Genomic DNA, 57,671 nt, shown 5'->3' with positions numbered 1-57,671 from the left:
TGGTCATGACGCCCTCGCCCACGCCCTATCACCAGATGGTATCGATGAAATTAGAATTGCAAATGGCGAGCTTTGTCCTGGAGAAGGGGTTAGGCATTGTATTATACGCCCCTATTGATGTCTACCTGGAAGAAACGGAAACCTACCAGCCAGACATAATTTTTATTTCCAACGAAAGACTGGGTATTATTGGAGAGAAGTGCATTAAGGGTGCCCCGGATCTGGTGGTAGAGATCCTCTCTCCTGCTACGGGCTACTATGACCTGCGGACCAAATATAAGGTCTACGAAAGGAGCGGGGTCAGGGAATACTGGATAGTTGATCCGCAGGATAAATCGGTGCAGGTTTTTTGCCTGCGGGAAGGGAAGTTTGTGTTGGACCAGGAAGCGGAGCAGCAGGGAACGATCAGGTCCCGGGTGATAGCCGGGTTCACAACCCAGATAGAAAGTATTTTTTGAAATAAAGGGTGTGCCAAGACGGGCGTCCCCAACATTTCCTTTTTAACAACTTCATCCATTCCTTTTCAACAACTATGTGAATGCTTTTTATTAGCTTAGCGGCTTACTAATTTGGCCCAGAGGAAACCGACAATTATACGACCTATAGCCGCCGCGGGGACAGCCAGCAAAAGACCGGCTACACCGAAGAGTTCGCCTCCTGCCAGCAAAGCCAAAATAATGGCCAGGGGAGGCAGGTCAACGCTTTGCCCCAGGATACGGGGTGCCAGAACGGCCGCTTCTATTTGTTGTACTACTACTATCACCAGCAAGGCGTAAAGGACCAGCCTTTTAGATTCCAGCCAGCTAAGGGCCACAATAGGTACTGCTCCGAGCAAAGGGCCAAAATAAGGAATGAGGTCGGCCAGGCCCATTACTATACCCATAACTATAGCGTAACGGCTACCGGCCAGGAACAGGCCTATCCCAGTAAGCAAACCAACCAAAAGCGAAACCAAGAGGTGCCCCCGTACAAAGCTGGTAAGCACCCGGTCAATTTCCGTCCATAACCCCAGCAGATCTTCCCGCCAGGCTGCGGGTAAAAGCCGAATGGCTCCCCGGCTTAAAGCTTCGCTATCTTTTAATAAATAATAGGCTAAAACCGGGGCCAGGGCTAAGCTGGCCAATCCGGAAAACAAGCCCATGATAAGATCTGCCACCTGCCGAGCCCCGTTCTCCACCACCCCCTGTAAATGGACCAGGGTTTCGTCCACTATACGGCGCAAGCCCAAGGGCACGCCCGGGCGTTGATAACGTTCGTAAAAGGTTTGCAGCCAACCCTGTACTTCACTGCTCAAAAAAGGCAACTGATCGAGGAAATTATTCAATTCCCGCAAAAGCTGGGGAAGGACATAAAGTAAGGTAGGCACCAGCACTATTAGCCCTAGAAAATATAAAGAAAGGATAGCAGTCCCGCGCGGCCATCCCCGCTTTTCCAGGGCTGCCACGGCTGGCTTAAGAAAATAGGCCAGTAGAACAGCCAGCAAAAAAGGGGCGAAGATCTTGCGTACCAGGTAGAGAAAAAATAAAGCCCCGGCCAGCAAAACGCCGAGGATAGCCAGGCGCCAGATCTTACCATGGTTAAGAAGTAGCATTGTAAAAATCTCACCCAACAACATTACTAATTAAGTTTGAGGCCTGCGATAGGATACAATACCCTTGTTACGCCTGTTTCTACTGGCCTTAAGTGTAGTCAAGGGTTGTTCTGCAGCTATACGGTTTTGTGGTGGGTGTGACATTAACCCTATGAAAGTCCCTAACAGGCTCCCTGCCAGAAATCCTCCCCAAAATCCTCGCCGCCAGAGCACTTTTTTAGCCTCCCGGGTGGTTATAAGCAACCAGCGTACCATCTTCGGCAATAGCAAAGACTTCATTCTTCCCGTTAAATTCCAGCAAGCAGTCCCAGCAGTAATACTGGTCCACTCCAATACGGCCTACAGCCCGGCCGCCACAAACAGGACAGGTCCGCATCATAGTCCACCTCCTTAACGCAGAATAACTACATCTGGTCCCCAGGTTATGGAAAGGTTGCTTATATTTACGGTATGGCGCCCCTCAAGGAAGTCGTCCACCAGGCCTGCGGATAGCTCTAAGCCGATAATCCGGCCCGAAGGCCATTCAACCTCGAAGTCTTCCAATAGGCCCAGTTCTTTACCCTGGGGATCGAGAACCCTTCTCCCCCTGAAGTCCCGCCAGCGCAGGCTTCCCTTCGGTAAAGGAGTGCGCAAAGAAGTTTTGCTGTCCACAGTCAAAGCATCAGGCCCGTGCCCCTTTATTTTTTTAAATTCCACAAACTGGGGCCCTTTAAACAGGCCATGAGGGGAAAGGAGCACCCCTAAAAGGTTAAAATTTGTCTTCTCCCAGACCAGGTCCTGAACTCGCCCTAATTCTTCACCTGCTTCCAGGCTTATCACCGGCAGACCTACCAATTCTCGCCCTTTAGGCAAAAATATCCCCTCGCTCAAGGGATATTATTGCCGACCAGGCTACAAAAAATGCGCCCCAGTTTAAGGCGCCTTTTCCTCCCAGGGGGCCATGATAGTGCCGCCCCCCGCTACTAGGTCACCGCAGTAATAAACTACCGCTTGTCCAGGAGTTACTGCCCGCTGGGGTTCCTGAAATTCCACTTCAGCCAGCCCGCATCCTTGAGGCCGCAGGGTGGCGGGCACCTCCGGAGCCCGGTAACGAATTTTTACCGCAACCTCCACTTCCGGCGGCGGCTCTTCCCACAGTATATAATTATTATCCTTGGCCGTGAGCTTAAAGCTCAAAAGATCCTTTTCTTCCCCCACAATGACGGCATTCCGGCGAGGGTCCAAGGCCACTACAAAAAGGCGCCGTCCTGCTGCCAAGCCTAAACCTTTGCGCTGCCCGACGGTGTAATAGGGCAGGCCGCGATGGCGTCCTATAACCCTGCCTCTAATATCCAAAATAGGACCAGGACGGATGGGGGTTTTAGCCCTTTCCCTTATAAACTGGCGGTAATCACCTGTAGTAACAAAGCAGATCTCCTGGGATTCGCGCTTCCCAGCCACCGGCAGACCATAACGGGCAGCTATCGAGCGTACTTCGGACTTGGTATAATTCCCTAAGGGTAAAAGGGTACGGGCTAGCTGCTCCTGGGTAAAGGTATAGAGGACATAGCTCTGATCTTTAGCCGCATCCTGGCCCTTAGCCAGAACATAGCGCCCCCGCTTCTCGTCGTAGAATATCCGGGCATAATGTCCTGTAGCTATATAGTCCATACCCAGAGCCAGGGCCTTGCGCAACAGCCCTTCAAATTTAATAAAACGATTACAAGCTATACAGGGATTAGGAGTCCGCCCGTGGAGATAATCCTCGATAAAATAGCTTATAACCTTTTCGGCAAACATATCGCGAAAATTAAGCACATAGTGCGGAATGCCCAAAATGGCGGCTACCCGCCGGGCATCCTCTACGGCGCTCAAAGAGCAGCAACCCACTTCTCCCGGCGGTGGGGGCACATCCAGGGGCCAAATTTCCAGCGTAACCCCAATAACTTCATACCCTTCCTCTTTTAACAAAGCGGCGGCAGTGGAACTATCCACCCCGCCACTCATAGCCACCATAACCTTACCCTTAGCCAGCTAAGTCACCGCCTTTGTTCTGGCGCTTTTTATAATCCTCAATGGCCTTGTGCAGGGCATCGGCAGCTAGATTGGAACAGTGCATTTTCTGGGCCGGGAGCCCATCCAGAGCCTCAGCCACAGCTTTATTGGTTATCTTCATAGCCTCTTCCAGGCTCTTCCCTTTTACTAGCTCCGTTAGCATGCTGCTGGTAGCTATAGCCGCACCACAGCCAAAGGTTTTAAATCTAACATCTTTAATGACGCCATCCTCTACCTTAATGTAAAGGCGCATAATATCACCGCAGACAGGATTTCCTACCTCCCCGATGCCGTCGGCATCGGGGATTTCACCGACATTACGCGGGTTAGTAAAGTGTTCAATTACTTTTGGGCTGTACATTCTCACTCACTCCTTATAGACCCCACACCCAGAGAGGGAATGCTTAGGCTTTTTTATTGTATAAGGGCGACATGGCCCGCAGCCGCTCGATAATTTCCGGCAGCACTTCTAGAACATAATCAATATCTTCCTCGGTATTGTCCCGGCCCAGGGTCATACGCACCGAACCGTGGGCTATTTCATGAGGAATACCCATGGCCAGAAGCACATGGGACGGGTCTAGGGAACCCGAGGTACACGCCGAACCGCTGGAAGCAGCTATCCCCTTCATATCCAGGCTCAAAAGAATGGATTCCCCTTCTACATAGCGGAAGCTGAAGTTAGCATTGATGGGAGACCTGCGTTCCCGGTCACCGTTTAACTGCACCTCATCAATACGGCTCAAAACGCCATCGATAAGTTTGTCCCGCAATTTCTTAAGCCTTTGGGCTTCGCTCTCCAGCTCCAGCCCGGCCAGTTCGGCGGCTTTGCCAAACCCCACTATACCGGGCACATTTTCGGTACCCGCCCTCCGCTTGCGCTCTTGACCACCTCCATGCAGGAGGGTCTGGATGCGGGTACCCTTACGGATATAAAGGCAGCCCACTCCTTTGGGACCATAGATTTTATGGGCAGAAGCGCTCAAGAGATCTACGTTTAGTTCATCAACGTTTACCGGAATTTTGCCCACACTCTGGACGGCATCGGTATGGAAAATAATGCCTCGCTCCCGAGCCAGCTTTCCGATTTCCTGGATGGGCTGTATAGTTCCTACTTCATTATTTACATGCATGATGCTTATGAGAATGGTTTCCTGGGTCAAGGCCTCCTCAACATCTTCTACCCGCACCAGGCCTTCCCGGGTCACCGGCAGGAAGGTGACTTTAAAGCCCTGACGCATTAAATACTGAGCTGTATCTAAAACGGCATGGTGTTCGATGCTGGAAGTAATTATATGTTTCCCCTTTTTTTGATTGGCATAGGCAGCGCCAATGAGGGCCATATTATCGGCTTCGGTACCGCCACTGGTAAAGACAATCTCTTCCGGCTGGGCGCCGATTAGGCTTGCCACCCGCGCCCGGGCTTCTTCTATAGCGTTTTTAGCTTCCCGGCCCCAACTGTAAATAGTAGAAGGGTTGCCAAATTGATCCTTAAAAAAGGGGAGCATTTCCTCCAGCACTTCCGGCCGTACCGGTGTCGTAGCGCTATGGTCAAGGTAAACTCTGCGCATTGTCCTCACCTTTTCTTATTCTTAAATGTAATACATATATTTATCACTTTGTTGTAGCGTATTGGCTTCAGCCACCATATCCTCCAAAGTAATGGAGTCCAAGACTTCGGTAATGCTATCGCGCACCTTCTCCCAAATGGTGCGCGCTACGCAGGTTTCCGCCCTGGAACAGCACTCACCTTCTTCTTCGTTAACACAGTCCATGGGGGCAATGGGGCCTTCCAACACCCGGATAATGTCACCCACTTTTATCTCCCCCGGCTCCTTGGCCAGGATATACCCCCCCTGAGCGCCCCGCACACTGCGCACCAGCCCTGCCTTACGCAAAGAGGCAATGAGCTGTTCGAGATAGTGCTCGGAAATATCCTGGCGCTCCGCTACACTTTTTAAAGAAATAGGTCCCTCCCCATAGCGCTGAGCCAGGTCAAACATGGCGCGCAACCCATATTCTCCCCTGGTGGAGAGTTTCATAGGCCATCACCCCCTCAAAAAATTTCTACCTGTTATCTCAGTGATTATATCTTAGCAAGTTACTCGGATATTGTCAATCCAAAAACCGAGCGCTATACTCTGCTTTATTAAGCTTTCCAAGCAGGTTAAATTTTTATGCGCCCCACAGCCTGCGCTTCTCGAGTTCAAGGCAGACATTTTTTATCCTGTAGTGGTAGTGTTATAATAAAAAAAAATAAATTTATTAAGCCTTTCCTTTGGTGAGGGAGCCGGTTTCCTATGAATCTCTTCGAACAGGCCGCCCAGGCAGAAATCCAGGCCAAAGCACCCTTAGCGGTTAGGATGCGCCCACGTACCCTGGAGGAATTCGTCGGGCAGGAAAAAATAATTGGCCCGGGTACTTTGCTTCGCCGAGCCATCGAAAACGATAGCCTGACTTCCCTGATCCTCTGGGGTCCGCCGGGCAGCGGCAAAACCACCCTGGCCCATATCATCGCTAACATAACTAAAGCCCATTTTGAATCCCTCAATGCCGTTCTGGACGGCATAAACGACATTCGCAGAGTGGTAGCCGCCGCTAAAGAAAGGAGAATATATTACCGCCAGAAGACGGTCATCTTCGTGGATGAAATCCACCGCTGGGCTAAAAACATTCAGGATGCTCTGCTTCCCTGTGTGGAAGAAGGCCTCATCACCCTTATTGGCGCTACGGTAGAAAATCCTATGTTTACGGTTAACGCTGCCCTTCGGTCCCGTTCTCGCATTGTTCGGCTGGAGCCTTTGCAGGAAGCGGATATATTAAAACTTTTGCGCCGGGCCTTGGAAGATAAGGAACGGGGCCTGGGAAATTTAAATATCCAGGTAGAAGAGGCGGCCTTAAAACATTTTGCCCAACTGGCCAATGGCGATGCCCGGGTGGCTTTAAACGCCCTGGAATTTGCCGCCCTGACTACCCCTCCCTCTGAAGGGGGGAAACGCTATATTTCCTTGTCCGTGGCCGAAGAGGCGGCCCAGAAAAGAGCTATTCTCTACGACCGCGATGGGGACCAGCACTATGACGTTGTTTCTGCCTGGATTAAAAGTATTCGCGGTTCCGATCCTGATGCGGCTATCTATTGGCTGGCCCGTATGATTTATGCCGGCGAAGACCCCGAGTTTCTTGCCCGGCGGCTTATGGTACATGCGGCCGAAGATATAGGTCTGGCCGATCCCCAGGCCTTAGTAGTTGCCACCGCTGCTGCTCAGGCCGTGGAACGGGTAGGTTTGCCGGAGGGACGCCTCATCCTGGCTGAAGCCACCCTATATTTGGCCCTGGCACCCAAAAGCAATTCTGTCATCAAAGCCATGGATAGCGCCTTGGCCGCCGTAGAAAAGGAACAAGCTCCACCTGTACCTCGGCATTTACGCGATGCCAGCTATCCGGGAGCAGCGGCTTTAGGCCACGGCAAAGGGTACAAATACCCCCACAATTACCCGGGGGGCTGGGTGGAGCAGCGCTATCTGCCTGCTACTTTAGAGGGCAAGGTTTTTTATGTGCCCTCTCCCTACGGCAAAGAAAAGGAGCTCAGCCGTGCCTGGCAAGAGCGTTGCGGCAAAAAGCCTACTAATCCATAAATCTGTTGAGGACGTAAATTAGCTCCTGGATAACCTCATCTCCCTGTTTACTGCTAATGGCGTTACGCACGCAGCCGCGCACATGCTGCTCAAAAATAATGTTGCCAACCGTTTTTAAGGCAGCGCGCACAGCCGCAATCTGTACGAGGACATCGACGCAATATTTCTCCTCTTCTATCATGCGCTGCAGGCCCTTGACCTGTCCCTCGATCTTTTTTAGCCGCAAAAGGAGATCGTCTTTTACCGCACCATAAGACATCATGGATTTTACTCCTTTCCCCTGTAGGTTAGATGCCCAATAAATCCCGCACCACTAGGCTGGCCAGAATTAAACCCGCCGCAGCCGGTACAAAGGAAATGCTGCCCGGTGGCTGACGCCCCTGGGTCCCTAGCGACACCTTGTGCGGCGGCTCCAGGGAATACACTACCGTGAGACCTCTATCAATCCCCCTCTTGCGCAGCCTCTGGCGCACCGCCCGCGCCAGAGGGCACCCGCTCGTCTTAGATATATCCGCTACTTTTAAAGCCGTAGGGTCCAGGCGATTACCTGCCCCCATACTGGATACAATCTTGACGCCGCTGCGCAAGGCCCGCTCCAGGAGATCAACTTTATTATGTACCGAATCGATCGCATCCACCAGGTAATCCAAATCCTGGCGGACGAAAAGGTGGCCGGTTGCCGGCGTATAACGCTCCTGGCGAGGGATTACGGTAGCCTGGGGATTAATATCTCTAAGGCGCCGGGCCATTACTTCCACTTTGGGCTGCCCGAGGGTGGAATGGAGGGCATGAATTTGCCGGTTAATATTGCTGGGAACGATATGATCAGGATCCACCAATTCCAAATAGCCCACGCCCGCCCGGGCTAGAGCTTCGGCAGCAAAGGAACCTACACCGCCGATGCCGATAACTGCTACCCTGGCCCGTTGGAGTTTGTGTAGAGCTTCCTTTCCCAGCAAGAGTTCTGTCCTGGTAGTGAAGGCTTCTTCCATAAAATACACCTCATAAAAATAAAACCCCACAAATGCCGTGAGGTGCCGCAGTTTCATGAACCCGCTCTCGCAGGTGGGTGCCCTCCTGAGCGCTTTTTGTTTCCCCTCCCCGGGGGCCTACAAGCCACGCCCAGAGTCCAGGCTCCCTAGGTGTTGGTGTTGGCTCACAACTTGCGGCCTTTACACGGACATTGCAGGGTGCAAATCGTTTATGTTGTATCCTTTTCGGTATTTATCTTAACACAAACTTTACTTTCGCGCAAGGGGTGCCGCGGGAACAGATGAAGCTCTTGTAATTGTTCCGGTGCTACTGGCGCCGGGGCCCCGGTCATCAGACAGGTAGCGCTCTGGGTCTTGGGGAAGGCAATAACATCGCGTATGGTTTCCCTCCGGCCCATGAGCATGACCAGACGATCTAAGCCCAAGGCAATGCCTCCGTGGGGTGGAGCACCATACTCAAAGGCCTCCAGCAGGAAACCGAATTTCTCCTGCGCTTCTTCTATTCCTAAACCTAATAAATTGAACATTTTTTCCTGTATGTCCCGCCGGTGAATACGAATGCTACCCCCGCCCAGCTCTACCCCGTTAAGCACTACATCGTAGGCCAAGGCCCGTACTTTTAAGGGTTGGCTATCCAAGAGGGGCAGATCTTCTTCACAAGGAGAAGTGAAGGGGTGATGAATGGCTTTATAACGCCCTTCTTCTTCGCTGTACTCCAGCAGAGGGAAATCTATCACCCAGGCGAAGGCCAGCTGCCCGGGATCTATCATTCCCAAGCGCTTGCCCATCTCCAAGCGCAGGGCTCCCAGGGCAGTGGCTGCTGTTTCTTCCTTGTCCGCCACAAATAGAAGCAGGTCCCCTTCCCGGGCCTCCATTTGCCTCTTAATGCCCTCTAGTTCTTCCGGACTGAAGAACTTGGCAATGGGCGAACGAATACCCTCCCCTTCTACTATCATCCAGGCCAAGCCCTTAGCCCCGAAAGTGCCGGCTAATTTGGTTAACTCCTCCAGTTCCCGCCGGGAATAACTACTACACCCGGGAGCCCTGATTCCCCGCACTACTCCTCCCCGGGCCACCGCTTCGGCAAAAACTTTAAACTGGCTGCCTTTGGCGACCTCAGAGATATCTTTAATTTCCATACCGAAGCGCAAATCCGGTTTGTCCGAACCGAAGCGGGCCATGGCTTCCTTATAGGTCAACCGCGGAAAGGGTAATTTAAGGTCTACCCCTAAAACGGTACGAAAAACGTAGGCCAGCAATTCCTCTGTAATATCCATGATATCTTCGCGCCGGACAAAGGACATTTCCATGTCCAGTTGGGTAAATTCCGGCTGGCGGTCAGCCCGCAAGTCCTCGTCCCGGAAACAGCGGACGATTTGGAAATAGCGCTCCACCCCGGCCACCATTAAAATCTGTTTGAAGAGCTGGGGAGACTGGGGCAGAGCAAAAAACTCTCCGGGGTGCAGGCGGCTGGGCACCAGGAAGTCCCGCGCCCCTTCCGGAGTGCTTTTAGTCAACATGGGTGTTTCAATTTCCCAGAAACCTCTAGTATCCAGGAAATCTCTAATTGCCTTGCTGGTCCGGTAGCGCAATTCCAACAAGCGCTGCATTTCCGGCCGCCTCAAGTCGAGATACCGGTAGCGCAAGCGTAAAGTTTCATCCACCTCTACATTATCCGCAATATGGAAGGGCGGTACTTTAGCTTTATTTAATATATGCGTCTGCTGGGCATAGACTTCAATCTCTCCGGTGGCCAAATTGGGGTTGGCTGTGCCGTCTGGCCTCAGCCGCACTTCTCCGGCCACGGCGATCACATATTCGTTGCGGATATGCTCGGCTTTAGCAAAAGCTTCGCCGGACCCCTCAGGACTAAAGACTACCTGTACTATCCCAGAGCGATCCCTCAGGTCTACAAAAATCAACCCTCCGTGATCGCGCCGCCGGTGTACCCACCCCATCAAGGTAACTTGAAGGCCTACATGTTTTTTACCGAGTTCTCCACAGCCATGAGTACGGCGCAAATCTCCCATACCTGCAATCACTTATCTGTCACGCTCCTTTTCCCGCTGGCAAAAAGCTATTATTTCCTGCCCAGCCACTTCTCGCTGTTCACCGGTGCGCAGGTTGCGCACTATAACCTTTCCTTTAGCCAGCTCTTCCTCACCCAGAATAATTACCAGTTTGGCCGGATACCGGTCTGCATATTTCATCTGCGCCTTTAAACTGCGCCCCATATAGTCTTTGTCGGCGGCAATATCCTTGGCCCTTAAAGCCTTAAGCAGTCGCAGGGCCGCCCCCTCCAAATCAGGGCCGGCGGTGGCCACTAGTACATCTATCCCGCTCTTTACTTCTATCTCCTTCCCCTGAGCCTCTAAAGCCAATAAAATACGTTCCAGTCCCAAGCCGAAGCCTATGCCGGGAGTAGGCGGGCCCCCACAAGCCTCTACCAGGCCGTCGTACCGGCCACCCCCGCCTATGGAGCTCTGGGCGCCAATCCCGGCCACCATAATTTCAAAGGCCGTATTGGTGTAGTAATCCAGTCCCCTCACCAGATGTTCATCCAGAATATATTCAATACCTAGATCTTCTATATATCGTAACACCCTCCGGAAATGTTCGGCACAATCCGGGCATAAGGAGCCGGTAATGGTAGGAGCCTGGGCCACCAGCTCCTGGCACACCTCGCTCTTACAATCAAAAATGCGCAAAGGATTGCGCTCGAACCTCCCCTGGCAAGTAGGGCAAAGAATATCCAGCTTATTCCTTAAATAGGCCTTGAGCTTTTCCCGGTGTACAGGCCGGCAGGCAGGACAGCCCACGCTGTTTAAATGGAGTTCCAAACTTTTAAGCCCCACCTGCTGGTAAAAATCCATGGCCAAAGCGATAACTTCGGCATCTACAGCCGGGTCCCTGCTGCCAAAAACCTCCACGCCAAACTGGTGGAACTGGCGCAAACGTCCCGCCTGGGGCCGCCCATAGCGAAACATGGGGCCGATATAGAAAAGCTTCACGGGCAACGGGCCGCTGTACAGCCTGTGCTCCAAAAAAGCCCGCACTACCGGCGCCGTCCCTTCCGGACGTAAAGTCAGGCTACGCTCGCTCCGGTCGTAAAAAGTGTACATCTCCTTTTCCACGATATCCGTGGTATCCCCTACACCGCGCTGGAAAAGTTCGGTGTGTTCAAAAATAGGAGTTCTTATTTCCCGGTAGCCATACAGACGGCAGAGGGAACTGGCCTTCTCTTCTAGATAATGCCATTTTTCGCTGGTACCGGGCAAAATATCCTCTGTACCTCGCGGTCTGTGGGTTAACATGGGAAACCTCCCTCAATTAAAAAAAGGGGTTATCGACTTTTTCCGCCCCGATGCTGGAGGCAGGTCCATGGCCCGGATAGATAGTCATGCTATCCGGCAGGCTAAAAAGTTTTTCTTTAATGGAGGTGATTAACTGTTCAAAGGAGCCGCCGGGAAAATCGGTGCGACCGATGGAACCAGCAAAAAGGGTATCACCAGTAAACACGAAGTCCTCTCCTTTAAGGCAGATGCCGCCGGGAGTATGCCCGGGAGTATGTATGACCTCCAGGATTACCTCTTGACCCAGGCGGATAACTTCACCTTCTTCCAGGGTACGGTCCGCTGGAGGGCTACCGCCCTGTCCCCCGGTAAAAGCGAAGAGATTTTTGCGGGGGTCGGTAAGGTAAGAAGCATCACCTTTATGAATCAAAATCTCGGCACCGGTGGCCTCTTTAATCTCTCCGTTGGACCCGCAATGATCTATATGGCCGTGAGTATTGATGATATAGCGCAGGCGGATACCGGCCCGGGCGGCCACAGCTAGAATCCGCTTTCCTTCGGCGCCCGGGTCAATTACTGCGCCTTCCTTGGTCTGGGAACAAGCGATAAGATAGCAATTGGTACCCAGGGGACCCACCACTAGTGTTTCTAAAATCATAAAAACCCTCCTTATTTTAAGCTGTTACCCAGCGCCCTTTAAAGTTATATCCCTAAAACTTTGAGCCCGCTTAACTCCTTTAAAATACTCTGCTGCTGTCCAAAAGCAAAGTTACCGGACCATCATTGATCAACTCCACCTGCATATGAGCCTGAAAGCGACCACTGCAGACCTTTAAGCCTTGCTTTTTCAGTTCGGCTATAAAACACTCATACAATTCCTCAGCAACCTCCGGGGGAGCAGCCTCGGTAAAACTGGGACGACGGCCTTTACGGCAATCGCCGTACAAGGTAAATTGAGAGACTACCAGCACCTGGCCAACTATATCTTTAACCGAGAGGTTCATTTTCCCTTCCCGGTCGGCAAACACCCGCAATCCGGCAATTTTTTCCGCAAGGTAGCCGGCATCTGCTACCGTATCCCCTGTTCTAACACCCAGGAAAATCAGGAGTCCTGGCCCTATGGCCCCTATCTCTTCCCCGGCCACTGTTACGCGGGCGCGCAAAACCCGCTGGACCACTGCCCGCAAAAACTGTCACCTCACTTTTAAGGTGTCACCCTCTTTACTTCCATGACATCCTTGATTCGCCGTATTTTATCGAGAATATATTGCAGGTGTTCTAAGCTCCGGATTTCAATTTTTAAATCTATAGTAGCCATATTGTTGCGCGTGGCCCGGGCATGGACAGAATTAATAATAGTTTTAGTGTCGGCCACGGCCGACATAATGTCCATGGCCAAGCGGGGCCGATCCAGGGCCACGGCTTCAATCTGTACCTGATAGGTGGCTTCAGCATCCTGGTCCCAAGCCACCTCGATGATGCGCTCGGGCTCCATGTGGAGATGGTGTAAAATGTTAGGGCAATCGTTACGGTGGACCGAAATTCCCCTTCCGCGGGTAATATAGCCCACAATGGCATCCCCTGGCAAGGGATTGCAGCAGTGGGCCAGGCGCACCGCTACATTATCAATACCTTTAACCCGAACGCCCTGGGAAGGCCGGCTGAAGCCGCTCCAGCTCTTGGCAGCCGGCAGCGCTTCCACCGGGGGTATTTCCTCTTCCTTTTTCTCCTCCCCCTTTAAATGGCCTACTACTTGGGAGGCTGTGAGCACTCCATCCCCTATGGCTGCCAAGAGATCGTCTACCGTAGCCAAATTAAATTTTCGGGCCACTTCCTGCAGGACACCCGTCTTTAAAGCTTCCTCAGGTTCCAGTCCCTGTTTCCGGTACTCCTTTTCTAAAAGTTCCCGGCCTTTAACTAAATTTTTTTCCCGCTCTTCTTTACGGAACCATTGCCGGATGCGGTTTTTGGCCTGGGAGGTTTTTACTATCTTTAGCCAGTCCCGGCTAGGACCGCTCCCCTTTTGAGTCAAAATCTCCACAATATCGCCGGTTTTTAATCTATAGTCCAGAGGAACTATCCGCCCGTTAACTTTAGCGCCTACACACTGGTGACCGACATCCGTATGCACCCGATAAGCAAAATCAATGGGGACTGAGCCGGCCGGTAATTCTATTACATCGCCCTTAGGAGTAAAGACGTAAACCCGGTCGGAAAAGAGATCGATTTTCAAGGACTCCATAAACTCCCGGGGGTCCCGTAGCTCGCGCTGCCAGTCTAAAATCTGGCGCAGCCAGGTGAGTTTCTGTTCAAATTCATGATCCGAACTGGTATAACCCTCTTTATAGCGCCAGTGGGCAGCAATGCCGTATTCAGCCGTCCGGTGCATCTCCCAGGTGCGAATCTGCACTTCAAAGGGTTCCCCTTCCGGCCCCAGCACTGTGGTATGCAAGGACTGGTACATGTTGGGTTTGGGCATAGCTATATAATCCTTGAAGCGGCCAGGAATGGGCTTCCACAGGGCATGTATTATGCCCAACACAGCATAGCAGTCTTTCACAGTATCTACAATTACCCGCAAGGCAATCAAATCGTATATTTCGTTAAGTTCCTTTTGTTCTTTTTTCATCTTGTTGTAAATACTGTAAAAATGCTTGGGCCGTCCCTGGATATCGGCTTCAATACCGCTTTCCAGCAGTTTTTCCCTCAAAATAGCTGCTACCTTCTGGATATATTCTTCCCTTTCCTGGCGTTTCTTGGAAATGCTTTTCACCAGTTCATAATATATCTCCGGCTCCAAGTAGCGTAAAGCATGGTCCTCCATCTCCCATTTGAGTCGAAAGATGCCCAGCCGGTGAGCCAGGGGGGCATAAATCTCCAGGGTTTCCCGGGCTATTTCCTGTTGTTTCTCCGGTGGGCAATGTTTTAGGGTTCGCATATTATGCAGGCGATCCGCCAGTTTAATGAGAATGACGCGAATATCCCTGGCCATGGCCAGAAACATCTTGCGCAAAGTTTCGGCCTGCTGCTCCTCTTTAGTCTTGTATTCCAACCGGCTCAACTTGGTGACCCCGTCCACCAGGAGGGCCACTTCTTCACCAAAAATATCGCGAACGGTGTCCAGACTCACCGAGGTATCTTCCACTACATCGTGGAGCAAACCTGCGGCAATAGTAACAATATCCAGCTGGAGTTCGGCCAAAATCTCAGCCACCGCCAAGGGGTGGACAATATAAGGCTCACCGGAATGCCGCTTTTGCTCGCTATGGGCAGTACTGGCGAAGTCATAAGCCTCCCGAATCAGCCGCAGGTCTGCATCCGGGTAGTAAAGAAGTATCTGCCTTTCCAGCGCCTGGAGGTTCATGGTTTCACCTCCTTAAACCCTCCTTAAGCTCCCGCCATAAGGCTAAAGCAGCTTCACAATCCCGGCAAAGCTGGCGGTAACGCCAGGAGTTGTTTAAATCTCGTTTCCCTTGCACTGAAGAATTAAGCCATACTTTTAGCCCCTTATTATCTTCGATACAGTTAATTAACCCCAATTCTTCCAAAATGTTTAAGCTGCATTGGAATAAATACTTGCCTGCAATTTGTTTATGTAGGTAAACCGCCTTTTGCCCGAGAGTTAAGGCCTCCAAACGCTTATAAAGGCTTAAAAGAAAAGGTCTTAAACTTTGGGCTCCGGGAGGTCCCTTAGTTAAGACTTTAGCTGATATGTAAACCTGCGGCCTATTCTCTTGCGGCGGTATAGCTAGTTCCATTTCCTCTCGGCCATGGGGAAGATAAGCAAAAATTATAACTTGAGCCGGATAAAACCAGGCCGGACGCGAACCTATTCCTACCAGTAAAGAAAATTCTCCCGCCAGGGAGCCATGGTGTATGATGGCCTTTTGCTCAGCTGTTAACCCTTCATCCAGTACCACTTTACATTCTGCCCGTTGCCGCAAGGACCGGGCCAGCTGACAAGCTTGCCCATAATCAGCAGCGTAAATCAGCACCCGTTTTCCCCCGGATACCCTTTCTAAAGCGCCTCTTAAGGGGTCGGTGATGACACCGTTTATAGTCCTTTCACCACCAAAACTTAAAACCTGCCCTTCCGGAAAAATCCTGGCTGCTTCAGGCGACCATAATTGCCAATCCTCATCCTGTAATTCCTCTTCCGGCACAAGCTCCAGAGGTTGCAAAATAATAGTGCCAGGAGAAAGTAATTGTGCTGATTTTGCTCTGGGCATCCAGGGTCCCCGGGCCAGCAGAAATATTTCCTCAGAGGATAACATATCCTTTAGCCCATGGTAACAGGTTAAGACCCCTCGGCCGGAAGCAAAAACTAACTTACCTGTTCCCCCGTTATTGTCCAGATGCTTCTTTAGCTCCTTAAGGATGGCTCCTGCCCATGTAACTTGATCTTTAGCTCCACCCTCTCGAACTTCCGCTACTCCCTTTAACCCCGGAAGGTGCGTCTCCACAACAATAACGCTACTCTCTGCCGGTCGCAAGGCTGCGACTACTAATTCCAGATCTTCCTGACCGTTATAAGTGTTTATGGTCGGCCGAAAAGCTAGGTCTACTTTGCTCCCCACTTCTATATTATCAGGCAAAACCATACGAAAGCCAATGGCCGGTAACTCCCGGCCTTCGGCCTGGACTTGGAGTTTTGTATGTAGGCCGTCGGAGCCCACCTGCCGTGCTGCCACAATTCGGGCTCCGCGGTAAAGGAAAAGGGGGCGCGGATTATCTTCGCCAAAGGGCGCAAGGTTTTCCAGCTCTTCTACTAACCGCTTATCCAGCTGACTTAAGAGCACTTCCGCCTCTAGCTGCAAACGGGGCTGAGGCCGTTCCTGGCCACAAGCGACTTCCAGCGCCGCCAGAAAAGCTTCACGAAAGGATACCACTTGATCCGCAGCTATCTCCAGTCCTATAGCCTGTCCATGGCCACCGCAAGAAAGGAGATATTGCCGGCAACTATGTATAATATTGAAGAGATCTATTCCCGTAACGCTGCGGCCGGACCCGCGGCCTTTGCCCTCTTGGTCCAGGGCGATCAAAATAGCCGGCCGCCCAAAGCGTTCCGCCAGCTTGCCGGCGACAATGCCCAGTACACCCGGGTGCCATCCGGTGCCAGCCAGCACCATCCCTGGGTCTCCCCGTTTTGCGGCAGCTTCAGCCTGGAGCATAGCTTCGGCCAGTATCTGTTCTTCCAAGAGCTGGCGAGTGCAATTTTCCCGGTTCAACATCTGGGCCAGTTCCCAGGCCTTTTGAGGGAAAGAAGTGAGCAACAGGTCCAGGGCGGGCCGGGCCGAGCCTAGCCGCCCGGCAGCGTTAAGCCGCGGTACTATGCCAAAAGCTATTCTTTCCGCATTTAATTCTGAAGGATTTAACCCTGCTACCTCCAGCAGAGCCTTGATCCCCGGCCTCTTGGCTTCTTTGAGCAGCTCCAGGCCCTTGCGCACCAGAATCCTGTTCTCCCCTAAAAGGGGCATGGAATCAGCAATGGTGCCCAGGGCTACCAAGTCCAGGGCCCAGCCCGCAAGCGTTCCCGCCTCAGGGGGTAAGCTCAACATTTCCGCCAGACCCTGAGCCAGCTTAAAAGCCACCCCTGCTCCTGCCAGATTGGGCCCCTCCCAGGAGCTTAGCCAAGGGTCCACTACAGCCAGGGCAGGAGGCAACTGTTCTCCTGGCCGGTGATGGTCCGTAATAATTAAGTCCAGGCCCTGCTCTCTGGCCCAGGCGGCTTCCTGTACCGCAGTGATGCCGCAATCGACGCTGATGACCAGGGAACAGCCCTGGGAGATGGCATAGGAAAGGCCGGCTATCTTTAATCCATACCCTTCCTCCAGGCGGTGGGGAATATAAAATTCTACCTCTACCCCTAACTTGGCCAGCGTCTCCCCTACAATGGCCGCAGCCGAAATCCCGTCTACATCGTAGTCGCCGTAAATAAGTATCTTTTCTTGCCTTTGTACTGCCTCATAAAGCCGCCGAAGGGCTTTTTCCATGTCCGGCAAGGCATAAGGAGACCTTAAGGCTTCTACTCCCCCATAAAAGAAAACTTTCGCTTCCTCCACCGTTCTTATGCCGCGGTTTATCAAGACCTGGGCCGTTACTGGAGATATATTTAAAGCCCGCGCCAGGGTCCCCTGGAGGACAAAGTCAGGCTTATAAAGTTCCCAAAGCGCTGAAAGCATTTAAGTCCTCTCCCCTTGACAGCCCTGGCATTTGCGGCAGCTCTGGTCTTCGTTACAAGGTTCCACATGGATAAGCACTTGGGTATAGGGCAAGGCCTTCTTGATTTCCGCAGTTATATGATCGCAGAGGCGGTGAGCCTGAGCCACCGGCTGCCGGGCGGGAACCACCAGGTGCAAATCGATCTGGCGTTCTCGCCCGGCCTTGCGAGTGCGCAGCTTATGAAACTCTACATATTGATCGGCATGGGCCGTTATAATTTCCTTGACTATGCGCTCCTCCTCTGCCGGAAGACATACATCCATTAAAGGTATAAAGGCTTCCCGCGTTAAACGGTACCCGGCTCCCATAATGAGAACGGCGACCAGCACGGCAACCAGAGGATCCAGCCAGCTAAACCCTGTAAATTTTAAGGCCGCTAGGCCCAGCATTACTCCCGCCGAAGTATACACATCCGTTCGCAGGTGCCACGCATCGGCCGACAAGGCTACCGATTGGGTTGTTTCCGCTACCCTGAACAGATGGCGTGAAATAAAATAATTCACTAGGGCGGAAAAGGCCATGACGGCAATACTGATGTCCGGCTGCGTTACTTCTGTCCCAAACCGCAGCTTTTTTACGCCTTCCACTATTATACCTACAGCTGCACCAAAAATAAGCAGAGCTTCAATAGTTCCTGCCACATTTTCTATCTTCCCGTGGCCATAACGGTGCTCAAAGTCAGCCGGTTTGCTAGCCTCTTTAAGGGAAAAATAAGCTATAACCGCTGCTAACAAGTCCAGCCCGGAATGGATAGCCTCCGAAATGACACTCAAGGAATGCGTGGCTATACCGGTAGCCAGCTTTAGGAGGACCAGACAACCGTTGGACAGCACCGATATCCGGGCCGCTTCAGTGCGCTCATCCACGGCCGACGTCACCTGCGCTCTAAAAAATTAGACTTCATCTTTGCCCTCGGATGAAGTCTTAAGGCCTAAGGCCTTGCTCCCATTGTAACACTCTAAGCGTTAATTCCGCAAGATTTAACTGTAAAAAGAGCCAAGCACCTGGCTTAAGAAAAGAAACCAAAGAATCAATAGCCCTAACCGCGGAAATAACCAACCTGCCAGGCTGCGCCAGTACCACTCCGGCCCTCCCCGGGTCTTAAGGTAGCGGAAAGCCTTGGCACCCACCAACCCTGCCAGGCTTAAACCCAAACGGGGTCCTGCCAGGACACCGGCTACCAGCAGGGCGGCCAGACTGGCAGCGAATACCCAGGTTGGACTGGGAGCACCCTTGGGCGCTATCCGCCAGGAGACAGCTAGGAGGCCCAGGGCCAAAACTATTCCTGTTACCAATAGTATAAGCATTAGGCCGGAAGGAGGTGCATAATAGGAGTGAACAAGGATACCGGCCAAAAGGACCAGCAGGCCTGTCCACGGATGAAACAGGCCTGCTACCAAAAACCAAACTAAAAATATACCCCACAAAAAAGGCACCATCGGCAGCTCCTTAAGGAGAAGTCGCCCGCCGCACTTTCGTCCGGGCTGCTCGCTTCCGTTCTTGTATTAAATGGCGAAAATCAACCCACAGGGGGCTCGCCGTAAAAATGGAGGAGTAGGTACCGCTGATAGTACCGATAAGCATAGCCAGGGCAAAGATTTTGGTTGTCTCTCCTCCCAGAAACAGCAAAGCAAGTAAAGCCATAATTACCGTAGTCACGGTATTGATGGATCTGGTCAGGCTCTGGGTAATGCTCCTGTTGACGAGCTCCTCTAAGGTTTCTTTCTTACGCAAGCGCAAGTTTTCCCGGATACGGTCAAATATTACAATGGTATCATTAATAGAGTACCCAATAATAGTCAAAATAGCTGCCACAAAGGAGCTGTCTACTTCCCACCGGAACAGCGCAAAAAGGCCTACCGTAACCAGGACATCATGGAGCAGAGCCAGCACCGCAGCGAAGCCGAAGAGAAATTCAAAGCGGAGTCCGATATAAATAACCATCAGCACCGAAGCTAGGGCCAGCGCGTAAAGCCCCTTCCTAGTCAGCTCCCCGCCGATTACCGCTCCTACTTTTTCATTGCGCTTGATATCCAAATTTCCCAGCTTCTCTTTTAGCGCAGCCAGTAACTTGTCGCTTTCCTCTTCGGTCAGGATAGGAGTCCGCATCAGGAATTCGTTCTGGCCGGCTGCCTGTATGGTCGCTTTTTCCAAATTAAATTCCTTTAATACTTCCCGCACCTGGGCAGTTTCTACCTGCCGCTCAAATTTCACCTGCAGGAGATTGCCGCCGGTAAAGTCGATACCGAAATTTAGCGCCGGCCGGTTAAGGAACATGGCTATGATACCTGGAATGATCACCAGCAAAGAGACAACATACCATATTTTGCGTTTACCGACAAAATCCATACTCAATCACCCCTATACTTTAACCGGCCGGGTATCCGGCCTTACCCCGTACAGCCGCAAATCCCGGCAGGCCGGGACATTAATAACCAAGTGCAGCAAAAACCGCGTCAAGGTGATGGCGGTGAACATGCTGGCCGCTATACCTAAGGAGAGGGTTACGGCAAAACCGCGGACAGTCCCACTACCCAGGAAATAGAGGACTCCTGCTGCCAGCACGGTAGTAGTGTTGGAGTCAAAAATGGTAGTAAAGGCCCGGGTAAAACCGGCATCCACGGCGGCACGCAAAGTCTTGCCGCTGCGCAGCTCCTCCTTCAGGCGTTCATAAATAATGATATTGGCATCCACCGCCATGCCCACGGACAACAGCAAACCGGCAATGCCAGGTAAAGTCAAGGTGGCTTTGAGAGCCCATAATACCGCCAGGACAATTACGGCATATACAATCAGGGAAAAATTGGCTATGAGCCCGGGCAGGCGATAAACTACCAGCATGAAAAGGGCTATAGCTATTAACCCGGCAATTATGGCATTCTTACTTTTAAGCAGGGAGTCCTGACCTAAGGTGGGCCCTACTGCGCGGCGCTCTTCAATCTGAACGGGCACCGGGAGAGCACCACCGCGTAACATGGCAGCCAGGTTGGCCGCTTCCTTGAAATCGGCAAACCCACCCCTTATTACCGCCTCCCCGCTAGGTATAGGTTCCTCCACTTCAGGGTTGGTCAACACCTGGTTATCCAGGTAAATACCAATGCGCCTTCTGGGATCGCCCTTGCTATACTTTTGTACCAGCTCCGCCGTAACCGCCGCGAATTTCTTGGTGCCTTCAGCATTAAACTTCAAAGCCACCTGGGGCTCATTCGTCCGCTGGTCAATAATGGCTTTAGCATCTTTAAGATCTTTACCGGTTACCACCACCTGGCCCTCAGCAGTCTTAAACTCCAGCAGGGCAGTCTTCCCGATAATCTTAACAGCTTCTTCCGGATCATCAACCCCGGCCAGCTCGATAATCAGCCGCCGGCTCCCTTCCCTCTGGATAATAGGTTCTGTTAATCCCAGCTCGTCCACCCTGCTGCGCATAACCCTCTGAAGGGCTTCCATGTCATCGTTGGTAACCCTGTGCTCTGGCGTATCTTTGGCTTCTACTACTATGTGGACGCCGCCCTTTAAATCCAGACCTAACTTCATGGATTTGATCAGAGGCGGCAATGCACCTATGCCTAGAGCCACTATAAGAAGAAAAACTATTACAGCTTTAAAAGTTTTGTTGGTTGCCCCTGCCAAACTGCTTTCCCCCTCTTGCTGCACGCCTTGACTAACCACGCTATTATAGATCTCCCTGAGGTGTATGTCAAATTTAAAGAAGACGGGCGTTGTTGATGACTAAGCCAAAATGGCAGCCCAAGAAGGCAGCCGCTCGGCGGCACATCATCATGCGGGTTAGGAAGATCTCAAAATACTCCGCCGGGTTGCTGATCTTAAGGTCGATGTCCAATTCCAAGGTGATACTTTTGTTTTTCTCCTCTACCCTAAGGAAAGAATGCTGGACAGCATAATTGACCCGGTCGTGCAGATCAAAGGTAGCCAATTCCCTATTCCTTACCCGGGAGCGGTGTACATCGGACTTATCCGCCAAAATTAAGGCGGCTGCCACCGCATTGACTGCCTGGCCGTACTCCTCTTCATGGTTACCAATGGCTCCCATCACCAGGGCCGTTTCTTCCGGGGCCATACCCAGTCTCCTTAAAATATGATAGGCCAGCAAAGCGCCGGTCTGACCGTGATTCTGCCTGCTGATGACATTGCCAATATCATGCAGGTAACCGGCAATGGCCGCCAACTGCGCCATACGCTCCGGGTAACCTAGCCTGGTCAGCACATTATAACTAATACTGGCCACCAAACCCAAATGGCGGTGGCCATGCTCCGTAAACCCCAGGACTTCCAAGTGTTGGTTGCCGCGCTGAACAAGAGCTTCTACTTCCGGGTCCTTCTTAACCTCTTCTAAGGTTATCAGTCCCAAAGGATTACTTCGCCTCCTGGCCAGGAACATAGGCTATGGCGTTTTTATTAATTTCTACCTCTACCTTGTCCGCAATGCGCAGCATAACAGTATCTTCCTTTATTTTAGTAATGCGGCCGTGGATACCTCCTACGGTAACCACCCGGTCATCCACTTTTAATTTGCTTAGCATCTCCTGTCTCTTCTTTTGCTGCCTTTGCTGGGGGCGAATAATCAAGAAGTAAAAGATAGCAAAAAAGAATACCAAGTAAAAAATTGTTAACCCCCACCCTTGAGCCTGTTGCATCAAAAATCACCTCCCTTTATTCCTTTCGACAAAAGAGGGACAACACCTCTCTCCCTTTAGAAATTTTCTTCTTGTTGGCCGTAGCGGGAGTAAAACTCGGCTGCCATATCTTCCAGGCAATCCTCAGCTATGGCCCGCCGAATCCTATCCATGAGGCGGAATAAAAAGTGGAGGTTATGGATAGTAGTGAGCCGCAATCCTAAAATTTCATTGGCCTTGATAAGATGCCGGATATAAGCCCGCGAATAATTCCGGCAGGCATAACAATCACACTCCGGATCCAGAGGACCAAAATCCCGGGCATAGGCGGCATTGCGTACCACAAGCTTACCTTTGCTGGTGAGCACGGTGCCATTGCGGGCTATACGCGTAGGCAGCACACAGTCAAACATGTCAATTCCCCTCTTCACGCCCTCAATAAGGCAGTCGGGCGAACCCACGCCCATGAGGTAACGGGGTTTATCCGCCGGCAAAAGGGGATTCAATTCCTCCAAAATGGCGTACATTACATCTTTAGGTTCTCCTACACTTAAGCCTCCAATACCATAACCGGGAAAATCCAGGGCCGTAATTTCGCGGGCGCTACGGCGCCTGAGGTCCGGAAAAACACCTCCCTGGATAATGCCAAAGATAGCCTGGTCCGGCCTCTTGTGTACCTCCAGGCAGCGCTCAGCCCAGCGCGTAGTCCGTTCTACCCCGGCTTTGGTCTCTTCATAAGTAGCGGGGTAGGCCACACATTCATCAAAGGCCATGGCAATATCCGAGCCTAGGGCTTCCTGGACGGCCATGGATTCTTCCGGGCCCATGAAATGGGTGGAACCATCCAAGTGAGAGCGAAAAACAACTCCTTCCGGGCGGATTTCCCGCAAGGTAGCCAGGCTAAAAACTTGAAAACCGCCGCTGTCGGTAAGGATAGGCCGGTGCCAGTTCATAAATTTGTGTAGACCCCCGGCCTCGCGAATTATATCGGCTCCCGGCCGCAAGTATAGGTGATAAGTATTGCTTAAGATAATTTCTCCCCCTAGAGATTCCACCTCTTCCGGAGTCAGGGTTTTTACCGTGGCCTGAGTACCCACCGGCATAAAAACAGGGGTATTGACCACCCCGTGGGGGGTAATCAAGCGTCCTAACCGGGCGCCAGAGGTTTTCTCCCTTTTTAGTACTTCGAAGGAAACTGCAGCCACGAATAAAGTCACTCCTTAAAGTATCAACATAGCATCCCCAAAACTAAAGAAACGATAGCGCTCCTGCACGGCTACACGGTAAGCCTCCAGGATTCTTTCCCGTCCGGCAAAGGCGCTAACCAGCATAAGGAGAGTAGAACGGGGTAAATGGAAATTAGTAATGAGGCAGTCCACGGCTTTAAAACGGTAGCCAGGGTAAATAAAGATATCTGTAAAACCTTCTCCCGGGCAAATTTGGCCCTCCGGCGTAGCCACCGTCTCCAGGGCCCGCACCACAGTAGTTCCTACAGCCACCACCCGCCCGCCCCGGGACCTGGCGGTATTTATAGCCCTGGCGGTTTCCGCTGAGATAGCATAATATTCGGCATGCATGCGATGCTTTTCTATTATTTCTTCCTTCACCGGCCGGAAAGTGCCCAGCCCTACATGAAGGAGAATATAGGCTATTTCTACTCCTTTATCCTGGAGTGCTTGGAGGAGGCGCGGGGTAAAATGCAAGCCTGCCGTGGGAGCAGCAGCCGATCCCGGATGGCGGGCATACACTGTCTGGTAGCGTTCGGGGTCCGGTAATTCGCTCTTAATGTAAGGGGGTAAGGGTACCTCGCCCAGGCGGGCCAGGATCTCCTCCCAGTTTCCCTCATAAGTAAACTCCAGAACCCTTCCACCTGTAGGGGTGGTAGCTAAAACCTTGGCCGCTAGTTCACCTTGGCCGAAAACTAGTTCCGTCCCCACCGGTACCCGTCGCCCCGGCCGCACCAGGGTCTCCCAGCAATCTCCCCCCAGGCGGTTAAGGAGCAGGACCTCCACCCGGCCTCCTGTCCCCGCCTTCCTCCCCCACAGGCGGGCTGGCATCACCCGGGTGTCGTTAAGCACCAAGATATCCCCGGGATTAAGGTACAAGGGTAGATCGTAAAAATACCGGTGCTCAAGCCTTCCATTCCGGCGGTGCAGCACTAGGAGCCGCGAGGCGTCCCGCGGCTCCACCGGTTGCTGGGCTATTAACTCTGGCGGTAAATAATAATCGAATTCTTCAACGCGCATAGTAGCTCCCTGTATAAGGTGCAATAATTAATTTTCCATCACGGCGGTCTTGGTTATAATAGTGTTCAATTATATCCCGGTAACTATACCCCTTCTCCGCCATACCTCGGGCCCCCCACTGGCTTAAGCCCAGACCGTGGCCGTTCCCTCGTCCCTGAACTATCACCTGCCGGAACATCTTGGGTACCGTCCGGCGGTCTTCCCGTCCGGCTACCAGGTATTCTCCTGCAGTACCGTTTAAAGCAGTTGGGGAGAGAGTGGCGCCCAGGGCCACCAGGTCTCCGCCGTAATTTACTTCCCGTTTGTTCCCCTGGCCGTCCAGTAGCACTACAGTAGAGTCCATTTGCATGGTAAATAAAGTACTACGCAAACCCAGGACGGAGCGGATGCCATCACGGAAAGCCGACGTTTTACCTTTAGTACCTATGATATCCAGCCGCGTTACTCGGCCCGATACTGTGGGGCCGCTCCCGTCCCGCCGATCGCGGGAAATCGCTAGATCTATCACTTCTCCCAGGTCCGCCCTCTGGCCGATGCGCTCCAACCAGGCCTTTATCAGGTTCTGAACCTCTTCCCTGGAGAGAGTCTTGTTCCACACATAGGTGTCGGCCGCCCATCCACCCCACTTTAAAGCATACTCATCCTCCGGAGAAGGGACCCCCCTGATATAAGGCAAGGCCGCCGACCACACATTTTCGCTGTCTTCCGTATAACCTCCGGCATTGGAGTGGAAATAGGCCTCTATTAATTTGCCTTGGTAGTAAATAACCTGACCTTTGGTGGCATCTACCGCTTGCTTTACTTTATCAGCGCCCGGAACCACTTCGGCCTCGTATCCCGCGTAAACCTGGGTGTAAGTATCATCGGTAACATCATACAGGGCTTCGGGCCTTATCCTGTTTAAGGCATAGGTGCGAGAAACTACCGCCTGGGTCTTAAGGGCCTCCAGACCAGCGCTACTACCCATCTCCGGACCTACTACCCCATAGAGGTACTGCTCCACGTCCAGGGTATTGACGGCTGCCAAGCCTGTTCCTTCATAAACGATCTTAAGGCTTCCCCGGTAACGCCGACCCTGGTACTTGAAAAGATTAAAGGCTTTTTCATCCAGGGGTTTAAGCTCCACTATCCCGGTACTTACCTGGGGCAGAACCTGGCCTTGCTTAAAAAGCTTTAATTGCCCTTCCTCTAGCTTCACTTCCCAGGCCTCTCCTATCCTGGGCTGGGCCAGCTCCTTCCCCTGTCCGTCCAGCAGCCGGTAGGCGCCCTGGACCACTTCCAAGTTTATCTGGCTAAGCCCGTTATCCAGGAGCACCCGGATAGAAGGGGATACCGGCGTACCTGCCCCGGCTCCGCGAGGCAATATAATGAGAAAAACCAGTATGGCCACCAGTCTCCCATACTTTAAAGCTCTTTTGCCCAATATAATCTTCCTCCGTTTCCCCTCTAAAAGGCCTCTTTTTTAAGTTCTATCTCTTGCCCTTGATATCCTTTTTCTCATCAAGCCCTCTTTCAAGCTCGCTTTCCTTTTCTCTTTCTCTACTCTCGGGTCTCCTTGTATCTTCTCTTGTATCCGTTATCCTATTATTTTCTTTTTCTATCATCTCCTCGGGTACACCTTTATTCTTCTTCACTTCGGGGGCTACTGCATTTTCTTGTTGTTCCGTGTGTATTCCTTTGGGAAGCTCCCCAGGCGGTCCCTCCGCGGGCTTGATACCCTTCCCAGCACCCTTTGTTTCCTGCGGAGGAGTAATCACCGAATTACCCGGTTTGTCAGACATCCCGGATTCCTCACGTTTAGGTGTAAAATATTCTGGTTTTGGCCTGGGAGAGCCTGGTATATCTTGTGTAAGGGGTGGGGTCAACGCCTTCTCCAGCAATGGCTTTAACTGCTTTTCCTTCTCTTCCAGATTTTTATCCGTGGTCAGCGATTGTAGAACCTTTCGCCAGTCTCCCCCGGCTCTACGAAGTACCTCTGCTATCCTCTCCTGTTTCAAGCTCTCGCCGCTAATAGGAACTCCTGCAGCCAGGGCTTCCAATAAAACAGCATATTTACCAGGGGAGAGCCCCGCTTTAAAAGCATGTTCTCGTAAAACAGGTTGAAGGGTAAGGGTTTTCACCATAGGGATAATCTTGTCCTCCTGCAGGATCTTCTCTGCTGCAGTAGCCAGCCGGGCCCCCAGCTGATCCCCGGCCAGGAACTTTTCTTCTGTTTCCACCGCCGGAACCACCGTAAGTAAAAGAATCCCTTCCTGCCCCGACCGGTAATAACCCTGCTTAACGGCTTCCCTGGCCAGGGCGCCTATAGCTGCCTTAGCCGCCTGTCCTTCTAAATTGAGGCCGGCCAACATTGCTGCTCCCTCGTTGTTTAAAGCCCTAGCTTCTATCACCCTTTCCCGGTCATTGACCGTCAATTCTACACTGGGATTGATATCTACGCTGATATAGAAGGCAGGCTCCTGTGTTCCCCGAAGAAAAGCCCTTGCCCAGGGCATACCAAGTACCAGTAACATAATTGCTGCCACCATAGCAGCTATTTTCCGCCAGCCAAGAGCGGAAGATACCACAGGAGCTAACATTATTTCTTCCCCTACGCTGGGCAAGGGGCCTGCCGGGCGCAACTGGCGAAATTCTCCCTCCGGAGTAAGAACAATTACCTTTCCACCAACGATCTCCAGTACCACGCCCCGTTTAGCGCCGGCCATGGCGCTCACCTCTGTTCTCACTTATGTATTCCTGCAAATATTCGTAGTCTCCCATCATCATTACGGCTGCAGCAATTATATATTTGCGGTGGCGTTCCAGAGTCTTCCGGCTGGTCTCTAACTCTTGTTCTAGAGCTTTCAGGGGAAGCTCCCGTTTTTCTTTTAAATACTGCCGAAACAAAGGATTGCTTGCTATTGCCCTGGCACAAGCCAAAGCCCGTTCCCTGGCATCCCGGTGGCGAGGACTAGCCCGTACGAGATCGGCAAAGGTAATACCATAGCTGGCCAGCTCTTCCCGATAACGGGCAATCTCCTGGCGCCGGTCTTCCAGTTCCGCCGCCATCTCGTCCTCCTCATGGCCCGGAGAACTTTCCAGGGCTGAAAAGGGTAAGCTTTGCCGGTGGCGCTCTTCCCGCCGGAAATGATCGATGAGCCTCCTGCGAATAACTGTTTCGGCCAGGGTTAAAAAAGAAATGCCCTTATCGGGATTATAATTATCAATAGCTTCGTTGAAGGCCATAAGCCCAATGCTGGCTTCGTCATCCTCGCCCAGGCGCACAAAGCGGCCGCTCATCCGCGAGGCAATTTTCAGGATAAAAGGAGTAAATTGGCGGATAAGCTCTTCCCGGGCAAGCTTGTTCCCCTCACGAGCTAAAGAAAGAAGCTGGTTGGGATCTGCTTCCGGCTGCAACCAGCCTCACCTCTCCCTGTAAAATAAATTCGCACTTTCTATCTCTTTTATGGGCTACCAAAAATTTAGCGGCGGAAGAAGAGGTTTAAGACCAGCGTTAAAATCAGGCTTAAAATAAGGGAAGTGACCAGGGGAAAATAAAAGGTAAAATTGCCCTTTTGGATATAGATATCACCTGGCAAACGCCCCAAGGAAGTAAGCTTTCCTATGCCTAAGAGCAGTAAACCCATGAAAGCCAAAAACAGGCCCAGGCCTATCAACATCTTCCCCAGAAAGCCGAGATCTCCCATCAACTAGTTCACCTTCCCTCTACATAAGATCCGGCCGACCCTAAAGCAAAGTAAGCTGGGTCACTTTCTCCCCTTTATATTTTAACCCCAGATGCCGGTAAGCCAGCTCAGTCGCGAGCCGCCCGCGAGGTGTACGCTGGAGATAGCCCTTTTGGAGCAAATAAGGTTCATATACATCCTCCAAGGTTTCAGGGTCTTCACTTAAACTGGCAGCCAGGGTTTCTAAACCTACCGGACCACCCCCGAATTTTTCGATTATGGTTCGAAGTAACCGGCGATCCAGATTATCGAGGCCCTGCTCGTCCACCTCCAAGAGCTTAAGGGCTTCCCTGGCCACCTCCAGGGTAATTACTCCTGCCGCTTTCACCTGGGCATAGTCGCGCACCCTTTTTAAAAGGCGGTTAGCAACGCGGGGTGTCCCCCGGGCACGGCAGGCAATTTCCCAGGCACCTTGAGGCTCTATCTGTACCCGCAGAATAGCTGCCGACCGCTGCACAATGGCTGCCAGTTCCTCTTCCCGGTAAAACTCCAGCCTGGCAATAATGCCGAAACGCTCCCGCAAGGGAGAAGTGAGCAAACCCGTTCTGGTGGTGGCTCCCACCAAGGTAAAGCGGGGTAAAGCTAAGCGCAAGGAGCGAGCGCTGGGGCCCTTGCCCAAAACTATATCCAGGCCGAAATCTTCCATGGCGGGATACAAAATCTCTTCTACACTGCGGGGCAAGCGGTGTATCTCGTCAATAAAGAGCACATCCCGCGGTTGCAAGTTGGTAAGGATAGCCGCCAGATCCCCGGGACGCTCAATGGCCGGCCCCGAGGTTATACGCAGTTGAACCCCCAGTTCCCGCGCAATAATCCCGGCTAAGGTGGTCTTGCCCAAGCCCGGAGGGCCGCATAAAAGTACGTGGTCCAGGGCTTCTCCCCGCGCCTTGGCTGCGGCAATAAAGATGCTCAAGGTCTCCTTTACTTGGTCCTGGCCGATATATTCGGCTAGAGACTGCGGCCGTAAACTTGCTTCCATCTCTTGTTCGTCTGTATGTAGAGTTGAGGCCACCAGGCGTTCCATAAAATTGATGGCTCCTCCCTAAAATACTTTGCCCGAGCCCAAACGCTTCAGGACCGCCCGCAAAAGCTCACCGCTGCTAACCCCCGGGCCCAATTCCTCACGGGCCTCCTTAAGCGGCTCTTTAACCTCAGCTAAATTATATCCCAGACCTACCAGAGCCGCCAAAACCTCATCCTCTTGAGGTCCCGTGCCCAGGGACGCTCCGTTAACTTGCAACCCCGATTTTATTAGCCTGTCCTTTAGTTCCAGCACCAGACGCTTGGCTTTTTTGGGGCCCACTCCTGGTAGGGCAGTAAGAAAACCATTATCTTCTTCAATAATGGCCTGAGCCAACCGGTCCGGAGGTGCGGCAGCCAGTACGGCCTGAGCCCCCTTCGGCCCCATTCCAGTTACACCTAATAAAATCTGGAACATCTTCAGTTCTTCGTAAGTTTTAAACCCATAAAGCTCTAGCGCATCTTCCTTGACCGCCAAATGGGTATATACGGTTACTTCGCTGCCCACAGGGGGCCAATGGGCACCGGGCAGGGTACGAACGAAAAACCCCACACCATTTACCACCAGTAAAATTCCTTCCGGTCCCACCTGTCTCAATTCCCCGCATAAGAAGGCTATCAAAAGCCGCCCACTCCTTCAACCTTTTTCCTGAAATTATGGCAACTGGCATGACAGACAGCGACGGCCAAGGCATCGGCTGCATCATCGGGAGCGGGTAATTGGGGTAAGTTTAAGAGAACCTTTACCATACGTTGCATTTGAGCCTTGGAAGCCCTGCCGTAGCCGGTTATAGCCTGTTTAACTTGTAAAGGAGTATATTCGGCCACGGGAAGTTCAGCATGGGCCGCAGCCAGTAAAACTACACCCCTGGCCTGTCCTACCGCCAAAGCTGTGCGCGTATTCTTATTAAAAAACACCTCTTCCACAGCCATACAGCAGGGTTTTTGTTGCAAGATTAAGGACATAACCTGTTCATAAAGGGAAGCTAGCCGTACAGGTAAAGAGTCCGCAGTCGAAGTGCGCACACAACCATATTCACTTACCCTTAGGCCTTCCTTCCCTACTTCTATTATGCCGTAGCCGGTGGTAGCCGTCCCTGGATCAATTCCCAAAATACGCATGTCCCGTCTCCTTTACTTACATACAAGAACATACTGAAGTGGTAATTCGCCAATGCGTAGACCAGTTCCTTCTTCCTTCCTTACAAATCCTTAGGATTTTACAGTGAGGGCCCAGTCTTTTTCTAAATATTGCAACTACGGATGTACTATATTGTACTTGAGCGGTAGATGGTATATAATTATTGTTAGAAAGTTAACAATAGCTTGTCTTAGTCCCCAATTTTTTGAACGAAGGGGAACAGGCATGAACTCTAGGCTGCGAGTCCTGCTGGTAGATGACCATACTTTGATCCGCAAGGGTATAAGTATGCTTATGGGCCAGTGGGAAGGTTTTGAAGTAGTGGGTGAGGCAAGGAATGGGGAAGAAGCCATAGAGCTAGCCCTTAGGCTTCGTCCGGATATCATCCTTATGGACATATATATGCCCCACTTAAATGGTCTGGAAGCGACCCGCCGTATCAAAGCCCTATTGCCTGAAATAAAAGTAGTAATACTCACAATAGCCGATGACGATGAAACTATAGAAGCAGCTTTTGCTGCCGGTGCTGAAGGATATCTGCTAAAAACGGTAGAACCCCAACAGCTATTTTATCTTCTCCTCGACGTGGCCCGCGGCGAAGTTCCTTTAGCCTCAGCTTTAACTAAAAAAATCCTGCCGAAACTTAATTCTATTCCCAAAGACCATCTGTTAAGCGCCAGAGAAAAGGAAGTATTAGAGCTGGTTGCCCGGGGCTTTACCAACCGGGAAATTGCCGAAAGGCTTTACATAAGCGAAAATACGGTAAAGAATCACCTGCGCAATATACTGGAAAAATTGCAGACAAAAAATCGTCTCCAGGCAGTCCATTATGCTCTCCAACACGGCCTGGTCAAGTTAAAGGAATAGCCCAAAATAACTATCCCAATTAGTCCTTTCGGGTCTGCGCAGGCGCCTAAATAAAGATTACGTTAAAAATTAAAAAGATAATTTTTGGAGGGGAGGAGTGAAAAAGAAAGTACTAGCTGATACTTTCACACTCCAAAAGGACAGATAGAAAGTAAAAGAATGGGAGTAACAATAAGTTGAAAGGGGTCATGACAGGGTCTTTGTGAAGGTAATATTAAGTATTTATTCGTTTGGAGGTGTAAATTATGTCTGTAGCATATACCAGGCCAATAGAATTAGGGTTGCCTCTTCTTTATTACGTCCCTAAAACAAAATTAAACGCCTTTGTGCAAGAGTTGCAGAAGCGCTACGATGTCTTCGGCCCGGTAGCCAAGGGGAAGGAATTCATTTTTGCACCCATTACTAAAGCAGAAAATCTGGCTCTCCATTATCGGACCACTTTGTTGCCACCCAAAAAACTACTTCATATGCCCTTTGAAGTCCTCTTCGCCTTCCATGAACATCAAATAGTAGAAACTCCAGTTCCGGGAAGGCCTCAAATAATTTTTGGCATTCACCCCTGCGATGTCCACGCTATTTTGATTTTAGATAAGGCATATACAGCCGAGTATCCCGATCCCTATTATATAGCTAAACGCAAGAATACCGTGCTGGTAGCGCTGAACTGTTCAGAACCCGGGGAAAACTGTTTTTGCCTATCTTTAGGCACCGGACCAGCCTTGAAAGAGGGTTATGATCTCCTGCTTACCGATTTAGGTCAGGGCTATCTGTTAGAGGCAGGCAGCCCCCAGGGCAAGAAATTAGTCCTGGATCTGGACTTGACTCCCGCCCCCCGGGTAGCCACGGTAGAAAAGCAAAAGGTAATAGATACTGCCCGGCGCAAGTTTCAAAAGAAGCTCCACACCCAGGGCCTCCACGAGCTTTTAGAAGAAAACTTCCGCCACCCCCTTTGGGAGGAGCTTATGCATCAGTGCCTGGCCTGCGGTTCCTGCACTATGGTCTGCCCCACCTGCTTCTGCTATAACGTGGTAGACAAAATCGATCTGAACCTGAAGAGCGGCAAGCGCCAGCGGGAATGGGACTCCTGCATGCTGCTGGAATACGCCCAGGTAGCCCTCGGCCATAATTTCCGCAAGGACAGGGATGCCCGCGTCAAACAGAGGATCTATCATAAACTGGTTTACTATGAACCCCAGTTTGGCACCCTGGGCTGTGTCGGCTGCGGCCGGTGCATCAGAACCTGCGTCAAGAAAATTGACATTACCGATATTATCAGCCGCCTGAGGGGGGAATAAGGGGTGTTCAATCCTTTTAAGCCCGAACGGGCAGTAATTAAAGAGATTGTACGGGAAACCCACGATACCACTACTTATACCTTTAATTTCGTAGATGAGGATGTGCGCCGCGAATTTCGCTTTCGTCCGGGACAATTTAATATGCTCACCATCTTTGGCATCGGCGAAGCGCCCATTTCCATCAGCTCCAACCCGGCCAATACCGAAACCTTCCAGCATACCATACGCCACGTGGGCAATGTAACCAATGCCTTGGCCAAAATGCAGCCGGGCGACGTGGTAGGTGTTCGCGGCCCCTACGGGACAGGCTGGCCTCTGGATGTATTGCCTATTAAGAATCTTTTAATAGTGAGTGGCGGTATCGGTCTGGCTCCTTTACGGCCGGTTATTCACGAAATATGCCATCGCCGAAAAGATTTTGGACAAGTGGAAATTCTCTATGGTGCCCGTACGCCTGGCGATCTCCTCTATAGGGCTGAATATAACCTCTGGCGCCATATGGACATTAACCTTCGCCTGACAGTAGACAGTGTGCCCGATGGTTCGAAGTGGCAGGAGCATGTAGGAGTGGTGACAGAACTTTTCCCGTATATGTCTTCCCGCCCTGAAGATACTATCGTCTTCACTTGCGGGCCAGAAATAATGATGTCTTTTGTGGTTAAAGGGTTGCTGGCTCGCGGTTTCCGCCCGGAGCAAATTTATGTCTCCTTGGAGCGGCGCATGAACTGCGGTGTTAAAAAGTGCGGCAAGTGCCAGATCGGTCCTAAGTTTGTTTGCCGGGATGGTCCGGTCTTCGCCTATGCCGAGCTGTTAAGTCTACCAGAAGAAGTTTTAGGAGGTGCAGCCCGGTGAGCAAGCCCCGTATAGCTGTCTATAAAATGAGCTCCTGTGCCGGTTGCCAGTTGGAAATCCTCAACCTGGAACCCATACTTCTCGACCTCCTGGGGGCTGTAGAAATAAGTTATTTCGTCATGGCGCGCCGCGAAAATCAGTCTGGCCCCTATGATATCGGCCTGGTAGAGGGCGCCATTACCTGCGGAGAAGAAATTGAGCGACTGAAAAAAGCCAGGCAAGACTGTAAATACCTTGTGGCTTTAGGGTCCTGCGCGTGTTATGGAGGTCTACCGTCCATCAAAAATTGGCATCCTCAGCGCGTCATTGAAAGCCGAGTTTACGACGACTTAAGCGCCATCCATTCTACTACTGCCTATGGCATTGACTACTATGTACCAGTAGATGCTTATCTCAAAGGCTGCCCGGTGAGCCGGGAAGAACTCCTGGAATTTATCAAAGGTGCCCTACTGGGGATCAAACCCTATTTGCGGCCCCATAGCGTATGTGTAGAATGCAAGCTCCACGAAAATATCTGCCTTTTTGTTACCGAAGGAAAAGTTTGCCTGGGGCCAGTCACCTCAGCCGGCTGCGGAGCCCTCTGCCCTTCCCGCAGCAAACCCTGCGAGGGCTGTCGCGGTCCGGCCAACGATGCCAACACCGTGTCCCTGGCCCAGACCATGGCCGAATACGGCCTGCACCACAGCGACATCCTCCGGCATTTCCGGAAGTTTGCCGGTATGACGCCAGAATTTAGCAAAGGGGCGGAGGCTGTATGAGCGAATTAGCTATCAAGGTGGATTACCTGGCCCGGGTTGAAGGTGAAGGGGCTATAAAAGTTAAAGCCAAGGACGGTAATATACTTGAGCTGGAACTTAAAATTTTTGAGCCTCCGCGTTTCTTCCAGGGTTTCCTGGTCGGGCGCAAATTTGACGAAGTTCCAGAAATAGTCTCGCGCATCTGCGGCATCTGTCCGGCGTCTCATCAGATAACGGCTATTCAAGCCCTGGAAGACGCCTTAGGTATTGAGCCCAGCCAGCAGACTAAAGATCTGCGCCTGCTTTTAGCTCTAAGCCAATATATCCAGAGCCATACTTTGCATATCTACTTCCTGGCTTTGCCCGATTTTTTGGGTTATGAGAGCGCCATTGCCATGGCCAAAGACCATCTGCCGGCAGTACAGAGGGCTTTAAAACTCAAGCGCCTGGGCAATGACTTGACCGCCCTGGTAGGCGGCAGGGAAGTCCATCCCGTTACTCCCACCATCGGGGGCTTCACTTCTGTCCCCACTCGTCAAGAACTGCAGGCCATGGGTGAAAGATTAAATGAGGCTCGCGAGGATGCCCTGGCCACCATAGACCTGGTGAATTCGCTAACCATCCCTGCCTTTGAGCGCGAATGTGAACATTTGGCTTTATCTGAAGAAAATGCCTATGCCATCAACAGCGGCCGGCTAATTTCTACCAAAGGCCTGGATATTTCGGCTTGGCAGTACCGCAACCATATCAAGGAGCGGCACATCCCCCACTCCAATGCTCTCCATTCTTATGTCGAAGGGAGAGGAAGCTTCCTCGTGGGGCCCTTGGCCAGAGTTAATTTAAATCTGGATAAACTTTCTCCTGCAGCGCGCCAGGCCGCCCAAGCCACCGGCATTTTCCCCACCTTTAATCCCTTTTACAGTATAGTGGCTCGGGCTATAGAGCTACTGCATAGCATCGATACCTGCCTGGAAATAATCGGCCGCCTGGATCCTCAGCCGGAGGAAGTGCCCTACTCCGTCCAGGCGGGTCAGGGGTTCGCCCTAACTGAGGCCCCGCGGGGCACCCTCTACCACAGCTACCGGATTAACGATCAGGGCCTGGTGGAGGAAGCAGATATTGTTACCCCCACTGCTCACAATGTCGCCAACATGGAAGAAGACCTGCGGGCCTTCGTGCCAGGTGTGCTGGATCTGCCGTTAGAAGAGGCTACTTTAAAGTGCGAAATGGTCATTCGTAACTATGACCCCTGTATCTCCTGCTCTGTCCATTTCTTGCGGCTGGAGATCGAGAGGGAATAAACCATGGCCAAAGTAGTTATTGGCTGCGGTAACCCCTTAGCCGGCGATGACGGAATAGGTTTAAAGGTAATTGAAGAATTGTTGCGCCGGGGACTCCCGCCGGAAGTTAAGGCCATTCCGGCCGGTCTCCCCGGCCTGACTATCCTGGGGCTTCTAAGAGGAGCCCAACAGGCTATAATCGTCGATGCTGTAGATGCCGGTCAGGAGCCGGGCACCATAATATGCTGTCAAGAAAAGGATCTGGCTAAGCTTCCCTTTCGCAGTCTCTCCCTTCATAGTGTGGGCATTGCTGAAGCCTTAGCTTTGGGTCGTTTAGTAGAACCGGCTACTTTCCCGCCCCGGCTCACCTTTGTGGCCATACAAATCGGGGAGATAAAACTCGGTCAAAGGGCCTTAAGCCCGCTGGTAGCTGCCGCCCTACCCTTAGCCGTGGACACCGTATACCAGCTTCTAGAAGGTGAACCCCATGCATGAATTGGCCCTGGCGGAAGCAGCTGTGAACCTGGTAGCCCAGGACGCGGCCAGGAGAGGCATTAGAAAGGTTACGGAGGTAAAACTCTTAATAGGCGAATGGACAGCCGTCTTACCCGAAGCCTTCCGGCTGGCCTTTGACTGCGCCACTCAGGGCACCCTACTGGAAGGAGCAAGGCTAGATATCGAGACCGCGCCTGCTCGAGCTTTGTGTTCAAATTGCGGCATAGAGTTCCGCCCTGAGGAATGGTTTTTGCTCTGCCCCCGGTGCCAATCCCCTGACGCCCAGCTTCTATCAGGCCGGGAAATGGAAGTGGTTTCCTACGGAGGTGAAATATAAATGGCGGAGTTTAAAGTTATCCTGGCCCAAGATCTGCGCCAGGCCACCCGTGAACAAGCTGCAGAAAATAGGGCCCGATTGGCTGCTAACGGTATAACCGCCATCAATCTAATAAGCAGCCCCGGTGCAGGCAAAACCAGCATACTAGAAGTTACCGTTGCTTGTTTAGCTAAAGATATAAAAATCGGGGTTATTGAAGGCGATATAGCCACCAGCCGCGATGCTGCTCGCCTAGCTAAGTGGAAAGTACCGGTGGTACAGATAAATACAGCCGGCGCCTGCCACCTGGATGCGGCCTTGATTGCTGCCGCTTTACCCGAACTCCCTTTACAGGAACTGGACCTGCTCTTCATCGAAAACGTGGGCAACCTGGTCTGCCCGGCGGAGTTTGATCTGGGCGAAGACCTTAAAGTTTGTATTTTAAGCGTCTCCGAAGGAAGCGATAAACCTTTAAAATATCCCCTTATTTTTAAGGAGGCCCGGGCTCTTCTTTTAAACAAAATCGATCTTTTGCCCTATACCGACTTTGATATGGAAGCTTTCCGGCAAGATATTAAAAAACTTAATCCTAACCTGACCGTCCTGCCCGTCTCAGCTCGCACCCAAGAAGGCTTTGAGGACTGGTGTTCATGGCTGAAACAGCTGGTGACTTCCAAAAAGAAAGCGTCCGCCCTGTGCGGCGCTACCGCTTAATCTTGCGAGGAATAGTCCAGGGTGTAGGCTTTCGACCTTTTGTATATCGCCTGGCCCAAAGTTGGGGCATCCGGGGTGTAGTATATAATGCCAGCGCGGGAGTCTGTATTGAGGCCGAAGGGGAAGAAGGCCAGGTGCAGGGTTTTATCCGGGAAATTTTAACCCGGCCTCCCCGCCTGGCCAAAATTGCCGGCTGGCAACAAGAAGAATTAACTCCTTGCGGCTTTCAAACCTTTACCATTGAGGCTAGCGTAGTCGGAACAGATCAGCAGGTAATAGCTTCCCCGGACGTAGCTTTATGCGGTGAGTGTCAGAGGGAGGTGCTGGACCCGGCCGACCGGCATTACCGTTACCCCTTTACCAACTGTACTTCCTGCGGCCCCCGTTTCACCATAATCTATAGCCTTCCCTACGACCGCAGCCGCACGGCTATGGCTCCTTTTGCCCTTTGCCCGGATTGTGCCGCTGAATATGCCGATCCCGGCAACCGGCGTTTCCATGCCCAACCAGTGGCCTGCCCGGCCTGTGGGCCGCGGGTGATACTTTTAGACCATAAAGGGCAAAGGGTGCCCGGCGACTGGGCAGAACGGGCAGGGGAGTTCCTCAGGCAAGGCTGTATCCTGGCCATTAAAGGCCTGGGAGGGTTCCATTTAGCCTGCGACGCTACCAATAATTCTGCCGTAGGTTCTTTACGCCAGCGCAAGGGCCGTCAGGGAAAACCCTTCGCCGTTATGGCCAGGGACCTGGAAATTGTAAAGAAATATTGTTATATTAGCGAAGCCGAAGCCGCACTTCTCTCTTCCCCGGCAGCTCCTATCGTCCTCCTCGGCCTGCGCCCGGGAACTGATCTTTCCCCTCTGGTGGCACCGGGTTTAAGTACCCTGGGTGTAATGTTGCCCTATACTCCCCTGCACCTTCTGCTCCTAAAAGCCGGACCGCCCCTTCTGGTAATGACCAGCGCCAATCCCAGCGATCTACCCCTGGTTAAAGAAAACGAAAAAGCCTTACAGGAGCTTGCCGGAATAGCTGATTATTTTATCTGCCATAACAGGGAAATAGTAAACCGCTGTGACGATTCCGTGATAGCCTTGCGGCTCGGGTATACCCATTTTTACCGGCGCTCCCGCGGTTATGTACCCCAGGCCATTCCAGTGAGCTTGCCTACGGGCCCGGATGTCCTGGGAGTGGGGGGTGACCTGAAAAATACTTTCTGTCTGCTTAAAGGGGAAGAGGCTTTCTTAAGCCAGCATATTGGAGACCTGGCTGCGCTAGAAACACGGGAGGCCTGGCGTGAAGCCCTGGAGCGTTTACAACTTTTGACCGGGGCCAATCCCCAAATAGTGGCTTGCGATCTGCACCCCGGGTATTATTCCACCCGGTTGGCCCAAGGATTAAGTTCCCAACTCGTCCACGTCCAGCACCACCACGCCCACCTGGCCAGCTGCCTGGCCGAAAACGGTGCTACCGGGCCGGTTTTGGGGGTAATCTGCGATGGCACCGGTTATGGGTTGGATGGAGCCGTCTGGGGGGGCGAGATAATAAAAGGTTCGTACGATGATTTTCAGAGGATCCTCCACCTGCGTTACCTACCCCTGCCGGCCGGCGATCAGGGCGTCCGCCATCCCTGGTATATGGCCGTAAGCTATCTTTATCATTGCCTGGGGCCGGAAGAAGGAGAAGCCGCTGCCCGTGAGCTATTCGGCCAGCAGGGGCTACGTTTAGAGGTTGTCCTGCAGATGTTGCGCCGCAAATTTAACCTTACACCCACTTCCAGTATGGGCCGCCTTTGCGATGCCGTGGCTGCCCTCTGCGGTATTTGCCTGGAAAATACTTATGACGGCCAGGCGGCTTGTGAACTGGAGGAAGCCGCGCTGGCTTGCGGTGAGCTGGAGAGACTTCAACCCTATCCCTTTATTTTGACTGATGAAGAAATGGATCCAGCCCCTATGATAAAATCAATATGGGAAGAACTAAAGCGCGGTACACCCAGCGCTGTTATAGCCGCCCGTTTCCATCGTACTTTGGGAGAAATGATCCTCCAGGCCGTGGAAAGAGCCTCGGAAATTACCGGCTTGCGCCTGGTAGCTCTAAGCGGCGGCGTATGGCATAATAGACTACTACTGGAAGCAGTAAATCAGGGTCTTAAAAGCAGAGGATTTATTGTCTATATTCACCGTCTCGTGCCTCCCAATGACGGCGGCCTGGCCCTGGGCCAAGCTGCTGTAGCCCGAGCCACTTGGAGAAAGGGGATTTGAGGAATGTGTTTAGGGATACCGGCCCGGATCATCACTATTGAACCTGATGGACTACAAGCCACAGTGGAAAGCTGGGGAATAAGGGCTCAGGTGAGCCTGGCCCTGGTCGAGGATTGCCGGCCTGGTACTTATGTCCTGGTACATGCCGGCCATGCCATCAGTATAATTGATGAAAAGGAAGCTGAGGCTCGACTAACTCTATGGCAGAACATGGCAAGCGGCGAACGCACAGGAGTTGACTAAAAATTGGATATATGGAGCATGTATCGTCAAAAGGAGCTGGCAGCCCGACTCTTGTCTAAGGTTAAGTCCCTATCCCAAGAGATAGCTGATAAATTGGGCCGCCGTCCGGTAGTGATGGAAGTCTGCGGTACCCATACGGTAGCCCTGGGCCGTACAGGCCTGCGCAGCCTTTTAGCCAATTATTTAGATCTAAGGAGCGGGCCGGGCTGCCCTATCTGTGTAACTGCCCCGGAAGACATTGATTACATGCTGTTCCTGGCCCGCCAACCGGGAGTTGTCATAGCCACCTTCGGCGACATGTTACGGGTACCTGGCAGCAGGGGTTCGCTGGAAAAGGCCAGAACAGAAGGCTGCCAGGTCCAGGTGTGTTACAGCCCCAGGGAAGCCCTGGACCTAGCTCGTTCAAACCCGGAAAAAGAAGTGGTTTTCTTAGCCATAGGCTTTGAAACTACAGCTCCGGCAGTAGGATTAACTGTTAAGGAAGCTTTCGCCCTCGGACTGAGAAATTTTACCATCTTTAACGCTCATAAATTGGTACCGCCTGCCCTGGCCGCCCTAGCTGGTGATCCCGAGTTAAAGCTGGACGGGCTTCTCCTGCCCGGTCATGTTAGCGCCATCCTGGGACGCCGCGCTTACGCTTTTCTGGCAGAAAAATATAATTTACCGGCAGCCATTGCCGGCTTCGAAGCCATAGACATCCTTGGCGCCCTGCTGGAACTGCTGGTCCAGATTAAAAAAGGGGAAGGGCAGGTTATCAATGCTTATCCCCGGGTGGTTACAGAAACTGGTAATTACAAAGCCCAAGAAATTTTAAAAGAAGTGTTCGTGCCGCGAACGGCCAATTGGCGCGGGCTGGGCCTTATTCCAGAAAGTGGCCTCCAATTAAAGGCCCCTTATCTCGAATTCGACGCCACCCGGCGCTGGCCCCTGGAATTAAAGCCCGTCCCGCCACCGCCCGGCTGTCGCTGTGATAGCATCCTTAAAGGGCGTTTCCTGCCCCCGGAGTGTCCCCTCTTTGCTCGCCAGTGTACTCCTCTAGAGCCGGTGGGTCCCTGTATGGTTTCTTCCGAAGGCTCCTGCGCCGCCTATTACCGTTATTCGAGGAATAAGGATGGAGGATAAGACAGGTATGGAAAAATACAATAGTTTAAAAGGTGTTATCACTTTAGCCCACGGCGATGGAGGTGAATTAACGCATGACCTGATTACCCGATTGTTTTTGAAATACTTTGACCACGAAGCCTTGCAACCTTTAAACGATGCCGCCCTTCTCCCCGTTATTCCCGGGCGTCTGGCTCTAACGACCGATTCCTTTGTGGTCAAGCCCCTCTTTTTCCCCGGGGGAAATATCGGATCTTTAGCCGTCAACGGTACTGTCAATGACCTGGCTGTAAGCGGCGCCAGGCCTCTTTATTTGACCTTGGCCCTGATTTTAGAGGAGGGTTTACCCCTGCCAACCCTGGAAGAGGTCCTGGCTGCCGTGGCCAGAGCAGCTAGGGAAGCAGGTGTAGGTATTGTAGCCGGAGACACCAAGGTAGTGGAGCGGGGGCATGGCGACCAGATCTACATCAATACTACGGGTTTGGGGGTGATAGCGGATAACCTTGACCTGGGGGTCCACCGCATCCGGCCGGGAGATGTTTTTATGGTGAGCGGCTCGGTAGGAGAGCATGGCCTAGCTGTTCTCTCCGCCAGGGAAAATTTTGGCTTGACTGGTCTGCAGAGTGATTGTGCCGCTCTGCATACTTTAATTCTACCTTTACTGGAAGCTTTCCCTAAAGAAATTAAATGGCTCCGCGATCCCACCCGGGGCGGGCTGGCCACTGCCGCCAAGGAACTGGCTCTCAGCGCTAAAATGGACGTAGTCCTGGAGGAGGAAGCCATTCCTGTGAGTGATAGCGTGCGCGGGGGTGCCGAAATCCTCGGCCTGGATTACCTCTACCTGGCCAACGAAGGCAAGTTCTGCGCTGTGGTTGATCGAACTGCTGCCGGTGAAGTCCTGGCCTTCCTCCAGAGCCACCCCTTAGGCCGACAAGCAGCCGTCATCGGAGAGATAAGGGAGGGAACAGGCCGCGCAATCTTGCGGACTTCCTTAGGCGCTACGCGCGAACTCTATCTTTTAAGCGGCCTCCAGCTACCGCGCATCTGCTGAATAATATTCATCCAGATTGTCCAGGGCTTGCAATAATTCCTCCTCAGACTGGAACTCGGCCTGGCCCTGGCGTATTCGCTCCTGCCACTGGGGAGGTAATTCAGTAAACTTTAATTCCAGCACACGTTCCAGCCTGCCGGAACTTCCCGCGGGGCCCTGGTAAACAGCCACCCGGCCTTCGAACTCGGCCAGATGACGCTTGGAGGCATCGGCCGGGCAGAGGCCTTCTATCTCCTGGGATATAACGAGACGGCCTGATTTTTCTTGCCGTATAACCCAACCGTCTTTAGAAGGAAAAATAACTTCCAGTTCCTTTTTGCCTGCCCACCGCCATTCCACACCAGGGGGTAAAGGTATCTCTTCCCGGTGCGCGCAGTCGCGATAAACCTTTTCTATCCGCGGCTTGGGACGCAGGAACTGCGGTAGGGCCCAACCCGGTATCTCCCAAGAAGTCACAGGGGAAAACTTACCCTTCAGTCCCTCCCCTTTAGGCCAGAAAATGAAAGGAGTGCTTACAATGGCCAGGGCTAAAATCGCCAATAAGAAACGCCGGTAGCTAGATTTCATAAGTAAACCTCCTTTAGTTTACCATAATCTAGCATTACCGGCGTGACAGTATTTTATACTAAGCTGATTGCCCTAACTGTTCCATAATCTCCTCGGGAATATCAAAGTTGCTAAAAACAGCCTGAACATCATCATGATCCTCCAGAAGATCTACCAGCTTTAGTACTTTAGCGGCGGTCTCAGGATCATTGATAGTAACGGTATTATTGGGTACCATCTGCACCTCGGCACTTGCAATTTCAGCGCCGGCCTGGGCCAGGGCCTGACGAACAACTTCTAGATCTTCCGGAGCAGTATATACTTCCAGGATTTCCGGATCACTATCATCTACATCTTCAGCACCGGCTTCAATGGCCTGCAGACTAATTTCTTCCCGCTTGTCCCCGGGCGGCACCGCAATATTTATGACTCCTTTAGGCTGGAACATCCAGGACACACAGCCGCTCTCCCCTAGGTTACCACCGTTGCGGGAAAAGATATAGCGTATCTCGGCTGCCGTACGGTTACGGTTATCGGTGGCAATGTTGAGAAGCAGGGCTACACCGCCCGGGCCGTAACCTTCATATGTTACTTCTTCATAAGCAGCACCCTCAATCTCTCCGGTACCGCGCATGATAGCCCGCTGGATATTTTCATTGGGCATATTCGCTGCCTTGGCCTTCTGAATAGCTGCCTTAAGGCGCGGATTAGCCTCGGGATCGCCTCCGCCTAACCTGGCGGCAATGATTAATTCGCGCCCGATCTTGGTAAACAGCTTACCTCGTTTTTCGTCCATTTTAGCCTTGCGGTGCTTAATATTGGCCCACTTGGAATGTCCAGCCACCTCATCTTCCCCCCTCTCTTTTTCTTTTTGCCATTCTAGCATATTCTCAGGCGGCAGTGCAAGGAGCACAAAAATAGGGATTAGGCATTATTAAACTTAAAAAGCTCCGTGCTCAAATATCTCTCACCCGTATCAGGAGCGATGGTCAACACCCGTTTACCCTTTCCCAACCGCCGGGCTACTTGCAAAGCCGCATAAACAGCTGCTCCCGAAGAAATGCCGACCAGAATCCCTTCTTCCCGTGCCAGGCGGCGGGCTGTCTCCATGGCCTCTTCATTACCTACGGTAAGGATTTCATCGACCACCTCTCGTTTGAATACCTTAGGAACAAAGCCAGCGCCAATTCCCTGGATCTTATGGGGTCCCGGTTGCCCGCCGGATAATACCGGTGAAGCAGCCGGTTCCACGGCAATTATTTGTACATGGGGCAACTCTCTTTTCAAAACCTCGCCGACACCGGTGATAGTTCCGCCCGTACCCACACCGGCCACAAAGGCATCCAGGTGGCCTCCCATCTGTTCCAGAATTTCCCGGGCAGTAGTTTCCCGGTGGATGGCAGGGTTAGCCGGGTTTTCAAACTGCTGAGGCATAAAATAGTGAGGATTTTCCCTTACCAGCTCGCGCGCTTTTTCCACCGCCCCCCGCATACCTTCGGTTCCAGGGGTAAGGATAAACTCCGCTCCAAAGGCAGCCAGGAGCTTACGTCTCTCGATGCTCATGGTTTCCGGCATGATCAAAATCAGCCGGTAACCCCGCGAGGCAGCAACCATGGCCAGCCCTATACCCGTATTGCCGCTGGTGGGCTCCACGATGGTATCCCCCGGCTTTAAACGCCCCTCTTTTTCCGCCTGCACAATCATACTTAGAGCAATCCGGTCTTTTACGCTAGAACCGGGGTTAAAAAACTCCAGCTTAACCCATACTTCGGCCCCTTCACCCGCCAGGCGGTTCAACTTCACTACCGGCGTCTGCCCGATCAGCTCAGTTATGTTTTCTACTACCCGCATGGTAACCCTCCTATTCTCTTCCTTCTGCGCAGTCTAATTCCTACTAATTCTATCTTTATATGGTAATTTTAACTCCCTGAAAACTTACTGTCAATGAGGGAGTCTAACAGTTGCCTGGCGCCGGGGACGTCGCGAGGTAATCTGTTTTGTTCCGGAATAAAGCCCTGGAAAATTTGGGCTACTAGAGGTAGACGCAAGTCGGCAGCAGCTACCACGCTTTCATCTAGCAGGAGCTCAGGCCCGCCTTGGGCCAGCAGGCGACCTTCCATTAAAATAATTACTACCTCAGCCCACGAAGCCGCAAAATCCACATCGTGGGTAGCTACGATGAGGGTCTTGCCCTGCTGGTGCAATCTGTCCAGGATAGCCTTGACACCAATCTGTCCAGCAGGATCCAGATAAGCCATAGGTTCATCCATTACAATAATTTCGGGTTCCATGGCCAAAACCCCGGCGATGGCCACTCGCTTTTTCTGGCCGTAACTCAGGTGATAAGGGGGTTTCTCCCGATAGGCTAGCATACCGACTGCGCCCAGGGCAGACCGCACCCGCTCTTGTACCTCGGCAGGTGTTAGGCCTAGATTTCGCGGGCCAAAGGCCACATCCTCTTGCACGGTACTGGAAAAGACCTGATCATCCGGGTCTTGAAATACCAAACCTACCCGCGAGCGCACCCAGCGCTCTGTTGCCGGAGTGACTTCCCGGCCTGCCACCCACACCCTGCCGCGCTGTGGCAGGTGGATACCGTTAAAATGCAACAGTAGAGTAGACTTACCCGCTCCATTAGGGCCCAGCAGCGCTACTTTCCTGCCACGCTCGATAGATAAAGAAAGGCCCCGCAGGGCCAGTGTACCATCTTTATATCTAAAGTGCAAATCTTCTACCTGGATAATATGCTCCATGGCCATCCCCCCAGCTCTAGCAACCGCAAGCCCAAAGCCGTACCCAAGATGCTGAAGCCCCACGCGAAATCGCTCCCGGCCGGCCGGGTGGTAGGAGTGGCGGCCACAGAGTAACTACCGGTAAATCCCCTGGCCAGCATGGCCTGATAAATGCGCTCGCTCCGCTGCCAGGAACGCAGGAAAAGCACACCTATCAGTTGGCCCAAAACATAAAAAGTATATGTTGCCGCCAGGCTGTGGCCGGCTTTAAAACAGCGGGCCTTACAGGCCAGATACATACGCCTCAGTTCATCGCCGATGACCAATAAGTAGCGCACGGCAAATTCTATTAGTTGTACCAGCACCGGCGGGAGGCGCAAACTTTTTAAAGCCAGCATAAGTTCACTAAAAGGAGTGGTACCGACAAGCAAAGCAGCTGCCAGCATAGCGTTAATCAGGCGCAAGGTTAGTAGCAGCACCCGGTGACCTCCTTGCCTGGTCAAGGTAACTGCCCAGGGCCCCAAAGTTACCTGCTGCCACGGCTCACCGGGCGTTACTATAGGTAGCAGCAGGATTAAGCTGGCCACCAACGGTACCACCCATACCAAACGTCCAGCCAGCCACCTCCACGATAAGCCGGAAAAAGTTATTAATATTAACAGAAAAATTGTACCCACAGCCAGTAGGGAAAAAGAAGTAAGACCGGTAACCAGACCTATAAATCCAACTATAGCTATTAATTTGGTCCTGGCCTCCAGTCTGTGGAGGGGGGAAGGGCCCTTGTCCTTACGGAGCGAAAACCCGCCTTCTACTTGGTGAAGATTCATCTCGCACATAGGCGGTCCCTTCTATTGTGGCCAAGTTTAATAAACACCTTGCTCAACACAAACATGACCCCAAAAGTTAAAAGGGTGCCGGCAATCCCCGCCAGGGCAGTGGCCAAAGCCTCGTTCTGGATTCCCGGAAAAATGTAGTCCGGCATTAAGCCGGCGATTATTCCTTTACCTTCCGCCAGGTGCAGAAAACCCTGATCTTCTGCTACGCGTTCTAACCCATCGGGGCTGGAAGAAGCTACAGGTGAGAGAAAAGCCGCCACCACCAAAGCCATAAGCAAAATAATAAAGATGTTGCCTTTCCTTGTGGCCGTCATTGCCTCTCAGCCTCCACCCCGTAGTATTTGAACGCGGGCTCTAACAAGCCGCTACGGTTTACAAAGGCTACTACTGCGCAAGTGATAAAACCTTCCCCAATACCAATTAATGCGTGCCACCCCGCCATAGCCGGCAGCACCACCGAAACAGAAATAGTGCCCGCCAGGGCCAGTTCCAGGGCCGCAGCGATAGCAGCAGCTACAATAGAACACCAGCTTCCCAGGAAGATAGCTAGTGGCCGCCTGATACCCAGGAATCGGTAAATTAAATGAGCCACCAAAGGCGCTATCACCGCCATATTTAACACATTAGCTCCCAGGGCTGTAATGCCGCCATCAGCAAAGAAAAGGGCTTGAATAATCAGTACTGTAGTCAAAATAAGGCTGGCACTCCAGGGCCCCAACAGAGCTGCAGCCAGGGCTGCGCCCAAAAGATGCCCGGACGTCCCTCCACCCACCGGGAAATTAACCATTTGAGCAGCAAAAATAAAGGCAGCCATTACCCCCAGAGCAGGCACTTGCCGGTCTTGGAGGGATTCCCGCGTTTTTTTAAGGCTGTAACTTACGGCAGCGCTGCTCAAAGCCGCCGCACCCAGCCAGGTTTTAGCATCCAGAAACCCGTCAGGAATATGCATAGTCACCACCCTCTTTAATTAACTTAATTAAAAAAATAAACCACCGAAGCTTTTGTCTAGCCTCCGTGGCTTATTGCTAACCTCCATGGCAGCAATTTATTAATACCCTTATTCAATTTCTTCCAGGAGTATTTTATGATCTACCAGGGCCATTTCTTTAATCCGAGCTCGTAACATCTTTCTTTTGCCAAAAATATCCTCCAGTAAAATACCCTCTTCCTGAGGAATTACCCGGTCCACGCTTTCTAACACCAGCTCTTCCCTGTCTCCTTTTAAAAGATAAGCATTAGCCTCGCACATATCTATTCCTCCTCGTTACTCGCCCACCTGACCCCCCGTCTTGTCCCTCCCGCTGGCCCACTCCTTTAGCCTTGCTACCAGGGCATCTATCAAGTGAGGCAAAGGTTCATCGACCACCCCTATTACTTCTACCCTGGAGCGGTTGAGGGGAAGAAGCAACTTTAAGGCTGGGCTGGCCGCTATACTGGCCGCCATGCGGGGCGTAACTTCCCCCAGCATTCCTTCCGCCAGGACAATGGCCAGCGAGCCTACAATTACATCCACCAGCGGGGCATTCCGTACGATGGCGTTTTCTCCCGTCGCCCCTTCATTGGCACCGGCCTTAAGCATGGCCGCCGTGGCCATGGCGTTGGTACCTAAGGCCAGAATTTCTACTTCCGGTGGCAACTCTTTCCGGATCTTGGTGCAAATATGTTTTCCTATACCGCCTCCCTGCCCATCGATAACCGCAATACGCAAAAAACATCTCTCCTAGAATATTGCCTTATACAAAAAGGCCACAGGAATCCACTGCCGGCGCCTTTCCGGCTGGTGACCTCCTCGTGGCCAGACATCCAGCGCGGCCTCCGATGACCGCTTCCTAAAAAATATTATTCGCCTTTCAAAGAAAAAATCCTGCTTATCCAAGGCAAGAAATTAAAAGCTAGGAGACCGCAATATACCTTTGCTGGGCTCCGAGCCCAGGGAAAGATACATCTGGGGCACTGGCCCCACAATAATGGCCTCGGCTAAAGGTATCTGGGACGCTACCTTTACCTTTTCCTCCAGCATAGGAGCTACGACCTGAACGTTGCCCTCTACTTGCAAATAGATGCGGTGACGGGTCTGGTTAATGCCAGCAGCCTCAAAGGTATCTCCCAGGGTAACAGCTACCGTACCTAAAGGAATTAAACTTAAGGGGATGGGCGGGCCATAGGCAGCCAGAAGCCGCAAACCTAGTACTTGCCCCAGGGGCAAGGAATAAGTTCGGCCTTTTAACTCGGCCAGCCTCTTCTGGATAGCCAGTTGCGCCTCCGCCTGTATCCTGCTGATGCGCAATACATCGGCCTGCATAAAGACCACTTGGCGGCTATTGTCGCTGGCCGGCTGGATCAGGTCATGATATTTTATGTCCCCGACCACCTGCTCCAGGACCGCTTTATGAATAGCTTCAGTGGCCACCCACTGCGCCTGGGCTACTGCCAGCCTTTCTATAGCAGGCTTTAGCCGCCACTCGAACAAGAGAAAAAGGAACAAGCAGGAAAGGACCAACAAAACCAATACTTTTTCCCGTCGCTGCCCTGGCCGGCGCCATCGCCGCCGCATACTTTCACCTCCATATAGAAAGTATACGCGGCTTTTAGCCAAAGGTGCTGTCAACCTTGGTGGCGGAGGCGGGCAAATTTGCGCTTACCTACCTGGAGCACAGCGTCGGGGATTATTTCGACCTCAGCTTCGGGGTCCTCTATTCTGGTGCCGTTAAGTTTGACTGCCCCCTGCATAATTAACCTACGGGCCTCGCTGGTACTTGGCGCCAGCCCCGCATATACCAGAAGCTTAGGCAGCCACATCCTGGATTCCTTCACCGTTACTTCCGGAATCTCCGTAGGGATTTCCCTTTCCTGGAAAACTTTGCGAAATTCAGCTTCCGCCTGATAAGCAGCGGCCTCGCCATGATAAAGTTTTACAATTTCCCGCGCCAGGTACATCTTGGCATCGCGCGGGTGCAAGCTGCCCTCGGCCAAGCCGTGGCGTACAGCCGCCAGCTCCTCCAGGGAAAGGGGGGTCACCAGCTCAAAGTAGGTAAGCATTAGCTCGTCAGGCAGAGACATTACCTTACCGTACATTTCTTGGGGAGGCTCATTGATGCCGATGTAGTTACCCAGGCTTTTGCTCATCTTTTGCACACCGTCCAGGCCCGGTAGGATGGGCATCATGAGGGCCACCTGGGGTTCCTGGCCGTATTCCCTTTGCAAGTGCCGCCCCATAAGGAGGTTAAACTTTTGGTCGGTCCCTCCCAATTCTACATCAGCCTGCAACGCAATGGAATCATAGCCCTGCATTAGAGGATAAAAAAATTCGTGGAGACTAATGGGGCGCTCTTCCTGGTAACGTCTGGCAAAGTCTTCCCTCTCCAACATGCGGGCCACCGTAATCTTGGAGGCCAGCTCAATTACTTCAGCAAAGGTTAATTTTTGTAACCAGGTACTGTTAAAAGTGACCTCAGTCCTGGCAGGATCCAGTATTTTAAAAATCTGCTCTTTATAGGTTTCGGCATTAGCCAGCACTTCCTCTTCGCTGAGCTGCCTGCGGGTTTCGGATTTACCAGACGGATCGCCGATGCGGCCCGTGAAATCGCCAATAATAATAATTACCTGGTGACCCAACTCCTGAAACTGGCGCAATTTATGGAGAACTACCGTATGACCCAGATGAATATCTGGCGCTGTAGGATCCAGACCCAATTTGATCCGTAAGGGCCGGCCGGTAAGCAAAGAACGGCGTATTTTTTTAATAAGATCTTCCTCCGGAACAATTTCGGCCGTTCCGCGGCGAATTACAGTCAACTGCCTGGCAACCTCTTGTTCCAAAGACAATCATCCTTCCCTTTATATACCTGTTTCTAAAGTTTAGCATAAGGCTGTATGGGGTTTCAAGCTAGTCTCCAACTATGCTATAATGGAAAGAGCGCGAAAGGAGGTCAGCCCCAGGGGGATGACAGCAGAAAAAAAGAAGGTTCGACGCAAGTTAAATGTATTCCGTCTTTTATTGTTGCTTTTTAGTCTTTTGGCCCTGGTGCTGGTTGGGGCAGGAGCAGGCTTTGCCATCGGCATTATTAAAAGCTTGCCCCGCTGGGACCCGGGAAACTTAAAAATGGCCTTGACCACTTCCCTGTACGATAAAGATAACAATGTTTTTGCTACTCTGCACGGAGGAGAAAACCGACTTCCTGCTTCTCTGGAAGAAATTCCCGATTACTTACAAAAAGCTGTCATAGCCATCGAAGATGCCCGCTTTTATCAACATCATGGCATTGATTTGCGGAGCATTGCTCGAGCAGCTTTTACTAACTTAATGTACAGGCAAATTAAAGAAGGCGGGAGCACCATTACCCAGCAATTGGCTAAAAACGCTTTCATCGAAAACCCCCAGCGCACCTTCAGGCGCAAGATCCAGGAAGCCATTCTAGCCTTGCAGCTCGAACGCATTTATACCAAGGAGGAGATCTTGGAACAATACTTGAATATTGTCTACTTCGGTCCAGGCGCCTATGGAGTGAAAGCAGCAGCTGAGGTGTATTTCGGTAAGGATGTAAAGGACTTAACTTTAGCCGAGAGCGCTCTTTTAGCAGGGCTTATTCAGAGCCCGGCCCGCTATTCGCCTCTGATCAAGGGCAACGAGCAGGCAGCCAAAGAGCGCCAAGCTGTAGTCCTGGCCAATATGGTAAAGTACGGTTTTATTGATCAGGCTCAGGCTGATAAAGCCTTGCAGGAAAAACTTGTCTTTAACAACCAGCCTCTCAAGACTACTCCCAAGTATCCCTATTTTGTGGATGCTGTAATAGAAGAAGCCAGTCAGTTATTAGAGGAAAACGGAATCGATTCTGGTGAGCTTTTCCGCGGGGGTCTCCGCGTCTACACCACCCTGGATCCTAAAATTCAGGCCAAAATGGAAGAAGTATACAGCAACCCGGCTAACTTTCCTAAGAGTGCCTCAGACCGCCAAGTGGAGAGCGCCATGGTAGTTCTGGACCCCCATACCGGAGAGATAAGGGGTTTGATAGGAGGCCGGCAGTATACCGCCCGCCGGGGTCTAAACCGGGCCACCCAGGCCGAACGCCAGCCCGGATCTACCATCAAGCCCCTAGTAGTCTATGCTCCGGCCCTGGAGAAGGGATTTCCGCCGGCGACGGTAATTGATGATGTACCCACCACTTTTCCCAGTTCACCTAAACCTTTTACCCCTGTCAATTACGACGGCCGTTATCGCGGGCTTATTAGCATGCGAGAGGCCATACGCTGGTCAGTTAACGTAGCCGCCGTTAAAATGCTTCACACTATCGGCGTGGATACCGGTTTTCAGTATGGCAAAAATTTAGGCCTGCCTCTCAAAGACAGTGACCGACACCTGGCCCTGGCTCTGGGCGGCATAACCTCCGGGGTAACCCCTTTGCAGATGGCTGCAGCTTATGGAGTTTTTGCCAACCAGGGCGTCTATGTCACCCCTCATACTGTTACCCGGATCACCGACAGCGCAGGCCGCGATTTGGTGGTTAATACGCCCAAGCAGAGAGTTGTTATGAGCGAGCAGATTGCTTATCTCATGACCGATATGCTCCAGACTGTAATCAAATCTGGTACCGGCCAGCGGGCCCAGATCGGCCGGCCGGCAGCAGGTAAAACGGGTACCACTTCTCTGCCCGATCTGCCCGCCTTCAAGGGCCTGGATGGCTCAACGGATGCTTGGTTTGTAGGCTATACGCCGGAACTGGTGGCCGCTGTCTGGATGGGTTACGACCAGACCGATCCCAAGCATTACCTGCGAGGTGTAGCCGGAGGTAGTTATCCTGCTCTGATCTGGAGGCAAGTAATGCAAGAAGCTTTAAAAGGGGTACCGGTAAAGGATTTCCCGCGCCCGCCGGGGATTGTATATGCTGATGTGGATGCTAAATCCGGCCTTTTGCCCAGCGAGCTGACACCCAAAGAATTTATTATTAAGGAGATATTTACCGCTGATATGGTTCCGAAAAAGGTGTCGGATGTGTGGGTGCAGCTCCAGGTGTGCACCACTACGGGGCAACTGGCCTCTCCTAATTGTCCCAGCGTAACTCAGGGCGTCTTTCTTAAACGCCCGGTTCCTTATACAGGATCGGTCCAGCCCGAAGACGCCTACCTGGAAGCTCCCAAAGAAGTTTGTACTCTCCACGGTTCGGGCCAAGCTAACGTAGTCAAAATTTGTACCGATCCCCGCCATAAAGGTAAGCCTGTTCTGGCCAATATCCCTGGCCCGGGTCAACAAGGGGGATGCCCTCCTCAGTACGTGCAAACCAAGGAATTTCCACCTGGTGCCGCTCCCACAGAGCGCTGCGACCTGCCCGACCACCAGATTGGGAAGTCCACTTCAGGGCAACCCGGCGCACCCGCACCACCTCCGGCGCCAGAATTACAGGTTCAGGTAGATATGGGACTGGGCAATGGCCGGGTCCAGGTAAAGCTTACTTGGGACACGGGTGGTGAAAAGAATTACCTTTATTCTGTCGAGCGCCGGGAAAATAGTACCCGCAAAAGCTTAACCATCACCCCTGAAACTTCTTATATAGATGCTGGGGTTAAACCTGGAAAAATCTATATATACCGGGTTCTAGCCATTGATCCCCACACTCAGCTCAGTACCCCTTCCAATGAAGTGACAGTTAATATCCCTACTGGTAACACTAAAAGAGAAAATTAAACAAAAATAACCGGATCGATCTTAAAAAAGGCCTGCGGTTAATATGCGGAGCCCGCAGGCCTACCTTATTTCAATTCCACAATTGTTACCCCACTTCCCCCCTCCCCTGCGCCTCCATAGCGGAAGTTTTTTACCAACGGATGGGAGCTGAGGTAGTTATGCAGAGCTGCGCGCAAGGCGCCGGTACCTTTACCATGGATAAGGCTGACCACTTTTAACCCGGCCAGGTAGGCATCATCGAGGTACTTATCGGTCTGGTGGCAGGCTTCATCTACTGTGAGGCCCCTAAGATCGATTTCCGGTTTTATGAGCCCCGGTCCTGTCGGTAGCACTGTCCACCCGCCTTGAGCCCCAGCCTTTCTTTTCTCCCCATCGTCCTTTATCAGCCGCAATTCGCTAAGTTTAAGATTAACTTTCAAGGTTCCCACCTGCACTGTTACTTCTCCCTGAGCATTAGGAAAGCTAAGAACTTCCCCTTTCTGTTTTAAGGGGAGAACAAGGACCACGTCACCCGGGGCCAGGGCGGCAGGCGGTGAGCCTGGTGGCGACGGTTGGTATTCCAGGGCCTTGTCCTCCACCTCTTTACTCAAAAGATTCAATTTTTGCCGGGCAAAACGCAAAACTTTAAGCTTCTCTTCCCGGTCTTCCTCGGCCAGGGCTCGCTCCAGCTTTTTCATTAATTCGCTGGCTTCCAGCCGGGCCCGGCGCACTATACTCTCGGCTTCTGCCCGTGCCTTTTCCATGATCTCCGCTGCCCGCTTACGCACTTCCTGCCGTTCTTTTTCCAGTTCCTCCCGCAACCTGTAGGCTTCCTGGCGCAGAGTTTCTGCTTCCAGCAAGGCCTTCTCGCTGGCCTTACGCTCTTCCACCAGACTCCGGATCATTTGGCTTACCTGTTTCTGCTCTTCCGACAGGTAAGCCTTCGCCCGCTCAACTACTTCTTCCGGCAAACCCAGACGGCGGGCGATAATAAAAGCATTGCTCTCTCCCGGAGTGCCTATGAGCAGGCGAAAGGTCGGCCTTAAAGTTTGGCTGTCAAATTCTACTGCTGCATTTTCAACCCGGGGCGTAGCATAAGCATAAGCCTTTAAATCGCTGTAATGGGTGGTAACTACCACCTTGGCCCCGCAGCCGGCCAGATAATCTAGAATGGCCATGGCCAGGGCAGACCCCTCTGTAGGATCGGTACCGGCGCCCAGCTCATCCAGTAAAACCAGGCTGCCGGGCTGCACCATCCGCAAAATACCTACAATGTGGCTCATATGGGAAGAAAAAGTGCTTAAAGACTGCTCGATGCTCTGTTCATCTCCGATATCCGCAAAAACAAGAGCCCCCACGGACACCTCGGCCTTCTGGGCGGGTAAATGCAGGCCGCACTGGGCCATTAAGGTAAAAAGGCCGATGGTCTTCAGGGTAACGGTCTTTCCCCCGGTATTGGGGCCGGTAATAATCAGAGTGTCGAAATCTTCTCCTAGGCGCAAGGTAATGGGTACCGCTTCCTCACGGAGAAGGGGATGGCGCCCACCTAAAATCTTCCAGCTGCCCCGGTTGTTTATTACCGGCGGCACGGCATGCATTTTATGGCTTAAAATGCCTTTGGCCAGGATAAAATCCACTTGTGCCAGCGCCCTCAATGTTTGCAGCAAAGCCTCTTTTTCCTTGCCCACCAGGTGAGACAACCTAGCTAAAATCGCCGCTACTTCCTGCTCTTCGGCGGCTAGCATCCGCCGCAGTTCATTGTTCAGCTCCACCAAGGCCATGGGCTCTATAAAAAGGGTAGCCCCGCTGGCCGACTGGTCATGGATCAAGCCGGGCACCTGGTGACGGTATTCCTGTTTGACGGGCAACACATACCGATTGCCGCGCACGGTATAGATATGGTCCTGCAGGTATTTCTGCATCTCGGGCGAACGCAAATAGGAGTCCAGACGCTCTTTTATTTCCTCTTGCAAAGCCCGTATGCGCTGCCGTAGGCTGAAAAGCCTCGGTGTAGCTTCACCCTTTACCTGGCCGTCCACTCCGATGGCCTTGGCAATTTCCTCTTCCAGGCGGCGAAACTCACCAATCCGGGTAGCCCAAGATTTAAGCAGGGGGAAAGGTCCCTCTACCTGTAAGATAGCCTTCTTTATCCGCCGGCCGGCAGCCAGAGTGCCGGCCACAGCCAAAAGTTCTTCTCCCGTAAGGGAGCCCCCGGCGGCAGCTCTTTCTACCTGGGGTCGGATATCCTTGATTGTACCAAGGCTACAGTCCGGACAGAGGCGCAAAAGAGTACACGCTTCTTCTGTCTCCGCCTGGCGCCTTTGGACTTCATCTATATCGGTTGTAGGCTGGAGGCTTTCTACCAGTTCTTGGCCCAAGGGAGAACTGCAACAATCTTTAAGGCGCTTAAGGATCTTGTCCAGCTCCAGTTTTTCCAGCGTTTTCTCCTCCACCAACACTCCCCCTAAGATACTCCGCGGAAATAATGACCGCGAGTAATATCCTTCCCGGTCACGGCAGCCAATTCCTTGGCCAGCGCGGCCAAGACCTCCTTCTCTCCCTCCCTTAAGCACGCCAGAGCCTGGCGGTAAAGGCCGGTTACCCGACGTATATAGGGACCTTCCTTATCCCTCAATTCCAGGCGTACAAAGCTGATTCCCAACCCCTGAAGAAGGCTCAAATGTTCTAGGACATCCAGGGTCTTGGGGTTATACAGATAGAAGCGGCAACGGGTATCGGCCGTGACGGGAAAAATTAACCCCAGGCGGTCCTTTAAACCGAAGGTTCCCCTCCGGCAAGGGGCCGAACAGTGTACCCCTAGTTTTTTGTCCCCCAGGCGGGCCCCCAAAACGCAGTGGGCCGAAACCATCAGCGGCAATGCTCCGTGCACAATCACTTCCAGGGGAAGAAAAGGAGCCACCCCCTTAATCTCTTTCAGGTTCAATTCGGGCGAAAGGGTCACTCCTTCCAATCCCCAAAACTGGAGAGCCCTCACACTAAGGTCATTAAAAATATTTAAAGTATAGTCGCCCCAGCCGGTCAAGCCATACTGCCGTAAAAGCTGTATGCCGCCTAAATTGCCCACCAAAAAACGCTGTGCTCCTGCCTGGATTAATTGCTCCAGCTTTCTCTGAACTTCAGCTATTTCTACCTCATGCCAAATGCGGGGCAAAGCCGGGATCAAGCTTATCTCCTGGCGGGCAGAACTTTTTAGTAACTGAGCCAGTTCTGAAGGGTGCGGGGCCTTTTTACCCTGCCATACCTCTCCGCTTAAATATATCCGGTTGGCTCCGGCTTCTATGGCGGCCGCTACACCCTCCAGATCGCCCACGGCGACAGCTAAAGCGGGTACTTCCCACTTTTCCCTTACCCCGGTCGGTGAAACTTCCGGCCCTAGTCTTTCGGCTAACAGAACCGCCAGAGCGCGGTCAAATTCCTGAAAGGACGGCACCGGCCGAGGCCAGCTGGCCACCCGCCTGGCAGCGAGGGTGGCTATGGCTTCCCGGCGCACCTGGTTGATTACACTTAGAGGAACCATGGCCTCGCCCTTTAGATTCACCTTTAAATCTTTAAGCTCATAGGGTGTATTGCCCAGCCGGTCCAACTGAATCCGCAATACTTCTTCCGTGAGAGGGTGTTTCCTGGCTATTTCCGCCGGCACAGCGGAAACAGCCTCGCCTGCATTCCCCTGGGGATCGGTCACCTGTAACTTAAAAGGTTCACCCGGTGCCACCCACACCTCCATGGTTACCGGGATCTTCCGCTCCTCCCGGGGCGAAGTATAGCTCCGGCGCGCCCTGCTCAATAGCTCAGCATCGCTGGTTTTAAACACGCGGTCTCCTGGCCGGGCTACCGGGGGTAAAGCCAGGGAAACCACCGACCCTGCTGGTGCTTCTTCTACTTGCCGGCCATCAATCCTTATATCTTCGATCACCAGGCCGGGGTGGCCGCCACGCCGGACCCAAACTTCCACCCCATCGCCCCGCTTCAAAGGGGTTTCCAATTTTACGCGGTAAAAACCGTTCTTCTCTTGGGCCAAGATTCTTCCCAAATAAATACCCCGGTTACTGGGGCGGCCGTAGCTCATCAGCTCGGCTCCCGGGTCGCCTAAGACATAACCGGTGGTAAAATCACGGTTAAAAATTTGAGCTATATCCCGGCTTTCTTCAGGGTTCACAGCAAAGTCCCGGGGATTTTCCAGGAAACGATCAATGGCCCGCCGGTAAGCCCGGGTAACAACAGCCACGTATTCGGGCCGTCGCATGCGCCCCTCAATTTTAAAAGCATTAACCCCTGCTTCTATTAACCGCGGAACCAACTCGAGGGTGCACAGGTCCCGCGTGCTGAGGAGGTGCTCAGCTGCCCCTTCTATCTCTCGCCCTTTTTCGTCCACCAGGGTATAAGGCAGCCGGCAGGGCTGGGCGCACCGGCCGCGATTGCCACTCCTGCCGCCCACCAGACTGCTTAACAAGCACTGACCAGAGTAAGAGTAGCAAAGGGCTCCGTGTATAAAAACCTCTAATTCTATATCGCATTCCTTCCGGATGAGGGCGATATCTTCTAAGGACAATTCCCGGGCCAGCACCACCCGTTTAAGCCCCATCTCGTACAGAAATCTTGCTCCGGCGGCGTTGGTTACCGTCATCTGGGTGCTGCCAATGAGCTTAAGCTCGGGTAGAAGCTTACGGGCCGCCCAGGCCAGCCCCAAATCCTGGACTATAACCCCGTCTACGCGGCTTTCCCCTAGAGAATAAAGGTAACGTAAAGCTTCTTCGAGTTCGCTATTTTTGAGCAAAGTATTTACCGTAACATAAACCTTGACGCCGCGCTCATGGGCATAAGCGATAGCCTCTTGTATCCCCTGCAAAGTAAAATTTTCCGCAAACTGCCGCGCATTAAATTGTTGTCCGCCCAAGTAAACAGCATCGGCACCGTTGGCCACCGCTGCCCTTAAAGCCTCTTCATTACCCGCAGGCGCCATAAGCTCTACACTATAGGTCAAACTTCGTCCCGCTCCTTTTATCTAGGTACTAATTTATTGTATCACAATCTTTATATTATCTACAAAAATGCCCCTCTAGAGGAAGCTGTCAAGTGGAGCTAGGTAATTTTTTTGATTTTGTTTGTCTCCAATGGTAAGTGGGTATTTATGTATAGTAT

At 52.2% G+C, this 57,671-nt stretch carries 58 protein-coding genes and 1 other RNA gene (1 of these 59 running past the window's edge); 15 read left to right on the top strand and 44 right to left on the bottom strand.

Going from position 1 to position 57,671, the window contains the following annotated elements; translation table 11 throughout:
- Window positions 1-458 carry the 3' portion of a Uma2 family endonuclease gene (locus AC1BI1_RS00295; protein WP_476715263.1) on the top strand. The gene continues 106 nt to the left of window position 1, outside the view, so the window shows 458 of its 564 coding nt (coding positions 107-564); its start codon lies off the left edge, out of view; the stop codon is at window positions 456-458.
- A gap of 95 nt (window positions 459-553) precedes the next feature.
- Here AC1BI1_RS00295 and AC1BI1_RS00290 read toward each other — a convergent pair whose 3' ends face one another.
- The 7 genes from AC1BI1_RS00290 to AC1BI1_RS00260 all read right to left on the bottom strand — a co-directional run bounded on the left by AC1BI1_RS00290 (window position 554) and on the right by AC1BI1_RS00260 (window position 5,667).
- Entirely contained in the window at window positions 554-1,591 is a 1,038-nt protein-coding gene (locus AC1BI1_RS00290) for an AI-2E family transporter (RefSeq protein ID WP_476715262.1), read from the bottom strand.
- A 217-nt stretch (window positions 1,592-1,808) separates the two neighbouring features.
- Window positions 1,809-1,967, bottom strand: coding sequence for a hypothetical protein (locus tag AC1BI1_RS00285; RefSeq protein WP_476715507.1), 159 nt, complete (start codon window positions 1,965-1,967; stop codon window positions 1,809-1,811).
- Window positions 1,968-1,981: 14 nt separating this feature from the next.
- Complete coding sequence (locus AC1BI1_RS00280; RefSeq protein WP_476715261.1) at window positions 1,982-2,443, bottom strand: PRC-barrel domain-containing protein; 462 nt, start codon at window positions 2,441-2,443, stop codon at window positions 1,982-1,984.
- Window positions 2,444-2,503: 60 nt separating this feature from the next.
- Window positions 2,504-3,586, bottom strand: coding sequence for a tRNA 2-thiouridine(34) synthase MnmA (gene mnmA, locus AC1BI1_RS00275; protein WP_476715260.1), 1,083 nt, complete (start codon window positions 3,584-3,586; stop codon window positions 2,504-2,506).
- A gap of 10 nt (window positions 3,587-3,596) precedes the next feature.
- On the bottom strand, window positions 3,597-3,986 hold the full coding sequence (gene nifU, locus AC1BI1_RS00270) for a Fe-S cluster assembly scaffold protein NifU (RefSeq protein WP_476715259.1): 390 nt from the start codon (window positions 3,984-3,986) through the stop codon (window positions 3,597-3,599).
- A gap of 43 nt (window positions 3,987-4,029) precedes the next feature.
- Entirely contained in the window at window positions 4,030-5,196 is a 1,167-nt protein-coding gene (nifS, locus tag AC1BI1_RS00265; RefSeq protein ID WP_476715258.1) for a cysteine desulfurase NifS, read from the bottom strand.
- 21 nt (window positions 5,197-5,217) lie between these two features.
- Window positions 5,218-5,667, bottom strand: coding sequence for an RrF2 family transcriptional regulator (locus AC1BI1_RS00260; protein WP_476715257.1), 450 nt, complete (start codon window positions 5,665-5,667; stop codon window positions 5,218-5,220).
- Window positions 5,668-5,925: 258 nt separating this feature from the next.
- Between AC1BI1_RS00260 and AC1BI1_RS00255 the strand changes: the two genes are divergently transcribed.
- Window positions 5,926-7,260 (top strand): replication-associated recombination protein A, encoded by a 1,335-nt coding sequence (locus AC1BI1_RS00255; RefSeq protein WP_476715256.1) that lies wholly within the window; start codon window positions 5,926-5,928, stop codon window positions 7,258-7,260.
- On the opposite strand, the gene AC1BI1_RS00250 is transcribed toward AC1BI1_RS00255, so the two are convergent.
- The 24 genes from AC1BI1_RS00250 to ruvC form a co-directional block, all read right to left on the bottom strand.
- Window positions 7,250-7,522: a metal-sensitive transcriptional regulator gene (locus AC1BI1_RS00250; protein WP_476715255.1), complete on the bottom strand. Its 273-nt coding sequence runs from the start codon at window positions 7,520-7,522 to the stop codon at window positions 7,250-7,252. The two genes, AC1BI1_RS00255 and AC1BI1_RS00250, sit on opposite strands and share 11 nt — an antisense overlap.
- 25 nt (window positions 7,523-7,547) lie before the next feature.
- Window positions 7,548-8,252 carry a tRNA threonylcarbamoyladenosine dehydratase gene (locus AC1BI1_RS00245; RefSeq protein ID WP_476715254.1) on the bottom strand — a complete coding sequence of 235 codons (705 nt, stop codon included), beginning with the start codon at window positions 8,250-8,252 and terminating at the stop codon, window positions 7,548-7,550.
- 19 nt (window positions 8,253-8,271) lie between these two features.
- Window positions 8,272-8,455, bottom strand: a non-coding RNA gene (gene ssrS, locus AC1BI1_RS00240) — 6S RNA.
- A 6-nt stretch (window positions 8,456-8,461) separates the two neighbouring features.
- A complete protein-coding gene (aspS, locus tag AC1BI1_RS00235) occupies window positions 8,462-10,294 on the bottom strand; it encodes an aspartate--tRNA ligase (RefSeq protein ID WP_476715253.1) in 1,833 nt (610 codons plus the stop codon).
- Window positions 10,295-11,566 carry a histidine--tRNA ligase gene (gene hisS / locus AC1BI1_RS00230; RefSeq protein ID WP_476715252.1) on the bottom strand — a complete coding sequence of 424 codons (1,272 nt, stop codon included), beginning with the start codon at window positions 11,564-11,566 and terminating at the stop codon, window positions 10,295-10,297. It lies immediately after the preceding gene.
- A gap of 16 nt (window positions 11,567-11,582) precedes the next feature.
- On the bottom strand, window positions 11,583-12,203 hold the full coding sequence (locus AC1BI1_RS00225; protein WP_476715251.1) for an MBL fold metallo-hydrolase: 621 nt from the start codon (window positions 12,201-12,203) through the stop codon (window positions 11,583-11,585).
- Between the two features lie 79 nt (window positions 12,204-12,282).
- A complete protein-coding gene (gene dtd, locus AC1BI1_RS00220) occupies window positions 12,283-12,732 on the bottom strand; it encodes a D-aminoacyl-tRNA deacylase (RefSeq protein WP_476715250.1) in 450 nt (149 codons plus the stop codon).
- Window positions 12,733-12,749: 17 nt separating this feature from the next.
- Window positions 12,750-14,909: a RelA/SpoT family protein gene (locus AC1BI1_RS00215; RefSeq protein WP_476715249.1), complete on the bottom strand. Its 2,160-nt coding sequence runs from the start codon at window positions 14,907-14,909 to the stop codon at window positions 12,750-12,752.
- A 4-nt stretch (window positions 14,910-14,913) separates the two neighbouring features.
- A complete protein-coding gene (gene recJ / locus AC1BI1_RS00210; RefSeq protein ID WP_476715248.1) occupies window positions 14,914-17,727 on the bottom strand; it encodes a single-stranded-DNA-specific exonuclease RecJ in 2,814 nt (937 codons plus the stop codon).
- The gene (locus tag AC1BI1_RS00205) at window positions 17,728-18,633 is read right to left on the bottom strand and encodes a cation diffusion facilitator family transporter (protein WP_476715247.1); all 906 of its coding nucleotides are present in this window, start codon (window positions 18,631-18,633) and stop codon (window positions 17,728-17,730) included.
- Between the two features lie 114 nt (window positions 18,634-18,747).
- Window positions 18,748-19,206, bottom strand: a complete 459-nt coding sequence (locus AC1BI1_RS00200) for a hypothetical protein (RefSeq protein ID WP_476715246.1) — start codon at window positions 19,204-19,206, stop codon at window positions 18,748-18,750.
- Between the two features lie 10 nt (window positions 19,207-19,216).
- On the bottom strand, window positions 19,217-20,116 hold the full coding sequence (gene secF / locus AC1BI1_RS00195) for a protein translocase subunit SecF (RefSeq protein ID WP_476715245.1): 900 nt from the start codon (window positions 20,114-20,116) through the stop codon (window positions 19,217-19,219).
- A 12-nt stretch (window positions 20,117-20,128) separates the two neighbouring features.
- A complete protein-coding gene (secD, locus tag AC1BI1_RS00190) occupies window positions 20,129-21,397 on the bottom strand; it encodes a protein translocase subunit SecD (protein ID WP_476715244.1) in 1,269 nt (422 codons plus the stop codon).
- Between the two features lie 73 nt (window positions 21,398-21,470).
- Window positions 21,471-22,130 (bottom strand): HD domain-containing protein, encoded by a 660-nt coding sequence (locus AC1BI1_RS00185; RefSeq protein ID WP_476715491.1) that lies wholly within the window; start codon window positions 22,128-22,130, stop codon window positions 21,471-21,473.
- 10 nt (window positions 22,131-22,140) lie between these two features.
- Window positions 22,141-22,422 (bottom strand): preprotein translocase subunit YajC, encoded by a 282-nt coding sequence (gene yajC / locus AC1BI1_RS00180; protein ID WP_476715243.1) that lies wholly within the window; start codon window positions 22,420-22,422, stop codon window positions 22,141-22,143.
- A 56-nt stretch (window positions 22,423-22,478) separates the two neighbouring features.
- Window positions 22,479-23,606 (bottom strand): tRNA guanosine(34) transglycosylase Tgt, encoded by a 1,128-nt coding sequence (tgt, locus tag AC1BI1_RS00175; protein ID WP_476715242.1) that lies wholly within the window; start codon window positions 23,604-23,606, stop codon window positions 22,479-22,481.
- Between the two features lie 15 nt (window positions 23,607-23,621).
- Complete coding sequence (queA, locus tag AC1BI1_RS00170) at window positions 23,622-24,647, bottom strand: tRNA preQ1(34) S-adenosylmethionine ribosyltransferase-isomerase QueA (protein ID WP_476715241.1); 1,026 nt, start codon at window positions 24,645-24,647, stop codon at window positions 23,622-23,624.
- Window positions 24,637-26,070 carry a SpoIID/LytB domain-containing protein gene (locus AC1BI1_RS00165; protein ID WP_476715240.1) on the bottom strand — a complete coding sequence of 478 codons (1,434 nt, stop codon included), beginning with the start codon at window positions 26,068-26,070 and terminating at the stop codon, window positions 24,637-24,639. The genes queA and AC1BI1_RS00165 overlap by 11 nt, the downstream gene beginning before the upstream one ends.
- Before the next feature lie 46 nt (window positions 26,071-26,116).
- Window positions 26,117-27,373 (bottom strand): anti-sigma factor domain-containing protein, encoded by a 1,257-nt coding sequence (locus tag AC1BI1_RS00160; protein WP_476715239.1) that lies wholly within the window; start codon window positions 27,371-27,373, stop codon window positions 26,117-26,119.
- The gene (gene sigI, locus AC1BI1_RS00155; RefSeq protein WP_476715238.1) at window positions 27,339-28,043 is read right to left on the bottom strand and encodes an RNA polymerase sigma factor SigI; all 705 of its coding nucleotides are present in this window, start codon (window positions 28,041-28,043) and stop codon (window positions 27,339-27,341) included. Before sigI ends, AC1BI1_RS00160 begins: the two co-directional genes overlap by 35 nt.
- A gap of 65 nt (window positions 28,044-28,108) precedes the next feature.
- Window positions 28,109-28,333 (bottom strand): DUF2905 domain-containing protein, encoded by a 225-nt coding sequence (locus AC1BI1_RS00150; protein ID WP_476715237.1) that lies wholly within the window; start codon window positions 28,331-28,333, stop codon window positions 28,109-28,111.
- A gap of 40 nt (window positions 28,334-28,373) precedes the next feature.
- On the bottom strand, window positions 28,374-29,396 hold the full coding sequence (gene ruvB / locus AC1BI1_RS00145; RefSeq protein ID WP_476715236.1) for a Holliday junction branch migration DNA helicase RuvB: 1,023 nt from the start codon (window positions 29,394-29,396) through the stop codon (window positions 28,374-28,376).
- Between the two features lie 18 nt (window positions 29,397-29,414).
- Window positions 29,415-30,014, bottom strand: a complete 600-nt coding sequence (gene ruvA / locus AC1BI1_RS00140; RefSeq protein WP_476715235.1) for a Holliday junction branch migration protein RuvA — start codon at window positions 30,012-30,014, stop codon at window positions 29,415-29,417.
- Window positions 30,011-30,514, bottom strand: coding sequence for a crossover junction endodeoxyribonuclease RuvC (gene ruvC / locus AC1BI1_RS00135; protein WP_476715234.1), 504 nt, complete (start codon window positions 30,512-30,514; stop codon window positions 30,011-30,013). Before ruvC ends, ruvA begins: the two co-directional genes overlap by 4 nt.
- A gap of 244 nt (window positions 30,515-30,758) precedes the next feature.
- On the opposite strand from ruvC, the gene AC1BI1_RS00130 reads away from it, so the two are divergent.
- From AC1BI1_RS00130 to hypE, 12 genes are all read left to right on the top strand, one after another.
- Window positions 30,759-31,400 (top strand): response regulator, encoded by a 642-nt coding sequence (locus AC1BI1_RS00130; RefSeq protein WP_476715233.1) that lies wholly within the window; start codon window positions 30,759-30,761, stop codon window positions 31,398-31,400.
- A 245-nt stretch (window positions 31,401-31,645) separates the two neighbouring features.
- The gene (locus tag AC1BI1_RS00125) at window positions 31,646-32,695 is read left to right on the top strand and encodes a 4Fe-4S dicluster domain-containing protein (protein WP_476715232.1); all 1,050 of its coding nucleotides are present in this window, start codon (window positions 31,646-31,648) and stop codon (window positions 32,693-32,695) included.
- A gap of 3 nt (window positions 32,696-32,698) precedes the next feature.
- The gene (locus AC1BI1_RS00120) at window positions 32,699-33,547 is read left to right on the top strand and encodes an FAD/NAD(P)-binding protein (RefSeq protein WP_476715231.1); all 849 of its coding nucleotides are present in this window, start codon (window positions 32,699-32,701) and stop codon (window positions 33,545-33,547) included.
- Window positions 33,544-34,305, top strand: a complete 762-nt coding sequence (locus tag AC1BI1_RS00115) for an NADH-quinone oxidoreductase subunit B family protein (protein WP_476715230.1) — start codon at window positions 33,544-33,546, stop codon at window positions 34,303-34,305. The genes AC1BI1_RS00120 and AC1BI1_RS00115 overlap by 4 nt, the downstream gene beginning before the upstream one ends.
- Window positions 34,302-35,585: a Ni/Fe hydrogenase subunit alpha gene (locus tag AC1BI1_RS00110; RefSeq protein WP_476715229.1), complete on the top strand. Its 1,284-nt coding sequence runs from the start codon at window positions 34,302-34,304 to the stop codon at window positions 35,583-35,585. Before AC1BI1_RS00115 ends, AC1BI1_RS00110 begins: the two co-directional genes overlap by 4 nt.
- A 3-nt stretch (window positions 35,586-35,588) precedes the next feature.
- Entirely contained in the window at window positions 35,589-36,059 is a 471-nt protein-coding gene (locus tag AC1BI1_RS00105; RefSeq protein WP_476715228.1) for a hydrogenase maturation protease, read from the top strand.
- Window positions 36,052-36,396 (top strand): hydrogenase maturation nickel metallochaperone HypA, encoded by a 345-nt coding sequence (hypA, locus tag AC1BI1_RS00100; RefSeq protein WP_476715227.1) that lies wholly within the window; start codon window positions 36,052-36,054, stop codon window positions 36,394-36,396. Before AC1BI1_RS00105 ends, hypA begins: the two co-directional genes overlap by 8 nt.
- Entirely contained in the window at window positions 36,397-37,089 is a 693-nt protein-coding gene (gene hypB, locus AC1BI1_RS00095; RefSeq protein ID WP_476715226.1) for a hydrogenase nickel incorporation protein HypB, read from the top strand. It begins immediately after the preceding gene.
- A complete protein-coding gene (gene hypF, locus AC1BI1_RS00090) occupies window positions 37,026-39,344 on the top strand; it encodes a carbamoyltransferase HypF (RefSeq protein ID WP_476715225.1) in 2,319 nt (772 codons plus the stop codon). Before hypB ends, hypF begins: the two co-directional genes overlap by 64 nt.
- Window positions 39,345-39,347: 3 nt before the next feature.
- Window positions 39,348-39,587 (top strand): HypC/HybG/HupF family hydrogenase formation chaperone, encoded by a 240-nt coding sequence (locus AC1BI1_RS00085; protein WP_476715224.1) that lies wholly within the window; start codon window positions 39,348-39,350, stop codon window positions 39,585-39,587.
- Window positions 39,588-39,590: 3 nt separating this feature from the next.
- Window positions 39,591-40,709 carry a hydrogenase formation protein HypD gene (hypD, locus tag AC1BI1_RS00080; RefSeq protein WP_476715223.1) on the top strand — a complete coding sequence of 373 codons (1,119 nt, stop codon included), beginning with the start codon at window positions 39,591-39,593 and terminating at the stop codon, window positions 40,707-40,709.
- A gap of 7 nt (window positions 40,710-40,716) precedes the next feature.
- The gene (hypE, locus tag AC1BI1_RS00075) at window positions 40,717-41,739 is read left to right on the top strand and encodes a hydrogenase expression/formation protein HypE (RefSeq protein ID WP_476715222.1); all 1,023 of its coding nucleotides are present in this window, start codon (window positions 40,717-40,719) and stop codon (window positions 41,737-41,739) included.
- On the opposite strand, the gene AC1BI1_RS00070 is transcribed toward hypE, so the two are convergent.
- The 11 genes from AC1BI1_RS00070 to tyrS form a co-directional block, all read right to left on the bottom strand.
- Window positions 41,722-42,306 (bottom strand): hypothetical protein, encoded by a 585-nt coding sequence (locus AC1BI1_RS00070; RefSeq protein WP_476715221.1) that lies wholly within the window; start codon window positions 42,304-42,306, stop codon window positions 41,722-41,724. The genes hypE and AC1BI1_RS00070 overlap by 18 nt on opposite strands.
- Window positions 42,307-42,364: 58 nt before the next feature.
- On the bottom strand, window positions 42,365-43,129 hold the full coding sequence (locus AC1BI1_RS00065; protein WP_476715220.1) for a YebC/PmpR family DNA-binding transcriptional regulator: 765 nt from the start codon (window positions 43,127-43,129) through the stop codon (window positions 42,365-42,367).
- 80 nt (window positions 43,130-43,209) lie between these two features.
- Window positions 43,210-44,136, bottom strand: a complete 927-nt coding sequence (gene cysK, locus AC1BI1_RS00060; RefSeq protein ID WP_476715219.1) for a cysteine synthase A — start codon at window positions 44,134-44,136, stop codon at window positions 43,210-43,212.
- 68 nt (window positions 44,137-44,204) lie between these two features.
- Window positions 44,205-45,038 carry an ATP-binding cassette domain-containing protein gene (locus tag AC1BI1_RS00055; protein ID WP_476715218.1) on the bottom strand — a complete coding sequence of 278 codons (834 nt, stop codon included), beginning with the start codon at window positions 45,036-45,038 and terminating at the stop codon, window positions 44,205-44,207.
- Window positions 45,017-45,853, bottom strand: coding sequence for a cobalt ECF transporter T component CbiQ (gene cbiQ, locus AC1BI1_RS00050; protein ID WP_476715217.1), 837 nt, complete (start codon window positions 45,851-45,853; stop codon window positions 45,017-45,019). The genes AC1BI1_RS00055 and cbiQ overlap by 22 nt, the downstream gene beginning before the upstream one ends.
- Complete coding sequence (locus AC1BI1_RS00045) at window positions 45,841-46,167, bottom strand: PDGLE domain-containing protein (protein ID WP_476715216.1); 327 nt, start codon at window positions 46,165-46,167, stop codon at window positions 45,841-45,843. Before AC1BI1_RS00045 ends, cbiQ begins: the two co-directional genes overlap by 13 nt.
- Window positions 46,164-46,802 (bottom strand): energy-coupling factor ABC transporter permease, encoded by a 639-nt coding sequence (locus tag AC1BI1_RS00040; protein WP_476715215.1) that lies wholly within the window; start codon window positions 46,800-46,802, stop codon window positions 46,164-46,166. The genes AC1BI1_RS00045 and AC1BI1_RS00040 overlap by 4 nt, the downstream gene beginning before the upstream one ends.
- A 108-nt stretch (window positions 46,803-46,910) precedes the next feature.
- On the bottom strand, window positions 46,911-47,102 hold the full coding sequence (locus AC1BI1_RS00035) for a CooT family nickel-binding protein (protein ID WP_476715214.1): 192 nt from the start codon (window positions 47,100-47,102) through the stop codon (window positions 46,911-46,913).
- A gap of 15 nt (window positions 47,103-47,117) precedes the next feature.
- Complete coding sequence (locus AC1BI1_RS00030) at window positions 47,118-47,561, bottom strand: DUF3842 family protein (protein ID WP_476715213.1); 444 nt, start codon at window positions 47,559-47,561, stop codon at window positions 47,118-47,120.
- Between the two features lie 177 nt (window positions 47,562-47,738).
- Window positions 47,739-48,407, bottom strand: coding sequence for a sporulation protein YunB (gene yunB / locus AC1BI1_RS00025; protein ID WP_476715212.1), 669 nt, complete (start codon window positions 48,405-48,407; stop codon window positions 47,739-47,741).
- Between the two features lie 50 nt (window positions 48,408-48,457).
- A complete protein-coding gene (tyrS, locus tag AC1BI1_RS00020) occupies window positions 48,458-49,672 on the bottom strand; it encodes a tyrosine--tRNA ligase (RefSeq protein WP_476715211.1) in 1,215 nt (404 codons plus the stop codon).
- A 124-nt stretch (window positions 49,673-49,796) separates the two neighbouring features.
- Here tyrS and AC1BI1_RS00015 point away from each other — a divergent pair, with 124 nt between their 5' ends.
- Entirely contained in the window at window positions 49,797-52,532 is a 2,736-nt protein-coding gene (locus AC1BI1_RS00015) for a transglycosylase domain-containing protein (protein WP_476715210.1), read from the top strand.
- Window positions 52,533-52,597: 65 nt separating this feature from the next.
- Here AC1BI1_RS00015 and AC1BI1_RS00010 read toward each other — a convergent pair whose 3' ends face one another.
- On the bottom strand, window positions 52,598-54,964 hold the full coding sequence (locus tag AC1BI1_RS00010; RefSeq protein WP_476715209.1) for an endonuclease MutS2: 2,367 nt from the start codon (window positions 54,962-54,964) through the stop codon (window positions 52,598-52,600).
- Between the two features lie 11 nt (window positions 54,965-54,975).
- The gene (locus AC1BI1_RS00005) at window positions 54,976-57,513 is read right to left on the bottom strand and encodes a U32 family peptidase (RefSeq protein ID WP_476715208.1); all 2,538 of its coding nucleotides are present in this window, start codon (window positions 57,511-57,513) and stop codon (window positions 54,976-54,978) included.
- Window positions 57,514-57,671 lie beyond the last annotated feature (158 nt).

The organism is Thermanaeromonas sp. DSM 22490 (assembly GCF_056378755.1).
Note: the sequence above shows the minus strand (reverse complement) of the source record. Positions and strands in the feature narration are given on the sequence as shown.

Bases quoted from the DNA above. Each gene is read 5' to 3' on its own strand.
- AC1BI1_RS00290 (WP_476715262.1), bottom strand. From the start codon at position 1,591: ATGCTACTTCTTAACCATGGTAAGATCTGGCGCCTGGCTATCCTCGGC.
- AC1BI1_RS00285 (WP_476715507.1), bottom strand. From the start codon at position 1,967: ATGCGGACCTGTCCTGTTTGTGGCGGCCGGGCTGTAGGCCGTATTGGA.
- mnmA (WP_476715260.1), bottom strand. From the start codon at position 3,586: ATGGTGGCTATGAGTGGCGGGGTGGATAGTTCCACTGCCGCCGCTTTG.
- nifU (WP_476715259.1), bottom strand. From the start codon at position 3,986: ATGTACAGCCCAAAAGTAATTGAACACTTTACTAACCCGCGTAATGTC.
- nifS (WP_476715258.1), bottom strand. From the start codon at position 5,196: ATGCGCAGAGTTTACCTTGACCATAGCGCTACGACACCGGTACGGCCG.
- AC1BI1_RS00260 (WP_476715257.1), bottom strand. From the start codon at position 5,667: ATGAAACTCTCCACCAGGGGAGAATATGGGTTGCGCGCCATGTTTGAC.
- AC1BI1_RS00255 (WP_476715256.1), top strand. From the start codon at position 5,926: ATGAATCTCTTCGAACAGGCCGCCCAGGCAGAAATCCAGGCCAAAGCA.
- AC1BI1_RS00250 (WP_476715255.1), bottom strand. From the start codon at position 7,522: ATGATGTCTTATGGTGCGGTAAAAGACGATCTCCTTTTGCGGCTAAAA.
- AC1BI1_RS00245 (WP_476715254.1), bottom strand. From the start codon at position 8,252: ATGGAAGAAGCCTTCACTACCAGGACAGAACTCTTGCTGGGAAAGGAA.
- hisS (WP_476715252.1), bottom strand. From the start codon at position 11,566: ATGTTAACCCACAGACCGCGAGGTACAGAGGATATTTTGCCCGGTACC.
- AC1BI1_RS00225 (WP_476715251.1), bottom strand. From the start codon at position 12,203: ATGATTTTAGAAACACTAGTGGTGGGTCCCCTGGGTACCAATTGCTAT.
- AC1BI1_RS00215 (WP_476715249.1), bottom strand. From the start codon at position 14,909: ATGAACCTCCAGGCGCTGGAAAGGCAGATACTTCTTTACTACCCGGAT.
- recJ (WP_476715248.1), bottom strand. From the start codon at position 17,727: ATGCTTTCAGCGCTTTGGGAACTTTATAAGCCTGACTTTGTCCTCCAG.
- AC1BI1_RS00200 (WP_476715246.1), bottom strand. From the start codon at position 19,206: ATGGTGCCTTTTTTGTGGGGTATATTTTTAGTTTGGTTTTTGGTAGCA.
- secF (WP_476715245.1), bottom strand. From the start codon at position 20,116: ATGGATTTTGTCGGTAAACGCAAAATATGGTATGTTGTCTCTTTGCTG.
- yajC (WP_476715243.1), bottom strand. From the start codon at position 22,422: ATGCAACAGGCTCAAGGGTGGGGGTTAACAATTTTTTACTTGGTATTC.
- queA (WP_476715241.1), bottom strand. From the start codon at position 24,647: ATGCGCGTTGAAGAATTCGATTATTATTTACCGCCAGAGTTAATAGCC.
- AC1BI1_RS00150 (WP_476715237.1), bottom strand. From the start codon at position 28,333: ATGGGAGATCTCGGCTTTCTGGGGAAGATGTTGATAGGCCTGGGCCTG.
- ruvB (WP_476715236.1), bottom strand. From the start codon at position 29,396: ATGGAACGCCTGGTGGCCTCAACTCTACATACAGACGAACAAGAGATG.
- ruvC (WP_476715234.1), bottom strand. From the start codon at position 30,514: ATGCGTATTTTGGGAATTGATCCAGGGACGGCTACCACCGGCTACGGC.
- AC1BI1_RS00130 (WP_476715233.1), top strand. From the start codon at position 30,759: ATGAACTCTAGGCTGCGAGTCCTGCTGGTAGATGACCATACTTTGATC.
- AC1BI1_RS00125 (WP_476715232.1), top strand. From the start codon at position 31,646: ATGTCTGTAGCATATACCAGGCCAATAGAATTAGGGTTGCCTCTTCTT.
- AC1BI1_RS00110 (WP_476715229.1), top strand. From the start codon at position 34,302: ATGAGCGAATTAGCTATCAAGGTGGATTACCTGGCCCGGGTTGAAGGT.
- AC1BI1_RS00105 (WP_476715228.1), top strand. From the start codon at position 35,589: ATGGCCAAAGTAGTTATTGGCTGCGGTAACCCCTTAGCCGGCGATGAC.
- hypA (WP_476715227.1), top strand. From the start codon at position 36,052: ATGCATGAATTGGCCCTGGCGGAAGCAGCTGTGAACCTGGTAGCCCAG.
- hypB (WP_476715226.1), top strand. From the start codon at position 36,397: ATGGCGGAGTTTAAAGTTATCCTGGCCCAAGATCTGCGCCAGGCCACC.
- hypF (WP_476715225.1), top strand. From the start codon at position 37,026: ATGGCTGAAACAGCTGGTGACTTCCAAAAAGAAAGCGTCCGCCCTGTG.
- AC1BI1_RS00085 (WP_476715224.1), top strand. From the start codon at position 39,348: ATGTGTTTAGGGATACCGGCCCGGATCATCACTATTGAACCTGATGGA.
- hypE (WP_476715222.1), top strand. From the start codon at position 40,717: ATGGAAAAATACAATAGTTTAAAAGGTGTTATCACTTTAGCCCACGGC.
- AC1BI1_RS00070 (WP_476715221.1), bottom strand. From the start codon at position 42,306: ATGAAATCTAGCTACCGGCGTTTCTTATTGGCGATTTTAGCCCTGGCC.
- cysK (WP_476715219.1), bottom strand. From the start codon at position 44,136: ATGCGGGTAGTAGAAAACATAACTGAGCTGATCGGGCAGACGCCGGTA.
- AC1BI1_RS00055 (WP_476715218.1), bottom strand. From the start codon at position 45,038: ATGGAGCATATTATCCAGGTAGAAGATTTGCACTTTAGATATAAAGAT.
- cbiQ (WP_476715217.1), bottom strand. From the start codon at position 45,853: ATGTGCGAGATGAATCTTCACCAAGTAGAAGGCGGGTTTTCGCTCCGT.
- AC1BI1_RS00045 (WP_476715216.1), bottom strand. From the start codon at position 46,167: ATGACGGCCACAAGGAAAGGCAACATCTTTATTATTTTGCTTATGGCT.
- AC1BI1_RS00040 (WP_476715215.1), bottom strand. From the start codon at position 46,802: ATGCATATTCCTGACGGGTTTCTGGATGCTAAAACCTGGCTGGGTGCG.
- AC1BI1_RS00035 (WP_476715214.1), bottom strand. From the start codon at position 47,102: ATGTGCGAGGCTAATGCTTATCTTTTAAAAGGAGACAGGGAAGAGCTG.
- yunB (WP_476715212.1), bottom strand. From the start codon at position 48,407: ATGCGGCGGCGATGGCGCCGGCCAGGGCAGCGACGGGAAAAAGTATTG.
- AC1BI1_RS00015 (WP_476715210.1), top strand. From the start codon at position 49,797: ATGACAGCAGAAAAAAAGAAGGTTCGACGCAAGTTAAATGTATTCCGT.